The organism is Veillonella sp., from assembly GCF_032470285.1.
Classification (GTDB): Bacteria; Bacillota; Negativicutes; order Veillonellales; family Veillonellaceae; genus Veillonella.
This window is the reverse complement of the sequence record NZ_JAWEKP010000002.1, coordinates 230,687-288,357: the sequence shown is the minus strand read 5'-3', so window position 1 is coordinate 288,357 and position 57,671 is coordinate 230,687. Positions and strand designations below refer to the sequence as shown.

The following is a 57,671-nucleotide window of genomic DNA, read 5'->3' as shown; positions in this document are numbered from 1 at the left end:
CGCTTCAAAAACCTTGCATTCCGCAGAGATGTGGCTGTAGGTAATAACATGTATGCGAACATGACTGAAGAATTGCTTGATCCAAAACCAGAAAATCAAGAAACATTGCGCCAAAAACGGGTTGCTCAAATCGAGGAGTACTTGGCAAGTGCGGAGCCAGATGCGGTTGTGAAAGCACAGGCTACCCTAGAAGCAGGTACTACAGAGCCAGGCGCTTTGATTGGTCTTATTGAACTCGGTGCATTGCAAAAATTAACAATACGTCAAATCCGGAAGGCTTTAGATGCTGGCGATATTGCTTCCGAAACCATTGAATCCATTGCAGCTCATCGCTGGACTGAACAGTTTGAAGCACTTCGCATGCGCACTGAGAATTATAAACAACGTACGAAAGATAATGTGAAGGTATTCTTGGCCAATATGGGCCCAATCCCTCAACATAAACCTCGGGCGGACTTCTCCACAGGCTTCTTCGAAGTAGGTGCTTTTGAAGTTATCAAAAATGATGGTCATGAAACAACGGCTGATGCTGCGAAAGCTGCTCGTGAAAGTGGTGCTGATGTTGTCGTTATCTGTTCTACAGATGATACATATCCAGAATTGGTACCACCACTTGCTAAGGAATTGAAAGAAACTATGCCGAATGTAACGGTTATTTTAGCAGGGGCACCTCCTAAGGACTTAGAACCTGTGTACCGTGAAGCTGGCGTGGACGACTTCATTTCTGTTCGTGCAAATTGTTACGAAATCTTGAATACGTTACAAGATAAGAAAGGGATGTGAGCTCATGTTTAAAAATCCAGACTTCTCCTCTCTTGGCTTGGGATCTCAGACAGCAACATCTCGCGATGCATGGCTTGCTGAACTTCAAAAAGAAACAGGAAAAAGCTTTGAAGATTTATATAATACAACAATGGAGCAAATCCAATTAAAACCTCTCTATACAGAGATGGATTATGAAGGAATGACACACCTTGACTATATGGCTGGTGTACCTCCATTCTTGCGTGGACCTTATTCCACAATGTATGTTACTCGTCCTTGGACAGTACGTCAGTACGCTGGTTTCTCCACAGCGGAAGAATCCAATGCGTTCTATCGTCGTAACTTGGCTGCGGGCCAAAAGGGTTTGTCTATCGCCTTTGACCTTGCTACTCACCGTGGTTATGACTCCGATCATCCTCGTGTAGTAGGTGACGTTGGTAAAGCGGGTGTTGCGGTAGACTCCATCCTCGATATGGAAATTCTATTCTCCGGTATCCCACTTGATCAAATGTCTGTATCCATGACCATGAACGGCGCCGTATTGCCAGTAATGGCGTTCTATATCTTGGCTGGTGAAGAACAAGGTGTAGATAAAAAGGTTATGGCTGGTACAATCCAAAATGATATCTTGAAAGAGTTCATGGTGCGTAATACTTATATTTATCCTCCAGCTACGTCCATGCGCATTATCGGCGATATCTTTGCGTATACATCCCAGTACATGCCTAAGTTCAACAGTATTTCCATTTCCGGCTACCATATGCAAGAAGCGGGCGCTACTGCGGATATCGAATTAGGTTACACATTGGCCGATGGTCTCGAATATATCCGTACTGGTGTTAATGCGGGCCTTCACGTTGACCAGTTCGCGCCACGCTTGTCCTTCTTCTGGGCAATCGGTAAAAACTACTTCATGGAAGTGGCAAAAATGCGTGCAGCTCGTATGTTGTGGGCTAAGATTATCAATAGTTTCGGCTCTGAAAATCCTAAATCTATGGCACTTCGTACACATAGCCAAACATCTGGTTGGTCTCTTACAGAACAAGATCCGTTCAACAACGTGGCTCGTACATGTATGGAAGCGATGGGCGCGGCTTTGGGCCATACGCAATCTCTACATACGAATGCGCTTGACGAAGCCATTGCGTTGCCTACGGACTTCTCCGCACGTATTGCGCGTAATACTCAGCTTTACATCCAAGATGAAACTAAGGTATGTAAGGTTATCGACCCATGGGGCGGCTCCTACTATGTAGAAGCGTTGACAGATGAATTGATTCGTCGCGCTTGGGGTCATATTCAAGAAATTGAATCTCTTGGCGGTATGGCGAAAGCTATCGATACAGGGCTTCCTAAGATGCGTATTGAAGAAGCTGCTGCACGTCGCCAAGCTCGTATCGACTCTGGTCGTGAAGCGATTATTGGTATCAACAAATATCGTCTAGATAAAGAAGACCCATTGGATATCCTCGACGTAGATAACACGGCTGTACGGGAAGCGCAAATTCGTCGTCTCGAACAATTGCGTGCTAACCGAGATGAAGAAAAGGTTCAATCCTGTCTTGAAGCGATTACAAAGGCTACAGAATCGGGCGAAGGCAACTTGCTTGCTCTTGCGCTTGAAGCGGCTCGTGCCCGTGCATCCTTGGGTGAAATTTCCTTTGCTGTTGAAAAGGTATGCGGTCGTCATAAAGCGGTTATTCGCTCTATTTCCGGTGTATACTCCAGTGAATTTGAAGATGACGATGTAATCAAAGAAGTACGTCAAATGGCGGATAACTTTGAAGAACTCGAAGGTCGTCGTCCTCGTATCATGATTGCGAAGATGGGTCAAGACGGTCATGACCGTGGTGCGAAAGTAATCGCTACATCCTTCGCGGATATGGGCTTTGACGTGGATATCGGACCTTTGTTCCAAACTCCAGAAGAAACAGCACAAGATGCGGTGGATAATGACGTTCATATTGTCGGATTTAGTTCTCTTGCGGCGGGGCATAAGACATTATTGCCTCAACTTGTAGAGGAACTCAACAAGCGGGGCCGTGGAGATATTTTAGTTGCCATCGGCGGCGTAATCCCTGCTCAGGACTATGAATTCCTACGCGAACATGGCGCAGTGGCTATCTTTGGCCCTGGTACAGTTTTGCCAGTAGCGGCGAAAAAATTACTAGAAACATTGACTAGTCACGTTCAAGACGAGTCTCATGACTGATAACAAACGGTCTACTCCGGATGAATTGCGCAATACACAGGACGCAACTTTCACCACTGGTGAAGGCAAGGCCCCTGAATTAGGTGTAAAAAACGCAAGCACCGAGGGTAGTACCTATCGTCCCGACTGGGTGCCAGAAGAAGCGAAGAAAGATGACACTTATGCGTGTCACGTAATGAAAGGCGTCAAGGAAATGCATGACGGCCTCTTATCTAGCTCTGCTCATCTGGCTCCGGCGGTACGTCCCGTACAGCGGCGAAAGAAATTAACTGTCGCTGATTATGTACGCGGTATCGAGCAGGGGGACCGCGTTATACTTTCACGGGCTATCACATTAGTAGAAAGTAATAATAAGGACCATTTCAAACTAGCTCAACAAGTGTTGCAAGCCGTATTGCCTCGTACGGGCAAGGCATTGCGCATCGGTATTACTGGTGTGCCTGGGGCCGGTAAAAGTACGTTTATTGAAGCCTTCGGTAACATGCTCATTGAAGCGGGTTACAAGGTTGCCGTACTGGCTGTAGACCCTACGAGCCAAGTCACAAAAGGCAGTATTTTGGGTGATAAAACGCGGATGGAAACGTTGACGAAACATCCTGAAGCTTATATTCGTCCATCGCCGGCTGGTGGTACGTTAGGCGGTGTGGCTCGTAAAAGTAGAGAGACTATGCTACTTTGCGAGGCTGCTGGGTACGATATAATTCTCGTTGAAACCGTTGGGGTTGGGCAAAGTGAAGTTACTGTGCGCTCCATGGTAGACTTCTTTATGCTCATCGTATTGACGGGTGCAGGCGATGAATTGCAAGGCATCAAAAAAGGCGTTATGGAACTTGCCGATGCTATTGTGGTCAATAAGGCTGATGGAGACAATCTCAAACGAGCTCTCATTGCCCGCAGCGACTACGATCGGATGTTGCATTATATCCGTCCGGCTACGGAAAAATGGAAGACCCAAGCCTATACATGTTCAGCTGTTACGAAGGATGGTCTCGATGAATTGTGGGATGTCATCCAAGAATTTACTGAACAAGGTAAAGAAAATGGGGTCTTCTTAAAACGCCGTCAAGAACAATCCCTCCGTTGGGTACGTGATATGATTGACGAACACTTGCACAACCTATTCTTTAACAATGTAGTCATTCAAGGTCGCATGGGCGAAGTCGAAAATGCTGTCTTAGGCGGTGAAATGAGCGAATCTCAAGCCGTTGAAGAGCTTATTGGCGTTTTCGATAAGTCTTTACAATAAGTAGATCGGTAAATACATATTGTATTGTTAAATATATATGGTATTGCTAAATATATATTAGATAAGCCGGCATAACTTATCTTAATACGCACTCCGTTAGCAATCGTATGTATTTCGATATAATTAAAGATGTATTTGTAAAAGGCATAGTATGAATTTCACTGTTGGATTTGGACCAATAGTAGTTGCATACTATGCCTTTTTCTATGTCATAATAACTAGTTCCCATTAATTGTCTAATAAAAGATGATAAATATATAAGTTCATCTTTTTAAAATGCAAAAGTCAGTGTATAATTAAATTATATTATTTATTAATCGTTTAATGTTACGAGAGGGGCATTCAAATGAACAAAAAACTATTATTACCTGTAGGTGTAGTCGTTCTAATTATTGGTATTGCGATTCTATTATTAAATCCAGATCCAGGGGCGGCTAATTTGGAAATTGCGAGAAATGCTACAAATGCTCAAGCGGCAGCAAAGGCGATTTCTGAGAATAACCAATCTTACACATTGTGGTATTCTATTGGCATGTTCTGTAGCGGTTTAGGCATTGCACTGTCAGTAGGTGGCTTCATTGTAGGCTTTATAAAAAAAGACTAATCTATTTAGGAACGCATAAAAGGCTGCACTAGAATGTATATCATTTCTAGTGCAGCCTTTTTGTATTTTAATTTTAGGGTTATAGGACAAAACGTGTTGGTTTTGCCCTATAACCCTAATTTTATCCTATGGACTTTAGCTAGCTTATGTCTATCTAGCGAAATAGTCTATATTTATCTTGCAAGTCGTCCTATATCTATTTATGTTGTGGTTTTACGCTCTATATCTGTTTTTGGTGGAATAAAACGTGGTATAATTAACCCGGATAGAGCCTAAAGGTATGTGGCTTTTGGAGGTTAGTATGAGTAGTATAGCGCATTTATTTGTAGCTGGTGGATTTGTTATGTATCCGCTGGTGATTTTTTTACTGTTTACCTTGATGATTGGCATTGAACGTATCTTTCTATATCGCAAGTTTACAAAGGATTTGCACCGTTTTAATAAGGTCTTAGAGAAAAACCAATCTTGGATTATGTTACCAAGTGTTTTGGAACGGGATACAGAGGAACTTGGTTCTTTATTTGCCCGTGCTATCCGCAGTGCAAAGAATTATAATGGCTTGGAAAACCGCCTTCAAGATGTAGTGTCGTACGCTGATGAACGTTTAAAACGCGGCCTTAGTTGGCTCAGCATGATTGTAACAATGGCTCCGTTATTGGGGTTGCTGGGGACGGTCCTCGGTATGATTCGTGCGTTTGCCGTGGTAGGTGGCGATATTGGGGCTCCGACCATTATTACAGGTGGTGTTTCTGAAGCCTTGGTGGCAACGGCTACAGGTTTGACCGTGGCCATTATTGCCCTTGGCTTTCACAGTTACTGTGCGGCGAAGGTCAACGATTTTGTGGCGACATTAGAGCATGAGTGCGGCAACATCCTTGATGCGTACAATGAGGAACATGATATATGAGACGACGCACATTAGGGGTTAAAAAAGAGCCTACCATCATGATTATTCCCATGATTGATATCGTATTCTTTTTATTGGTATTTTTCATGGTAGGCACGCTGTATATGAATACAGAGCAACAAATTCCGCTAAATTTACCATCTGCATCGTCGTCTACGGCGAAATCTATCGAACCTATCACCATTACCTTAACCACAACGCACACGCTATATATCGATAATCAGGAAATCTCTTCGGATCGCTTGGCGCAAGAGGTCAAATCTATCGTTACACAAGCACCTCAACAGGCCTTTGTGATTCGTGCTTCAAAAGATGTATATTATAACGATGTTATCGAGCTTTTGGACATGCTCAAGGTGAACGGTGCTAAATATATTAGCGTCGCTACGGAACGGAAGTGATTCCATGTTTGAATCACATTATCTGAAACCTTTTATTGTATCTTTAGGCATTACCATCATGCTTATCTCTGGCATGGGGTTTTCCTTGCGTGGCATCGTTGGAACCGGTGTGGCTTATGATGCTGCAGAGGTTAGCTTTCATCTGCCTGAGGATAGTGATGCGGAAACTACGGCTATTGAGCCTATACCTAAGGATAAGCCACCGGTTGAACCTCCGACTCCAGAAGGGCCTGCGCCTAAGGCAGATCCTCTTGTAACGGAAAATACAGGTGATGAAAGTGCTCACAATTTAAATGCCAATAAGACTACATCTAATGCTCGTCGTGAATGGGCCGTTCCAAAGGCCATAGAATCGGAAACGACTAATAATGAACAAGCTGTAGTTACGGGTGGAAATGATTCCAAAGACGGGAAATTCTCTAAACCTGACAATGCTCCTATGGGTAAGGATATAACATCTGATCCGAATGCCAATGGAAACGGCTTTGCCGAAGCTAGTGATTTATCCTTCCTATCTGATCTTGCGTGGGGACTCCTAACACCAGGTCAACAAGCGCTTTTACAAAAGTCGGATATCAACCCCCAAGAATATTTACGAACTGTACAAGAACAGGGGAAGGGGTCAATCGTAACAGGTAAGGTTGTAGTGCGCGTTAACTTTGACGTTAATGGACATGTCATCGTAGGAGAACATACACCGCTCATCGCAGAAGATGTGCCGCAACCAGTCAAAGAGGAAGCAATACGCATTGTTAAAAGCAGTGGTTCTATTATCAATCGAAGAGGGGAACCTGTATATCTAGCGGTTCCTGTTGTATTAGGACAATAAAGAGGCATATCTTACATACATTAGTATGGGATATGCCTCTTTGTTATGGTTGTAAAAAATGATTGTATTGATTGATACTATGTATTACTATGAAATACTTGTTCTATCTGAGTCATGTTGAGTTATATTTCAAGGATTAATTATATGTATTGTATTAATTTTGATTGGTAAGTATTGTTTTCGTGGAGTTGAAGACGGCTAGATATACGATGGCGCCGCCGATGAATAATGTGACCTGCATAGGAGTGCTGAATTGATCAGCTCGCCACAATGCGAAAGCGTAGAAGAACATGGTAATCAACATGATGAGAAATGCAATGATAACGCGTACGTTAGTATGTACCGCTAACGATGTAGTAATTCGGGATCTATTCATCATTACGTAAATTAAAGATACTACGATGTCTGCCGTAAAGATGGAGAAGATAAAGTTGTAATCAAACTCGCCAAAAAGGACTACCGCCAAGCCGATAAAGCTGAGCCCAAAGAATAGACGTAATAGAATACCTATAGTATTAGATTCATTGCGCTGTGCGCGGCGTTCCTTACGATTTAAAGTTGCCATGAAAGCCTCCCCCATAGTAGAAATGTTTGTTATTATTAGTATAAAGCTCGTGTATAGATTGAGCAATTATTTGCAGTACATTTAGTCTGTATGTTTATTATATATCACAATGTATAGCTATGATATAGTATTGATTAATTTATTATTATATGACTATATGAGAAATCAAAGTGAGAGATTATGATTCAAGTTATTCTTACCTATATTGTTAATGTTATTATTGTATTTGTATTTTTTCCTATTTTAGAATCTGTAGTTCAATATGTGTATCCGTTTTCATGGGACTGGCTTATAAAACCGCTACATTTAGTGGATAAGCTCGATGTATATATTATTATATCCTTTGCGTTGCCTATTATTGTGGCCATCGGATTATTTTTGCCACCTTTTAGTTGGATTGTCCATGTATTGCAAGGTGAAAGAAAACCAAATGCAGAAGAATCTGAATATATTGAACCGCTGTTTGAGGAATTATGTGCATTTAGCGGTGTAGCACGTAACTCACTGATATTGCGCATGCGTACAGATGAGGAAATTAATGCCTTTGCATCTGGATTAAATCACATTACGATTTATACAGGAGCCTTGTATTCGTTAGATAAACGGCATTTATTAGGTGTTCTTGCCCATGAATTAGGCCATTTACGACATCGTGATACTATCTATTTAACCATTACCTATGCTATGGATCGACTAGGGCAATTAATTTTAAATCTTGTAATATATCTAAATTTTGCTTTAAATATACTGGCTATTATACCAATTGTTAATATCGTAGTACGTATTATTCAATTAATTCTTATCGTTATGATTGCAATCGTGAAATATGTACTTCTATTACCGAAGTGGATTACCTATTATTTTGATAGCCGTCGTCGAGAGTATGCTGCTGATGCCTATGCCGTTTCGATTGGTTTGGGGCGGGAGCTGCGTGATGGTCTAGTTTCATTAGGACTTGCTACTGAACAAATTGGTATTCTAGAGAATGGTGAATTATATGATTGTGAAAGTACAGGATTTTTCAGTCGCTTGTTTATTACTCATCCAAAAATGATTAAGCGAATACAACGTATCAATGAAGGGATAGAGGTATATAATCTCAAGCAAAGTCTTAAAGAAAATCGTTAAAGTGATAATTAATTTAATAAATACGAACAATAAGTAAAATTAATATAATTATCATTCGGAAAATTTAGACCCGTTCGTTGAATGGAGCTTTCACATATGGTACAATAATCCTATAAATCTAGCTTTTATCATGCAAAGGAGATATCATGATACCACGTTATACACGAGAAGAAATGGGCCATATTTGGAGCGAACGCAACGAATTCGATACAATGTTATTGGTGGAGACCCTCGCCTCTGAGGCACAAGCTGAGTTGGGCGTCATTCCTAAAGAAGCGGCGAAAACAATTCGGGAAAAGGGCAATTTCGACGTTGAGCGCATTCATGAAATCGAAAAGGAAACAAACCATGATATCATTTCCTTCGTAACAGCAGTGGGTGAATACGTAGGTCCTGAAGCGGCTAAATACATCCATCTTGGCCTTACCTCTACAGACGTGAAAGATACGGCGCTTGGGTATATGATGAAACAAGCCTGCGATATCTTAATTGATGACTTAAAGCGTTTGCACGAAGTATTGCGTCGTCGTGCAGCGGAGTTCAAATACACACCTATGATTGGCCGTACCCACGGTATTCACGGCGAACCAACTACATTCGGCTTGAAATTGGCATTGTGGATGGCAGAGGTAGAACGTGATATTGAACGCATGGAACATGCTCGTAAAAGCGTTGCTGTTGGCAAATTGTCTGGTGCAGTTGGTACATACTCCAATATCGATCCATTCGTAGAACAATACGTATGCGAAAAATTAGGTCTTGAACCTGTTAAAATCGCTACACAAGTAGTACAACGTGACCGCCACGCTGAATTATTGTCCACTATTGCTGTTGTAGGCGGCACATTGGATAAAATCGCTTTAGAAATCCGTCACTTACAACGTACAGAGGTGCGCGAAGCAGAAGAGTATTTCAGCCCTAAACAAAAGGGTTCCTCTGCGATGCCTCATAAACGCAACCCTATTACATGTGAAAGAATTTGTGGTATGGCTCGCTTGCTTCGTGGTTACGCACAATCTGCTTACGAAGATCAAGCATTGTGGCATGAACGCGATATTTCTCATAGCTCTGTAGAACGGGTTATCTTGCCAGATGCGACAATCGCGTTAAATTATATGTTGCACCTAACCATTCGCACCATTGATAAGTTGTTGGTATACCCTGAAACTATGCTTAAAAACCTTAACCTTACAGGGGGTCTCGTATTCAGCCAAACAATTTTGACACATCTTGTCGACAAAGGTGCGGTACGTGACGAAGCATATCGTTGGGTTCAAAAACATGCTATGGAACGCTGGCTTGAAGGCAAAGATTTCGCAACAGGTTTAAAAGCTGATGAAGACATTAAGAAGTACATGACTGATGAGGAAATTGATGCATGCTTTGACCCATATAAATTGCTAAGACATGTAGATACAATCATGGCTCGCTTTGGCCTATAATTGTAGGGTACTTCCCACATAACATATGAAAGACTAGGGTAGGTATAGACCAACAAGCCTATGGTACATGCATTAGGTGTTGGCTATATCTACCTTTTTTGTTTTGGAAGCAATATGCCATTTTAGATAGAAGTATATTATTTTAACAGATAATTATAAATTAGTTTTCTAGCAGGCTTTTATATACTCGTCTTACATTAGAAACCATCTATTTGTTTTAGGAGGTTATATGAAACGTATTGTACGAAAATACGGACCGCCTATTTTCCACTGCATTAATGACTTTGGTCAAGGTTCGCTGGCGGCCCTCATACCGTTTTTTATCGCTAACTTTGGACTTAATTACTATCAATCGGCTTCCATCATTTTCTGTAATACCGTGGTGGCTTCCATCGCACAGCCTGTATTGGGCTATGTGGCAGATCGGTGGCGCGTGCCCTGGTTTATTCCCGTTGGGTTTACGGTGACTCTCGTGTCCATTAGCGCTATGGCATTGGCTACGAGTTACGAGATGATTCTTGCTTTGTCGCTCTTGGCCGGGGTAGGGGCCGCGTTATTCCATCCCGAGGCGGCTCTTCTTGTAAATAGTACGCAATCTCATGAAATCGGCAACGCCATGGGCCGCTTTGCAGTTGGGGGCAGTGCGGGCTTTGCGTTGGGACCCTTTATTGCTGGTGGTGTTTACGTCTTTGGCGGACATTTCTTATGGGTGTTTACCGCTATCGCCTTGTTAGGCGTATTGCTGTATATGTATGCCTTTATGGGTGAAACAGATACGATTCGTACCTGTGAAAGTGAAAGCCGTGCTAAATCTGCTAACATGGGCACAAATGATTGGGTTAGCTTCGGGAAGCTATTCTTTGTCATAGCCTCTCGATCTATATTATTCTCTGTATTATCTATCTTCATTCTGATTCTGTACATTACCGTTATCAATGGAGGCGCCAGTACATCGAGCTTGGCGCTTACCTTGTACTTTGCGATGGGTGCCGTCCTTACCTATATGGGAGGGGCCTTATCTGACCGTCTGGGATTTCTTAAAACTGTGCGCTTAGGTAATCTGATTTTCTTGCCTTCTGTTTTAGTATTTATCTTTGTGCCTAATATATGGGGCTTCTTCGGTGCCATGATTCCAATGGCCTTTGGCGTATTCTCACAATACGGACCAATTACGGTACTAGGTCAAAAATACCTTGCAAAAAATGGAGGCTTTGCATCAGGTATTACGCTAGGTCTTGGCATTACTTTAGGGGGCCTTGTGGCTCCTTATGTAGGACATCTAGCAGATATCTATGACGTACAAACAGCATTGATGACCTTGATACCAGTAGGTGTTATAGGCTTGCTTATGAGCTTCTGGTTAAAAGAACCAAAATAACATCAATGCAATAGGGTCATATTAAAGACATAATAACATGTAAGTAGCAAAATCGTATAAAAGAACTAAAATAGAATATTTTGACTCGATAAAATGTCAATACATGGGAGGTGACCATTGGTCACCTCCTATTTGTTTACTTTAATGAACCAGATATCTATATTGGATATAGTAAGACTTTGACTTTATATATCTTAATATCTTTACTTGATATATGTTTTAACATATAATTAAGTAAAGATTTCTTCTAGTATTAGGAGGAATAATATGGATACGTTTTCTGTTGTTTTTTATGAAACTCTAAGTGGGGATACGCTAGAAAGATTGTTTTAACAAATGGTTTTGTAAAGAAATCTATAAAAACACCAAAGAGTGCAATTGAATTAGCTATTAAATATAAAAATGACTATATTGAGAGGTATACATAATATGGAAACGTTAGATCAATATTTAGAGAAACAATTAAAAAATCCGAAGTTTAAGAAAGAGTGGGATGCGTTAGATGATGAGTACCAAATTATTCAGAATATAGTTGAGGCGCGATTAGCAGCACATATGACGCAAATGCAATTATCTGGGTTAACAGGTATTACACAGTCTGATATTAGTAAGATTGAAAATGGTAATGGCAATCCATCCTTAAAAACTTTACAGAAAATAGCCCATGCGTTTGGGAAGAAACTAAAAATTGAATTTGTATAAATACTTTCACAGAATCCGAACATTGTTGTATAATGATATTGAATTATTTAGACTTTCATATGGAGGATATAGATATGGCAACTAGTATGGTTATCGGCACTCAATGGGGTGACGAGGGGAAAGGTAAAATTGTTGACTGGATCGCAGAACGTGCGGATGTTGTGGTGCGCAGTCAAGGTGGTAATAACGCGGGTCATACTGTTGTAGTTGATGATAAAGCGTTTGCACTTCGCCTTTTACCAAGTGGTATCTTATACGATAACAAACAAAATATCGTGGGTACTGGTGTTGTTATCGACCCTAAAGTTCTGCTACAAGAAATTGAAGGTCTTGAAAAGCAAGGCAGATCTGCTAAATCCCTTCAAGTTTCCAATCGTGCACATGTAATCATGCCATACCATATCGCTCTAGATACTGCGGAAGAAGCATCTAAAGGGGATGCTAAAATCGGTACTACTAAAAATGGTATTGGTCCTTGCTACGCTGATAAAATCAATCGTATTGGTATCCGTATCTGCGATTTGTATGATATGGAAACATTTAAACAAAAATTAGCGTACAATGTAGAGTTCAAAAATAAAATGCTTACTAAGGTATACGATGCTGAACCTGTTAGCTACGATGAAATCTTAGCGGATTACATCAAATACGCTGAAGCCTTGAAACCTTATGTAACAGATACTAATGCGGCTGTTCTTAAAGCTGTAAAAGAGGATAAAAAGGTATTGTTCGAAGGTGCTCAAGCTACTATGCTCGACCTTGATCATGGTACATATCCATTCGTAACATCCTCTCATCCAATCGCAGGTGGCGCTTCCACCGGCGCTGGTGTGGGTCCTAACTACTTGAAAAACATCTTTGGTGTTGTAAAAGCATATGCTACACGTGTTGGTGCAGGCCCATTCCCTACAGAGCTTCTTAACGAAACTGGCGATAATCTCCGTGAACTTGGTCATGAGTTTGGCACTGTAACGGGTCGTCCTCGTCGTTGTGGTTGGTTAGATCTCATGGTTGTAAAATACGCAGCAGGTCTTAATAGTCTTGATTACTTAGCTATTACACGTTTGGATATTCTTGATACCTTTAAAGAATTGAAGATCTGTGTAGGTTACAAATTGAATGGTAAAGACGTAGAAGGGTTCCCAGCTAACTTAAAAGATCTTGAAGCTTGTGAAGCAGTTTACGAAACATTGCCAGGTTGGGAAACTGATATTTCTGGTATCCGTGAATATGATAAATTGCCTGAAAATGCTCGTAAATATGTAGAACGTATTGCAGAAGTAACAGGCGTGCCTTTAGGCATTGTATCTGTTGGTCCTAACCGTAGCCAAACTATCGATTTAGTAAATGTATTCTAAGCTATACTAATTTGATATAATAGAAAATTTGCATTTGGTAGCATTGATAGAGTGTTATATATTTTAACATTTCTCGCTATGCAATCGATTTATAGAATTATACAGATTAGACCCCTCACAGAGGGGTCTTTTGTATTGAATGGATGTAGAATACAAATGTGGATCCTCTATATCTAATTCTTTAGGTTGCTACAGTAGTGCGGTATATCGAAGTATGCTTTATAGTTATTAAAGCGTGAGCATATCGAGGAATATATAAGGAATAATAGGACGTAATTGTTTTATATACAGAAAAATGTATATCCAAATAAATCTATCAAATAAAAATTTGTTTAAAATATTCATTTTATACAAATAGCTACGTGCTTAAATTAGTTTATAATGAGGCGAAATTTACTTATCTATAATTTTTTTGTATTCATAATAAATTATTAAGATACAAATATAAAGAAAAAAATAGATTTACATTAAGAAATAGTATATAATAGTACCAAGAAGTAGATTGATATTTTTTGATAAGGATCTGAGGAGTTAAAGATATGGTTGAAGTTTCTTACGAACGTTTAGCGACGATTTTTAAGGCATTAAGCGATGAAACAAGATTACACATCATCGATATGTTGTCTTGCAATGAATTATGTGCAGCCGATATTTTAGCGAGCTTCAATTTGTCTCAATCTACGTTGAGTTACCACATGAAAATCTTAATTGATGCAGGTGTAGTTAACTCTCAACGTAATGGTTTATGGACGCGTTACTCCATTAATGAAGCTACATTTGCGGATATTTTAGATATTCTCCCTCAATTATACAAAACTAAAGATGAGTGCATTTGCGCGCAAATTAAATACTGCCGCATTTCTGAGCACGAAAAAGAAGCGTAACAATGAGACGTTGGATTATGCATGTTGATATGGATGCATTCTTCGCGTCCATAGAACAACTGGATCATCCAGAGTATAAAGGCCACCCCGTAATCGTGGGTGGTCTTTCTTCACGTGGTGTCGTAGCTACCTGTTCCTATGAGGCCCGAAAATTTGGGGTTCACTCTGCGATGCCAATCTCGAGAGCCAAGAAACTCTGTCCTGATGGCATTTACGTATATCCTCGAATGGATCGCTATAAAGAGGTGTCGAACCAAATTTTTTCCATCATGAAAGAATTCACCCCTTATATTGAACCTCTATCTATTGATGAAGCCTTTCTTGAAGTGAGTGGCATGTCCACCATGTATAGTGGCCCTAAAGCGCTAGGGCGAGCCATTAAAGATCGTGTATTCGAGAAAACAGGACTTATTATTTCTGCAGGCTTAGCGCCCAATAAATTTCTTGCTAAATTGGCCTCTGATTTAGATAAACCCGATGGTCTTGTAGTCATCCCATACGGTCGTGAAAAAGAGGTGCTGGCGCCTTTGCCGATTAAACGTATTTGGGGTGTTGGTCCTCGGACAGAGAAAATTTTGAAAGCAGGTGGCTTTCACCTGATGCGTGATATTCAGTCTTTGCCTGATGAAAGTAGTTTAATTCCTCTCGTGGGTAATCAGGCAAAGCGCATATGGGAACTGGCGAATGGTATCGACGATAGACCTGTTGAAACAGATCGCAAGATACAATCAATTGGAGCTGAGGAAACTTACGAAGAAGACCTCACCGATGGCCGTGCTATTGAATTAGAATTTAGGTACTTTGCAAACCGTCTATCGAAACGGCTTCGGAGGCGTAACCTTCATGGACATACTGTATCTATCAAGGTTCGGTATGATGATTTTACCACCGTATCACGGCAGAAGCGGCTAGATACACCGTCAGACCAGGAACATGTATTTTTCGAAACAGCATTGATTCTGTGGAATAAATTGATGCAGGATAAGACGAGTAAGCGGCCTAAAGAGTCTAAGAAAGATACGGAACCGTTAGGGGCCACTACAAAGGTAAAGTCTACGAATTTTAAATGTAGTAGTTCTAAAGGGATTACCTGTATGGATCCGCCTGGCCCTATACGACTATTAGGTCTTACTGTGAGTGGTCTCGATGAGGAGGTTCCTATGCAGGACAGTCTCTTTGAATCCCCACAGGATAAAACAGAGGATAAGCTATCTAGTGTGTTAGACTCCTTAGAGTCTAAATTTGGTGAAACCGCTGTCATGAGTGGGGCGTTATGGCAACGCTTTCACGGAGACAATGGAATACGCAGAAAACGGTCAGAGTTGAAAGCGGCAGTGGATGCACAGCCTGATCAAGAGGATGGGGAGTCTATTAATGTTGATGTAGTCTCAACTAAAGAGGCTAATCGGTCTACAATTGCAGATACACACCCATCTATTGAAGGACCTAAAAAGACCGTCAAAAAGGACTTATAAAGATTATATTGAATACTTTCGCTAATATAATTGTTCGTGTTACAATATGGGTGTAGTGTTAATAAATTACCGCAAGAGAGGTATAGATATGAGTTTATTTCGTGTGGCCATTCATTATGGCGTAAACAGCAATGGTTTCTTGTCCTATGATACAGAAACAAAAACAGTGTCCGTAGATTTACCTGAACAAGAGTGGGTTGATAAGGTAATCGCTTACTTGAATAATGAACATGCTATTGAGCATGCTACAGGTCTTGATACGTATGAACGATTGACCGTAAAACCATTAGAATCTTTGGATAATCTTAAGTTAGCTTTAACACGTATGTGGGAAGCGATCGACGTACAAGTTGACTGGAGTCGTCCGGCATAAATTGAATGAAAACACCTTGTGATCTACAAGTTAGTAGAAACAAGGTGTTTTTTGTTTTGCGTATTTTTGTAGGTATATCTTAACAGCATTTAAATATATAACATTGAAATTCTCATTTTAAAATTATAAATGATATCGTGTATACAAAATTTATAAAGGTTTAGGGTTGTTATGTTAAAAAATTTGTGCTATTCTAATTACATATTAATGGATAATAATTATCCATTAATAATTTTTATCGTAATTGAGATATATGATTTAAAAATTATGTAAAGTAAATTACTTTAATTTTGATCTCTAAGTAGGAGTTTGTAACATGAATAATGAAAAGAAACTAACAACCGCCTTTGGCGCTCCCGTACCAGATAATCGCAATTCTGCTACAGCAGGTAAACGTGGTCCTGTATTGATGCAAGATGTTTGGCTCATGGAGAAATTAGCGCATTTTGAGCGCGAAGTGATTCCTGAACGCCGCATGCATGCTAAAGGATCCGGTGCATTTGGTACTTTCACAGTAACTAACGATATTACAAAATATACGAAAGCAAAAATTTTCTCTGAAGTAGGCAAGCAAACGCCGTTATTCGTACGTTTCTCCACCGTTGCCGGTGAGCGTGGTGCGGCCGATGCAGAACGCGACATTCGTGGCTTTGCCGTAAAATTTTATACGGAAGAAGGAAACTGGGACCTCGTAGGTAACAATACACCTGTATTCTTTATCCGCGATCCATTGCAATTCCCTGATTTGAACCGCGCTGTAAAACGGAATCCGAAAACAAATCTTCGCGATGCGACAGCAAACTGGGATTTCTGGACTAGCTTGCCAGAGGCAATCCACCAAGTAACTATCGTCATGAGTGACCGTGGTATTCCTAAATCCTATCGCACGATGCATGGTTTCGGCAGTCATACATACAGTCTTATTAACGAAAACGATGAGCGCGTATGGGTTAAATTCCACTGGGTTTGCCAACAGCCGATTGAAAATCTTTCCGACGCTGAGGCGGCTAATGTGGTAGCTAGTGACCGTGAAAGTCACCAACGTGACCTCTTTGAGGCTATTGAAAAAGGCGATTTCCCTAAATGGAAATTATGCATCCAAGTGATGACCGAAGAACAAGCTAACAATATGCCGTACAATCCATTCGATTTAACTAAAGTATGGTATCATGACGAATTCCCATTGATTGAAGTTGGTGTAATGGAACTTAATCGCAACCCAGAAAATTATTTCCAAGATGTAGAACAAGCTGCATTTGCACCGACTACTATCGTTCCTGGTATCTCTTTCTCTCCTGATAGAATGCTTCAAGGTCGTTTGTTCTCCTATGCGGATGCGCAACGCTATCGTCTAGGGGCAAATTATTATCAAATCCCTGTTAATGCCGCTAAATGCCCTGTAAATATCTATCACCGAGATGGGCAAGGTCGTATAGATGGAAATCATGGGTCTACAATTGGCTACGCACCAAATAGCTTTGGTGAATGGGCTGAACAACCAGAATTTAAAAATCCTCCTCTCGACGTATCTGGCCCAGCCTACCAATATGACTTCTATGAAGACGACTCTGACTTCTTTACACAACCAGGTAAACTGTTCCGCCTCATGAGCCCTGAACAACAACAAGTCTTATTTGATAACACCGCAGCAGCTATGAATGGCGTACCTGATTTTATCAAAGAACGTCATGCAAAACATTGCTACCAATGTGATCCAGCTTATGGCGAAGGCGTTGCTAAAGCCTTGGGTATGAACATCGATTTCAGCGATGTGAAATAAGATTAAAGATATTATTTAAGCAGCATTAAAATAGTTTATCTAAACAATACTAATGCGATAAAAGAACTTTCTTAAACTAACACGAAGCCCCTCCTTGCTATGTAGCTCATAGTAAGGAGGGGCTTTTGTTGTGGAGAGTGTATTTAAATATTACTAATCAAATTTTTTACTTGTTAAGTCTTGATACATGAGCTTAGCAATTTCATATTGTGGATCACCCGGTTGTAGCTGGTGTGTCGGTAGTTTAAATACGGTTTCAGCTATTTCACTTTTCTTGATATCGATGCCTTTTACATCTTCAGAACGACTTATGGAAATCGTATGCGTTGTTGGGTCTATGAAGTACGCATTTACATCGATGCTGAAAGCTTTATTTTCGTCCTTTCTCATGATTGTACGTAGAATCATGGCTGAAATAGCAGTAGTATCATTTTTTCACCTAATAGTTGCTTAGATGTATAGTCCACATAATCTGCATAGACATAAATATCGCCGGGTTTGGCCTTGTCGTAATCTTGTGTGTAGGCCTCTACTAAACGCAAATCGAGTTGTCTCCCAAATGGTTGAGAGAACATTTCGCTTTGTAATGCTCGTGTTTCATTAACAGGTGGATACATAGGTATTGCTTTTAAACCTTTTAGCATATCCGCGCGAGTTTCATTTTTTCGTTTAGCACGACGTTCCGCACTGACCTTGTCTAAGCGTTCACGCTCCTTTAACATGGCCTTTTCTTGTTCTTCTTTAGTTTTGTAGGTCTTTACGGATACAACACGGTTACCGGTCATAGTGACTGTCGAATAGACGGGCTTATCTTTAGTAGGCTTTCCCTTAGAAGCAGCAAGAGTAGATTGGACCATAGCCGGTGTTGCACTTTCGATAGATTTTTTTAGCTCTGGAAGATTGGAGTAATCCATATCAACCATAGCAGTATCTGTGTTTTCGGTAGATTGCACAGGGGCAGCTGCATATGCAGATGATATAGCTAATACAGCTAATAGTGAACTGATAATAATTGATCGTTTACATAGTTTCATTACATATACCTCTCTTTAGTAAGAAATCTCTAATACCATCAATAGCTGTATTATAGCATAGTTTTTGCATAGATAGATTTAAAACTGTACTTATTAACTCCTAAAAGAGCCTAAGCAACTATCTGAATCGAATCGATTTATGGTATGGTGCATAGGATCTTTTTTTGCTTTTAGAAATATACAAATTTTAAAAGGATTTTAGTATAACTATGTAGAATTATATGATGTGTTGAATTTACACGAAATGTTACATGTGAATAGGAGGCAGTTATGAAATCTAGTAGTTTGGCATGGTATGTGGCGGTGGCTTGTATTGGAGGAAGCCTTTGTATAGGGCCTGTGGTACAAGCGGATTCTCCGACTAAGGTAAAAATGAATAGCTCTGTTTCTGCTGCTGTTGTAATGCAGGCTCAATCAGTTCAGCCTGTTACTGTTACAGCAGTTAAGAATGATGGAGTTAGTGCTACAACAAATCATACAGTAACTAATAATGTAGTAGCTAATGATGTAGCGGCACAGGAAGCCCTCAAGCAAAAGCAACAGTACCAAGCCGAAACTGAAACGATGGGCTTGCTATGGATGCGTACCTCTGCAGAGTACAGAGCGTTGGCGTATCAAGGGTATAATGTGGCAATGAATGCCGTTAAGATGGCCGTTACTGATCCATCTCATCAAAGAAAACCTTTAGCTATCGTTCTTGATGCGGACGAAACCGTAGTGGATAATACCAAGTTGATGGGTGAAAGCATTGTAAATGGTAATGGCCGTTTTGATGCTCCTTGGTGGCGTCAAGCCGTGCATCAAGGCAAATCGCAAGCCATGCCTGGCGCTGTTGAATTCCTAAATGAAGTACATAAACAAGGGGTAGAAATCTTCTATGTTTCAAACCGCTACGCACCTGTAAACCTTGATGTAACGATACAGAACTTTAAAGAACTAGGATTCCCCTCTGTCGATAAAGACCATGTACTACTATTCGAAAAAGACTCTGATAAACAACCTCGCTTTGATATGATTGCTAAAAAATATTATGTCATTGTATATATGGGCGATAACGCCGGTGATTTCCCAATCGGCACAAAAGGTAAGACACTAGCTGAAAGAAATAGCATCATCGATGCTCATAAAGAAGACTTTGGTACTACCTTTGTGGTATTCCCAAACCCTGCTTACGGATCTTGGGTAAGTGCATTAGCTAAAGGCTACCAAAACTTCAGCCCAGAAGAACAAAAACAAGTAAATAACCAATACCTACAACAATAAGGACGCCTTGCGTATACTTTATTAAAAACGATATAATAAAGTATACATGCGTCTATAGCTCAGTTGGATAGAGCGGCAGTTTCCTAAACTGCGTGTCACTGGTTCGATTCCGGTTAGGCGCACCAATTAAAATCTATTAGACATAAGGCTTTAAATGCCTTGTGTCTTTTTGTTTTACCATTTAATATTGTTATAAATAGGTAACCTTGTATTTATAGTCTATTTTTTATATTATAAAAAGATTGATAGTATTTTTGTATAATGAAGGGTGTAAATAAACAATTTGTACAATTAATTATTATGGACCCATTTAGGAAGGATAATATAGTGTTAGAAACGAAGTTATATAATGAAGATTGTATAGTAGCAATGAAAAAAATTGATACAAATTCTATTGATCTAATCATCACAGATCCTCCTTATAATTTGGGAAATTTTATGAGAAACCGCGATACGAATCTTAGTAAAATGAGAGATAATTTTTTTGGATCAGCAGGCTGGGATGATATGGACTTTTCGGAATGGGAAAAATCTATGGATTGTTTTTTTGAAGAGTCAGCTAGAGTTATAAAAAAAGGCGGTTCAATGATTGTCTTTATGGCTATTATAAAGGTAGAGACAATTATAAGATTAGCTCAGAAGCATGGATTTTATTATAAAACAACGGGGATTTGGCATAAAACTAATCCTATGCCAAGAAATATGAACCTACATTTTGTGAATTCTACAGAGGCTTGGATATATTTTACGTATAAAAAGAGAACGGGTATTTTTAATAATCAGGGAAGACTTATTCATGATTTTATCGAAACTTCGGTTACCCCTAATGGTGAGAGACGATATGGGAAGCATCCTACGCAGAAACCCGAAATTCTAATACAACACTTTATTGATGTTCTATCTAATGAAGGGGATTGTGTACTTGATCCATTTATGGGAAGTGGAACTACAGGTGTTGTAGCACAGAAAAATAATCGACAATTTATTGGAATTGAGTTAGATAAAAAGTATTTTGATATAGCTGTTTCTAGAATAAAAGGATGACTTATGGAACCAACTGTTATAGATTTATTTGCAGGCGTAGGAGGACTTTCATTGGGATTTGAGATGGAAGGGTTTGATATATTATTAGCAAATGAGTTTGACCAATCAATTGCGACTGCATATAAGGAGAATCATAAGAGTACAAACGTTGTTGTGGGCGATATAACGTCTTTAGATTTGAGTAAAGTATTTGGAGAATATGTTAATAAAATAGATGTAGTAATAGGTGGACCACCTTGTCAAGGATTTTCACAAAAGGGTAAAAGAAAAACAATAAATGATGAAAGAAATTTTTTATTTAAACATTATGTTGAAGTAGTAAAATTCGTAAAGCCTAAGTATTTTGTAATGGAGAATGTTCCTAATTTATTAACAGCAGAGAAAGGTTTCTTTCTTAATGAAATTAAGGGGTTGTTTAAGGGCTATGGATACTCTATACGATATGGCGTTCTGAATGCAGCAGACTATGGGGTACCACAAAATCGTAGAAGAGCCATTATTATTGGAAAATATTTAGCGACTCCACCTGAATTGCCCCTACCTTGTAAGCAAAAGGTCACTATTTGGGATGCGATAAGTGACTTAGCATATCTTGAATCTGGTGAAGGTGAATTTGAACAGGAATATCGAAATTCACCTAAGAGTGATTATGAAAAGAAAATGCGTAAAGGATCTAAAATCCTATATAATCATATGGCAACAAAACACTCTGCATTGGCATTAGAGCGTTTATCATTGATTCCTCCAAATGCGGGGAAAGAAATACTTCCGAAGGAACATATTACGAAGTCTGTATATAGTGGGACTTGGAGTAGAATGAAACAGAATGATGTAGCAGTAACAATAACAACTAGATTTGATACTCCTTCCTCTGGAAAATTTACTCACCCATTTTTAAATAGAGCTATTACCGTCAGAGAGGCGGCTAGATTACAATCTTTTCCTGATACTTTTAAGTTTATTGGCAGTAAAATGTCCCAAATGAAGCAAGTTGGAAATGCTGTTCCGCCGTTATTAGCTAGAAAAATAGCACGTGTAATTATGAATGATATAAAGAGAGATAATAATGAATAGACCAAACCCCTTGAATATATATCCTGATATTGATTTAAAATTAGGTATAAAATCTTCATTCCCTAATATTAAAAGTGCTTTAGCTATGATTATTTTCCTATGGGTCGTTTCTGATTCTCCAGGAGAATTAGAGTATTCAGTTCAGGATAAGGATCAGATTATTTTAACTAATGATTTAAATGAAAAAATAATTAGTATGATAGATACTTTTGAAATTATAAGTATTGATAAAGATAATCTATTGAGTAATCTTAATGCAAACCCAATATTTACAGCGCAAATAGAATCTTTAATTGTTGCTTTTGAGTTGATTTGGAGATTGGCTAAAGTTGAATTTTTAGATAGTTCTAAGCCTTATAGTGCTGAAAGAACTGGAAGGGTTAGATACCCTAAAAAATTAATATATACAATCAATATAGACATTATTAATTCTTTGATTGAAACTGATAGAGAGTTATATTTAGGTGTGTTGTTATATTGGTTGGGTATTGAAAAAGATTATAGTCAACAAGATAATTATGCTAACCGTTTGAAACAAGCAGAAAAGAATTTGATAGAGTTAATAACTGTATTATCTGAACCTGCTGTATTTAAACTTGTAGATAATAATAAGGATATTATTTTTAATTTGGATAGCATATATAGAAAAATTCTCGATGCTAATGGACCAATAGATATTAATGGTGATGAAGAGCCTAAGGGCTCATTAAGAATATTAAAGTCATTGTTAAAGGATAACTTAAATTCGTTTTTAGAGTATTCCAATAATGTAGTTGATATTGTGCCTGATAAAGATATTGATTTACAGAAATATGAGAGCAGAGTTAGATGTTTTTTGCGGTTATCTTCTAACAATATTAATATTAGTTACTCCAATCAATTTAATATAGACTCAGCTATTAGCTCAAAATTAGATGAGCCTATCTATATAGATAATAATATATCTAGACAAAGAATTTTTTTTGGCGCACCAGGGACAGGGAAATCTTATGCATTAAAGCTGGAAGCAGAGGCTCTAGTTAGCAATAATGATGAACAGATTGAAAGAATAACATTTCATCCAGATTATACATATGCAAATTTTGTAGGTTCTTATAAACCGATTATGAAGACAAGTAAATTTGATGGATTAGATGAAGATACGAAAAATGTTATCTCAGTATTACTAGATGAGACTAAGACTACACAAGAAAAATATGATACTCTTGTAGAAACCTTTCAAAATAATAATGATTTGACACGGTTACCTGCTCTTTTAGGATTATATTTTGATGATGAGTTTACAACGATTAAGCAAGATGGGACTCAGGCTGCTAAGAATAATTCAGTTGAACGAAATCATGGACGAGCATTAAGAAAATATGTCCAGTTGTTATCAAAAGATTCATATAAAGAAAAAATTTCATATGAATATGTGCCGGGTCCGTTTATGCGACTCTTAGTAAAAGCATTAAAAAACCCTCATAAACCTTACGTATTAATTGTAGAGGAAATTAATCGTGCTAATGTTGCAGCTGTGTTTGGAGATATATTCCAATTGCTTGATCGAAATGATAATGGGGAAAGTGAATATAGTATAACAACAAGTGATGATATGAGACACTTTTTAAAAAGCCAGCTTGTGGGCAAATATGATGTTAATACTATCAAAATACCTTCGAATATGTTCGTCTGGGCAACTATGAATAGTGCAGATCAAGGTGTATATCCTATGGATACAGCGTTTAAACGGCGTTGGGAGTTTTCCTATTATGGACTTGATGATGGAGAAGATAAGCTATCTGATCTTGGGGTACGGCCAAGATTTAAAGTCGGAAAATCGGACAAGTTGATTTCTTGGAATGGGTTGCGTAAGGCAATTAATGATGAGTTGTCTACTGAAAGTTATAACATTAACGAAGATAAATTAATGGGGCCATTTTTTTTGAAAGAATCTGCATTACAAGATAATGATAGCTTTAATAAAACCTTTAAAAATAAGGTGTTAATGTACTTGTTCGATGATGTAGTTAAACAAAAACGTCGATTATTTTTTAAATGTGAAACTAGTAGTAGATATTCTTCTATTTGTAGTGCTTTTGATGAAGTTGGAATTGGAATTTTCCCCGAGGGAGTTGTTAATTCTAAATGGTTAAAGAATACAGAAGAAACAATAACTGAAAATAGTGAATCGAAGGTTGTAGAAGTATGAAGTCGGTTTACATCCGCGAAAGAAAACTTTATACAAAGTCAGAACTGATGGAGTTGTTTTCTGAGTTAGATGCTAATCAATTAAATATATTTATAAGTAATCTTAAGGCTTATGGGATTTTAAAGCTGGTTAAAGGAATATCTAAGCATTTAGAATTATCTAATCTTGTTATTTTAGATGATTATTTATTTTGGGAAAGTGATAATCAAGATAGTTCATGTTATATCTTTAACTATGTAGGAATTATAATTGTTGATGGGTATTTGTTATGTTGTTATCCCAAGTATCTACTTTCACATGATAAGATAGAGGATAAAACTGAATGTAGGCAGTTATTAAAACAGGTTCTTAAGGTATTACATCGATATAATACAAATACTCAGTCTATACAATTATATTGTGAAGGTCTCCAAGCATCATCATTTAGTAGATTATCACTAATTATAGCTTTGTTAGATGATTATTTCCAAAATGGAATTTATATTAATACACAGAATGTACATGAATTTAATGGTGTTGGAGAAATTAATTGGAATCGAACTATTAACTTTATTCACCCCATGTGGCAAGAGGAAGAGCCTTATTATATAAATTTATGGACACGCAAAAATACAATTGATGATAAAAACTTCATTCAACGAATTCATGAGTGTTTGCTTACTCATTGTAGTCGTGAACTTGAAGAACTGACATTACTTGAATTATTAGATATACAAGGTGTTGATTTGACAGATCTTTTGTTAGAGGATTTGGGCGATAAAGAATATCTTCTTCATCGTATTTCTAATGAACTTAATATTGAATTTAATTCGAGAAAACAGTATGTACTGAAGCTCATGTCAGCATTGATAATGGAATACTCATCTGTAAGTGAGGCTAATAATATCAATTTATTTGGGACTAATAGTTTTAATCTAGTATGGGAATGTGTTTGTGCAGATGTTTTTGATAATAAGTTGAAAGTACCTTTATCATCATTACCTTTACCACAACCGGTAAAGATTCCTAATAATATATTAGATACTAAACCTAAGACTTTACAGGATTTAATAGAACGCCCCAAATGGATATCTACAAAGAATAATATTGCTTTTTCAGATACTCTTATACCTGATTTGATCTCTGTAGAGCAATATGGGAATGGATATAGCTTTGTTATATTAGATGCTAAGTACTATACAATACGATTAGAAAATAATAAGATAAATGGTCAACCAGGAATTGGGGATATCACAAAACAATATTTATATCAATTAGCCTATAAAGATTTTATTGAGTTAAATGAAATACAACATGTAAAAAACTGTTTTTTGATGCCTACGGAAAAAGATGATATTACTCATATAGGCTATGCTCAGTTAGAGATGCTCAATAAAATAGGTTTAGAATGTATTCAAGTGCGAGAAATTCCTGCGCATATAATGTTTGAATATTATTTGCAAAGAAGAAAAATGGCTATTAGCAGATTGCATTTGTAAAAGTAAAAGTTAAATTATATCTTGATATTGAGATATTTTATTCTTAATACGTGTTCCTAGTTTGATTTTTAGCTGAGTGCATAAAGGCCATATTTATATTTCATGATCAATTATTTTAGAGGGAGTATATTGTTATTATGGGTGATTAATATGATAGAAAGTATTATTTATGATTTTAATTGGACTCTTATTATAGCAATATTTAGCTGTTTTATTTCGGTAGTAAGCTTGTACAATAGTTGGAGATCTCGTACAAACAATGAAAAGTTTTGGCTGAAAGAACAGTATTATAAATCACTTAGTGAAGCAGTAAAGATAGAGTCTAGCTATGACAATATATTTCCTGATGAAAATAGAAGTTTGATTATGATTCATAATAAATCTGATTTTAAAGTATATGATGTTATTGTCCTTCAAGGCTTGAATAATATGGATATATTTAATGGGCAATGCACTTCAAAAGCTTGCTATGTTAGGGAGATATGTGGGCAGTGCCGAGAATACTTTACGATGCAATATCGAGGGCTAGGAATGTCTAAATTTTTAGTGGTTGGCGTATTTTTTAGAGATTTTCAAGGAAATGAATGGTATAGAGATAGTTATGGAATAACGAAGGTGGGGGACGGTTATAAAGAAAAACTTTCTAAATTGAAGTTAATAACTCCACCATATCCTTATAAAATAGATAATCGATGATTGCGTTTAAGAATTTTAAATTGAAATTATAATTTATGTATTTAAGCTATAAAATAAAGTAGCTGTCATTAGGAAAGTCTAATGACAGCTACTTTTGTAGGCAAGCTACTCTTTAAGAAACAGATATCTGTAAGGGGCTAGCCCTTGTCTATATCTATATTATAAATGGGCTTTACTCAAACGTCAATTCGGCTTTGTGAATTTAGAAATAATCTCCTGATCAAGTCGATCTAATGTAGATGTAGATAACATTAATTGGTATAAAGGGTGTGATTTATACTGAGGAGAAATAATTCGTGCTTTACTAATAGTCGTGATATCTTCTACTTTTAAAAAGCTAGACTGTAAAAGCTTAGGGGAGGATTTGTAAAAGTTATCAAATTTTTTTAGTGATATTAGTATTTGTTTTAGAGTATTTCGTAATTCAATATCTTCATCTGATAAATATGTCATGGCATGATTGATGAAGTTAGTACAATTAGGAAGTATTGTATCATATGCTCCTATAGCTGGTGAAATTGCTGTAAAGCCTCTAGTCTGTAATTCGGGATATATCATTCTAAATGGTTTCCAAAAGTTAGAGCGTTCTTTATCTCTAATTATAGTTTCTAAGTTATCTGCGAGTTCGTAACTGATGGATAATTGATGGGGATGGTATTTAGATGTTATTGGAACTACTGTTACTTTAGGATTGTTTTTGGGACTATTATTTAGTGCTACACAATAATGTTTATATCTGAATTCACTTAGAACATTATACCCAAAATTAACATAAAGAATTTGACCGCGTTTTATATTTGGAAGCTTTGTTTCACAATTTTTGTTTTCTAGAGGAATAAAATCAAGATATGTATTTATCCAATCGTCGAGTTTTTTAAAATGCACATGTGAATTTCGGGAGATGGAATCTAACTTCTGAACTATACTTTGAATAGACATATTCATCACCTATTTTATAGTTTGAAAATAGTATTAAGGATATTATATTGTTATAGTAGCGGATTATTTATCACATTTCAATATGTATTTAAAATCTTTTGCGGGTACTAATTTATGATACTGGTGTTATTCCTAAAAATTATACTTTTGAATATAAAGGGAAAGTAAGATGAGTATATTAAATACAAGATAAAAGAGAGTCTTCTTATTATTAAGTTATAATTATAATCAATAGATACACTCGTATTAAATAGATATATGATGAAAATTGTATATCTATTTATAGTTAATAGATATCACTGGTTCGATTCCGGTTAGGCGCACCAGTATAGAAGGGGCTGTAACAGAATGCGGTAAAACCGCATTCTGTTACAGCCCCTTTTTTATCCTATACTTTTATTATAAGTATTTCTTAATAATGATATAATTAAGATACATATTAAGACATTTATTAAGACATTTATTAAGATATGTATTACATATAAGTAGCAGTGTATAGTGGAGAGTGTATATGAGCTTTTACAATTGGATTCAAGAAAAACTGTTTGATGATTACGAAGAATGGCGTTTGAAGTGCCCTGATTATAATCGAAATGGTTTTAATATAGTAGGAATAGATAATATTCTAAAGGCTATGCATGATGGATTTTTCATGTATATAGAATTGTATCCACCTCATGCCATCGATGGCTGCACTGCGATGAAAGCGCGTGTAGGAAAAACACCAGATGCAGTAGATATATTCTTAGACATAGATGGTAAGACGTATCGTATGGCTGATGTAAGTTATCCTGATGCGGTGAAGATGATGCGGGCTTTTGTGAAAAAACGTAGAGTACCTGATTGTAGTTTGTGTGTAGAAGTAGCGTATCTAGATATCGATCAGATGCAATCTACATTTACAGAGTTAGCAACGTTGTTGCTAGGCGATGCTAAACAAGCCAACTCTTTTATGACTAAGGCAAAGTTAAACTCCATGGAAGACTTAGAAGATAGCTGGTGGAACCTCTATGAGAAACTGCAGTCTAAAGGTTGTGCTGTAGAGTTATCTTTGAAAATTGAATTAGAGGATTTTCTTTATCATGTGCAGAAGTTAATCCATAATAAAAATCTATGTACTGGCGAAAATTTAACTGGAGATATGTCTATTGATACGGACGCATTTGATGCGGGTCAATGTATTATGGACTGGTGCGCACATCTTAATTCCACTTGGAAAAACCATAAGTTAGTAGGCATGGACATCGGCACAGATAGTTTGGTGCTCATGGTACTTTCAAATGAGGAATTCAAAACAGCCCAAGAACTAGCAAAAGAGCTGTTACATAGAATCGATGTAGCTGAATGCTTGTGATACAACAGAACATTTTAATGTTATAGAAGCAATTATACTATGGCATCATCTATAAAGGATGGAGTTCTAAACTGTAAATAGTTTGTACCGTAAAATGTGATGAATAGGAGAGAGTCATATGAGTATTGTACGTCTACCAGAATATGAAGCAGAGTTTGAAGCGGAAGAGTTTGAAATCTATGCATTGCCGCGCAGTGATGCGAATGGAGCTAGTCCTTATTTAGAGAAGTACCATAGACCACTAGTGTCTACCGATGCTATCTTAGATACTCGAACTGGCGTGCTTGACCGTAGCGAAGGCATTTTGACGTGGATTATTGAAGGTTTTGACACTGGTTGGGGGTATTCTTTTGAGCCCCATGGTGTTTACAAATTGTTAGTTAAGAAAGCAAAACCTATAGAGGACTTGGGCTACATGCGCCCTTCTTGGAATAATCGCTATTATGTGCTTGAGGTGTTAGAGGAACATGCTAAACATAGCGAGCTAGAGGCGTTGTCGGCGTATTTGAAAACTCCTAAATACCTTCATACCGACAAGGGTGACTTCCTGTTAAATCGAGAGTATCAATATTACACAGCGAGAATTGATGATTATGCATTCACCCTTGATGTGGATGAGGGCTCTGATGAAAGCTGCACCGTAGCATTGGCTGCTTTCAATACAATCGATAATTTCAAAGCATTTGAACAACGAATTAGTACCTATATTAGTGAAAAATTGCTAGACCTTGCTAATGATTGGCTCGACAATGATGACCAAGATCCGATTACATCAGACGTATTTACCAAGCGTATTATGATGGGCGAATTGGCGTTTCGCAACGATGGCACTATAGAGGTCTATTATGACGACGATGATATTTTCTGGGGGCACTGTATCATAGTCCATATTGATGCGGATGGGAACCCTATTGATGCAGATATTGCAGGATAATCAATTAATGGAGAGTCCTAATGAGAAAATCGGAATTAATGACATTATGGAATGTTGAAAGCTGGTCTGAAGAACCTTATGGTGTTTACTTTGTATCTCGCCGATTGGGTACTAATCGTTTAGAGAATGTAGGACAAGCCTTTAAAAAACTTAATATTAGTTGTACCGGTTATACTGAAGATGATGTACTTTCACTATCAATATGGGAGCAATTATATGTTCAATTAGATGAATTAGACCAACTGGCGAAGAGGCTCATACAAAAGGGAATACCGCAAGAAGAGTCTGTTGTACTAACGCTAACGGATATAATGCTGGATAAATCAGGTTGTTACGATGCATTTGCACTAGGCTATGATGTGGGAGAATCCCCAGCAGGACATCTATATGTTTTGGTTCCTTTTGATGAAAACTTTACGGCTCAACAAGATGTGATATACGAAACCTTATAGAGTTGTTTTAAAGTGGTGATACTGGTGTTGTATTCTATCTAAAAATATAAGTGATATGCAGGAGAGAGACTATGGAAGATATGTATAAATTAGTCAAAGATTTCTTTAGTCATGATATGGATTTAGATGATTTATTTGATTCCGAAGCTATCATCTGGATTGACTGGCGCGAGGATGACGAAGGTGTGGTGAACTATTTTAATGACATGATGGATGAGCCTATCGACATTCAAACCGTTAGCAATGGAAAGCAGTATGGTGACGATATTGTACTACAAAAGGGCAATAAAAAATTGCTAATTCCCTACGGTGATGAGAAAGACCGGGATGTGACTATCAAATATTTCAACGACTTCGTTAAACCTGATTATGAGGTGCGCTGGTTTGCTGAAAGCCTTGGCGATGATACGCTCGGATTTACCGTGCTTTCAGGGACAGAATGGCTAAAGCTAGAAGATGAGTTTGGTGCAGATATAGTTTGTTATTATTTTGTACCTATTGATTTAGAAAGCAACATGTTTAATCTCAGTATGAGCGAGGTTTCTGCGTTGTTAGAATTACGAGAAAATAAGAGATGAAATAGAGAGAATAGACGAATCTATAAGAGGTAACAATATGGATTATTTAAAAATATTACATGAAGATTCTAACTTGGCAGCAGATTTTGATGCACTATTTGATTTCTTTCTGCTTGATGAACCTACAAAACGTGATGAGGTAGAGGGGCGATGTACCTTTTCCGTGGATGGAGTAGCCTTTGCTCGTGATGGTGCAGGCGGTGAATATCATCAACTAGAGGATGGATCAATTGGATATATGAGTAGCGAAGGTGAATACGGTCGCATAGCTGAAAGTATAGACGATTTAATTTATTTATTGGTGTATAGCATTTGCTGGCATGACTATTGTGACTCTAGCCAATATACGGATGTAGGAATTCTTGAATCGTATGCTAAGGAGCGATATGCTCAAATTACATCCTATACAGATATGGATAAATGGGAATATGTTGTTAAGGTGCTAGGAATGCCTTCCGAAGCAAACTTGGCTGCTGTACTGCAAAAGTTTTACGATGCGGTACATCGAGAACCTGTATATCAAGGATTTTAACCATGAAGAAGATGGTAGTGTTACGCCTTATGAAAATCTGTTCTTTTAATATTCAAATCAAATATAAGGATTACATATAATGAATACAGTGACTCAAAGATATATAGAAACTGTGCAGATCAGTGATATACCGTGGCATCGGTTAACTACATCTTACGGGCGTGCTACAGATTTTCCTAGGGCGCTAGATACTTTATGGGCGATGGAGAGTATTGATGCGGTTGATGAGGCTGGTAAGGAGCTCGCCTTAAATATTGAACATCAATCGACTTTATGGCATTCTACGCCGTTTGCATTAATTTTTTTATTGCGTACTTTCAAAAAAGCCGTTGAAGAACAACGTCACAATGAAGTGGCTCGTTATTTAGCTGAAGCATTAGTAGAGTTATTTATTGTCATTGTTGAAAGTATTAGAGATGGTCTTGTGCTGGAACACGCGGATCCATTACCAAACTTTGTGGATATGCTCAACGAAGAATACCTTTGGTCTGAAGAATATGATGAAGACGAAGATATGATTCGGTATGAGGAAGATGAGGTGTTTCCGGATGACCTATACTTTAGCTTTTACTACTATTCCCTTCAAGTACTTTTACTATGTAAACCATTGTTAGACAAAACGAAAGAACGTGAGGCTGTGTTGTTAGAATTGCTTACAGCAGTAGATTGTTAACATTGCTTGTAGGTGAAAGGGGATAAGATATTTACGTCACAGTACATTGACAAATAAGATGACGAATATATTAAGTGTTTACGGAGGTTTTTACGGAGGTTATAGAGTATGGGACTCATTGCAAATTATAGCTATTTAAGTGATGAAAATTTAAAAGAACTTAAGTCATTAGGCTCATCAGAGGAGGATATTATTGATAGCGTTGAAGACTGGTCTGAGGAGGATGTATTGCTCGATATCGACAAGATGTGGGATGTCCTTCATTTCGTGCTTACCGGTGTGGGAACTGAACATAGGATTGACGATAACCCACTTAGCCAAGCGGTGCTTGGTGTGACGCCTATAGAGGACATATCTGAATATATGGCCTATACGGAACATTCCCAAATAGCTGATATCGTGACGGCTCTGGACGAATTTGACATTGAACAAGCACTAGAAACCTTCGATATGATGGCGTGCAAAGAAGCAGAGTTATATCCAAATATTTGGGACTATGATGATGAGAAGGACGAAATTATAGAGGAAATTCTTGATTATTTTGAACACATGAAAGGGTTTTATAAAAAAGTACTAGCATCGAATGGGAATGTGCTGATTACGATTTATTAATCATTAAACTTTTTACGTGATATGCAGCAATTGCGTTTCTCAACTCATAAAATTACCAAAGTTGAAGTATGGCTCTTTAATAGGATGCCCAGAATTATATACATAATAAATTTTTATATACTGCCGGCGATATTAGCGATTTTGTCTAAGAAGCGCCGGCGTTTTTTATCTGAGCTGTTTTCTGTGCCCGCCAACTGGGTATGTGTAACCGGTTTGATGCCGCAGGATTTCAGAATCTGATTTTTTAATATCTTGCCATAGTCCTGGATAAACGGCGTCAAAAAGGCGGGAGTGTTGTGGGTTGTGATAATCCAGGCCGATTTTCCTTGTAAATGACCTATAAGGCCTCTTTTACCGTATGAATAGGCAAAGCCCGCTGTAAATACGCAATCAATAAAGCCTTTGAGCATTGCGGGCATACCGCTCCACCAAATTGGGTAGATAAAGATGATATGGTCCGCCCAAGTAACTAAATTACGATATTTTTCCATGTCTGGCACAGTGCTTAAATCTCGACGTTTGTGCGTATCATCAAATCGCAATATAGGATCGAATTGCTCCTCATATAAATCCAAGGTGTTCACATTGTGATCCTTTGAAAGATTCTGTTGCACTACTTTCAGAATAGCGCTATTAAAACTTTGATGATTAGGATAGGTGTAAATGATTAAAACGTTCATGGCTAGTTCCTTTCTGATTAATCATCGTTGTTTGAGGGAATCTGGATAATAAAATGGTATCTATATTAAGTTAAAGTCTAGTGAAGAGTATTTATTCTGAAAGTAAATGGCGATAGAATTTGCTAAGGATATATTGTTCATTTCTTCTATTTGCAGGTGTTACCATAAAGGTATATAGTATAGACATGTGATGGATATAGTCACATGTCTATTTTTTATAAGGAGGACGCTATGCAACACGTTCAACCCCGCAGTACTACGTCCGCGTTAGTACTCACAGCCGTATTGATTGCCCTCGCAACATTGTTTACCATGTACACGAAAATCCCAGTACCTGGCATTCGCGGCTATTTCAATGTAGGAGATGTCGTTATTATGACGTCAGCTCTATTATTAGGTCGAAAATATGGCGCCTATATTGGTGCTATCGGTCCGGCGCTAGCTGATTTATTCCTCGGCTATGCAGTCTTTGTACCCATCACCTTCGTGGTGAAAGGCATTGAAGGCTATCTTGTCGGTACTGTCTATAACAATAAGACAACTACCTCTGCCTTGGTAGCAACTATCGTAGGCGGTATTGTTATCGTAGCCGGTTACTTTATCGCCGAATACTTTGTATTCGACCCGGGCGTAGCCATTGCCAGTATTTTAACTAATACTATTCAAGCTGTTATGAGCGTTATTATTAGCATGATACTCTATGCGATTTTGCGTAAACGACTTGGATAGTAAATTGACAGTCTTTAGAATTCAGACTATACTATAAGTACAAAAGAGCCAATTAACGTGTTCTAGGCGTTAGGCTCATCAAAGAAATTGTGAATTTGATAAACCTAACGTGTCTAAGTATTGCCGTACTTAGTCTTAAACGTTAGGTTTATCTTATTTTATAATCAATATATTGATTATTTCTTAAGAATTAACACTACGAGGGTAGCGAATAAAATCATTAATGATAATGCTTCGTATACAGTCATAATGTCACCTCCCTCAAAAGACGGAGATGAACCCAACTCACGTTAATGGCTCTTTCGTTATTAGTATATAGCAGAAAATATTGATTGAAAAATATGGATTAATTTCGTACAACTTGTACACAAATAAAAGGGAGACTCTATCAAGAGTCTCCCTTTATTAGTTATAAATAGACTAATATTTATTAATAGATTTTTATTGCATAGAACATAAGTTCGGTTTATAATAAACGTAAGATAGTCGAACGAGGTTGGGACACCCTTTTTCTTTGAAGGGGGTGAAAGCCTATGAATGCTTATGAAGTCATTATGATTGTCCTCGGGATTTTAACTGTCGTTATTTCCTTTGGCGCATTGATAGTGCTGATTTGTCGTAATAACGATAAATAGCCCTTCGTTACCAACTGGTAGCTGAAAACGAAAGGCCATTTCTGCATGTTTTATAATGTTTTGGGATGAGCCTGACGGAACCACTCGTCGACTATCTCTTTATTACATTATAATGAAATTGGCGTATATCGTCAATCTGGATGCGTCGTGTAATGTACATAATATAATAATGCTGTTGAGAGGGTCCGTAGGGATCCTCTATTTTTGTTGCCGTCGCTCCTTAATTATAGTACGTTTCGCTCTTCAAAGACTGCTTTCACCGTAAACAGTGCATTCAGCACGCGTGGAAATCCCGCATAGGGGATGCAGTGGGTGCAGACCTCTACGATTTGCTCGGGCGCGATACCGACGTTGAGTGCCGCGTTGGTATGTACTTTCAGCTGAGCCTCGCAACCGCCCAGCGTTAACAGGGACGCGAGCGTAATCAGTTCCCGTTCCTTGAAATTCAGGTTGGGGCGCATGTAGATATCACCGAACAGTTCGACCAATAAATCAGCGATGGCCGGTGAAATCTCTTGAATTGTGTTATACACCTCCTCCCCGTGCAGCCCGTCAATTTGTTTCAATGTGTTCATACCGATGTTAAAACGTGTTTCTTTCATAATTATTACCTCCGTCTAGACGTATGATATATGCTCGAGTATACTTGAGGTCAAGGTGGTGAAAGTATGAAAATCGGTGAATTTTCAAAATTGGTAGGGCTGTCTATTTCTACATTGCGATATTATGAGGATCAAGGGTTCCTTCACATCGAGCGACAGAACGGCATTCGCAATTACCATGCGAAGGATGTAGGCTTTGTGCAGTTTATTAAACGTCTGAAAGACATGGGAATGCCGCTTGCTAATATCAAGCGATATGCGGACTTGAGGTATGCCGGATCTCATACGGCCCGTGAAAGAATGGCACTGTTGCAGGAACACTATCGGTTTATTGAGGCCGAAATCAAACGATTGGAAGACTATATGAATAATCTTGAAGATAAGTTGGATTTGTATGAAACTTTAGTAAAGAAAAATGAGATTGAGTAGGTTTTTATTGTGGACATTATATAGCCATCGTATCAATATGGAGCTAATGGTCATCATATCAATATAGAGCTCGGTTTCTAAGGTATGGTATAATACTTTCATTATGTAGTGAAAAAAGGAGATCTAAATGGCAAATTTACCTAACTGCCCTAAGTGTGGCGATGAGTACACATATGAAGACGGTCATATGTTTATCTGCCCTATGTGTGGCAACGAATGGACAGCGGCCGATGCGCAAGCTGCAGCTGAAGCGGGTATCATTCGCGATGCTAACGGCAATGAGCTCGCTGATGGCGATACAGTGGTTGTTGTAAAAGACCTCAAAGTAAAAGGAGCGGGCGTATTGAAACAAGGTACGCGTGTAAAAAATATTCGCCTTATCACCGATGCAAGCGATGGTCACGATATCGATTGTAAAATTGATGGCTTCGGTGCGATGGCATTGAAATCTGAAATGGTTAAGAAAATCTAATCTAAGGAATCCCTACCGATAAAAATTCGGTAGGGATTTTTTCGTGGTATAATCAACTTATAATGCATATAGTAAGAGAGTTTTTAGATGAGAGGAAACTATGTTTAACCGTGTTATTTTATTGGCCTTATTAGTATCTATGATGAGTCCTATTAGTTCTCTAGCTGCAGATGTAAAGCCTGCGGACAAGCGTAATTATGAATTGCAACAACAGATTTCTTATAACGTAATCATTCCACCAGAGGCTTTTGAAACGAGTGCAGACGGAACATTAATTGTTCCTATAGAGATAAAGACGGACGATAAGGGCAATATTGTAGCTGTTGAAGCGGGTCCTAATAATTGGAAGCTAGATCGTGAAGCGTATCCAATTTTTGAGGAGGCTGCTAAAGAGGCGGCTTGGAATACTAAGCATGTTGATACTGATGAAGCGCTCGTTGTAACGATTCCCGTTAGTATTGTCATGTTATCTGATAACAATCTAAAGAAATGATAAAGGAGGACTTATGGAGGCTACAAAAGATTTAGAGAGATATACTTACGAGCTTCTCGCTGAACGGGGTGTCACAATAGAGGACATTGCAGAGCTTGTTTTTTATGTACAAAAACCATATATGCCGAATTTAAAACTTGAAGAGTGTAGAGATAGCGTGGCGTCTGTACTATCTAAACGGGAGGTACATAATGCAATTATTACGGGCATAGAGCTTGATAAGTTGACAGAGCAAAATAAATTATCTCAGCCATTGCAACGTATTGTTGCTAATGATGAAAGCCTATATGGTATTGATGAAATTTTAGCTTTTTCCATCGTTAATTTGTATGGATCTATTGGCTTTACAAATTATGGCTATTTAGATAAGGTGAAGCCAGGTATTATCAAAAAACTAGATAGCGAAGAAGGGGGACGCTGTAATACATTCCTCGATGATTTGGTAGGTGCTGTAGCGGCAGCAGCGGCAGGGAAACTGGCACATAATGAACCAAATCGCGTGCAACATGCTATAGTAGAAGAATAGAAGTCCGTCATATATCTACTTGTTGATAAAGTATGAGGTGGGCTTCGATGACTCATTGATAACACTTTCACAACAATTTGATGACACTTTCACAACAACTTGATAATAATTTATAGAGTTGGTAGATACTATTGATGTTATAAAGAATAAAGAGTATAAATAATATTGATTGGAAATAAGTACTTTGTTTTGTAGCTATATACAGGAGGAGCTATGCAAAAGGTTCTGGTAGTAATCGATATGCAAAATGATTTTGTAGATGGTGCACTTGGTTCATCGCAAGCACAGTTAATCGTAGATAATGTGCGTAAGAAAATTGAAAGCTTTGATGGTCCTATTATCTTTACTCGTGATACGCATGATAGAGATTACTTGGAACACCAAGAAGGAAAGCTTTTACCAGTGCCTCACTGCGTTAAAAATACCGAGGGCTGGCATATTGTGGATGGCTTGATTGAGGCTGCAGAAGGTCGATCAATTATGAGTCCTGTATCCTTTGTAGATAAACCAAACTTTGCCTCTTTTGAGTTGCTTACACGGTTAGAGGGCATGGATAGGGTAAATCCTATTGAGTCTATTACGCTCATCGGCTTATGTACAGATATTTGCGTTGTGTCCAATGCGATTATGCTGAAAGCAGGCTTGCCAGAGATTCCTATTCATATTGATTCGAGTTGCTGTGCTGGTGTAACAGAGGAGTCCCATCAAGCGGCATTAACAACGATGAAAATGTGTCAGTGTATCATTGACTAACTTGTGAATCAAATTTATATAAAACTATATGTGATTGCTGATCAAAAGTCATATAACAATTAACTAATTAAAGGCTGTAGGAGTTCCTATGGCCTTTTATGTTAGTCTTTTATATTGACGTTTTTCTATATAATGTGTACAATTAGATAAAGAATGATAATTCATATCAATTTGTTAGCTAAAATATTATATCCTAACTTCTGGTTACGTTAGGATAATCAGTCTCTTCTTGAAGTATATATGCTATGCTAGTAGATTGATTCTATATTACCGATGCAGGTGCATCGAATCGCTTTCACAAGAACGATGATACGAAATAGTTAGCATTGTTCTATGCCCTAAATTTAAGGAGGACTACTATGAAACCTTTCGAACTCGCACCATTACCGTATGCGTATGATTACCTTGAACCTGTTATCGATACTGAAACAATGAAATTGCATCATGACAAGCATCATCAAGCCTATGTTAATAATTTAAACGCTGCTATCGCAAAATACCCTGATCTTCCGTATGGCTGTGTAGACTGTATTCTCGGCGATATTGCTAATGTGCCTGAAGATATCCGTCAAGCAGTTATCAACAATGGTGGCGGTCACAAGAACCACACCATGTTCTGGGACATCATGACAAAACCAGATACTTCTAAATTGCAAGGTCCTTTGAAAGAGGCTATCGATGCTGAACTTGGTGGCTACGATGCTTTTGTTGAAAGCTTCTCTACTGCGGCAGCTACACGTTTTGGCTCTGGTTGGGCTTGGCTTGTAGTTAACAAAGATGGCAAGCTAGAAGTGACATCCTCTGCGAACCAAGATAATCCTTTATTGGAAGGTAAAAAAGCAATTCTATGCTTAGATGTTTGGGAACATGCATACTATTTGCACTACCAAAACCGTCGCCCAGACTATATCAAGGAATTCTTCCGCGTTATTAACTGGGACAAAGTTTCTGAAAACTACGAAAAAGCATTGAAACCACATCATGATTAAGTGGTACACTTGTTAGAAACAGAAACAGAAACAGAAACAGAAACAGAAACAGAAACAGAAACAGAAACAGTAATAGTAATAGACAAGTAATTTAAATATATAACGGATAGTTGATGTGTCTCCCTTCATGTATGAGCTGGGATGGATAATCATCTATCCGTTATTTTTATCTTTTTTTACTGTTTTCGAGCGTATAAGCGTATAATTTATTTTATTGGTAAAGAGTTACTATTGGTAAAGCGTTACATGATATTTTGAAAATTTTTGAATTACTTTCAAAAGTATTGCCACGGATACAGATTTTCTAATCGATATCGTTTATCATAGATTCATAGGTCATTATATATAGACCTTTCACAGTAAATAGATAGCCTTATATGCGAGATTTTTACGTATAGGGGCTCATTAATATTAGTAAGTATTTTATAAAGATTTTGACATGAGGGGCTCAAAATGGAAAAGAAATTAGATCTATCCAAATCTGTATATGATTTGGTAAAAGAATATCCTGAAGTAGCAGATATTATGAAAGAATTAGGGTTCAGCGAAATCACAAACAAGGTGATGTTGAACTCTGTTGGTAAAATCATGACCATCCCGAAAGGGGCTAAGATGAAAGGCGTATCCATGATCGATATCGTGGGCGCTTTCATGAAAGCTGGCTTTACCTTAGAAGGTGAAATGCCAAATCTATCTGGTGATGATGCGGAAACTGCGGGTCATCCTGGCGTAGCGCCTACTGCAACGGCTACAAAGTCTAATGTTACGGATACATCTGCTAACGTAGCATCTAGTACAGTTGTAGCAAATGCAGTAGAAAACAGTGAACCAGTATCTACTACAGCGACAGCTAATACTGATGAAGATTCCGAAACTAAGGCTGAAGATACAGTTCAAGATAGCGAACGAGTAGAGCAGCTCAAAGGCTTCTTGAAACGTTTAGGCACAGGTGAAGACCTTGGTGCGGTTCGTGAAGACTTTGCTAGTCAATTCGCCCATGTTGAGGCTAGTGAAATCATGAAAGCTGAACAAGGCCTTATGCGTGAAGGCACACCACTAGCAGAGGTTCAACAATTATGTGACCTTCACTCTGCCTTGTTCCACGGCTCCACTATCCATGAACAAATGGAGTCAGAACATGCTAAGGTTGAGGCTGTGTTAGAGGCTCAAGAGAAGAGCAAAAGTGTGGTGTCCTTGATTGAAACTGTAGGACATCCACTCCATCAATTAACAGAAGAAAACAAGGCTCTTGATGCGTTAATTGAATCCATTCGACCTAAGGTGGCGGATAAAACGGCAACTGTTGATGATGTAAATGCAGTGCGTCAAGTATCTGTTCACTATGCTAAGAAGGGTGACCTTTTGTATCCGCATTTGAAAGTAGCCTATGATATTTCTGGTCCATCTATGGTCATGTGGACTGTTGATGGTGATATTCGGGACCAACTAGGTGATTTAGCTAAGTCTAGCCAAAGCGTAGATGATTGGTATAGACGTTTTGATGAGCTTCTTACACGTGCACAAGAAATGATCTATAAAGAACAAAATATTTTGTTCCCAATCTGTGCAGAAAACTTCAGCACTGAAGAGTGGTACCAAATCTACAAAGATACAGCACAGTATGAAGAAATTTTTGGGGTAAAACGCACTGCTTGGCCAGAGGCTGAAACCGCATTAGCAACACAAACAACAAAAGCAAGTGGCGATGATAATACCATTGCTCTAATCGGTGGTAGCTTGACTGTGGATCAATTGAATGCCATGCTTAATACAATGCCAATGGAAGTCACCTTCGTTGATCACGAAGACATTAACCGTTACTTCAACGATGGTGAAAAGGTCTTTAAACGCCCTACGACAGCTATCGGTCGCGATGTGTATTCCTGCCATCCGCCAAAGGTAGAACCAATCGTACGTGGTATCATTGATTCCTTCCGTAAAGGTGATCGCGATAATGTAGCAGTATGGCTTGAAAAACAAGGTCGTCCGTTCTATGTCAATTACATGGCTGTTCGTGATCAAAACAATAACTATATTGGTACATTGGAACTCGTACAAGACATGCAATTTGCAAAAGATCATTTCGCTAGAACTAAATAAGACCCTATATATGTGGTAACCTGAATAGGTAACATATATGAGACATATATAGAAAAGTAAGACATGTATAGAAAAGAGGCTGCTCTACACGATTTGATGGTAGAGCAGCCTTTTTGCATACCTTATAGTTTACCGCACATACATCCCTGTATGTACTAAGGTTGTGTAGGGGATAGTATGATTAAATACAATTATTATGCTTAATATGGCTGATATATTAAATATTTCTAATAATGCTGTGGGTAGCGCTTTTTATATTTTCTAGGCTTGTAGCTAAGTTAAGACGTACAAAGGTTGCGTAGCTTTCACCTCCGAACCATTCGCCAAAGCTTGGTGCGAGGCGGCATTTGTTTTCGAATAGGTCGTGCATATCTTCGGGCTTTACATAGGCACTAAAGTCAATCCACGCTAAATAGGTGCCATCCATAGGGCTGATGCGGATTTTTGGTAATGCCGTACAAAGCTCTCGGCATAGATATTCATAGTTTTCACGAACCATGGCCAGTACATCTGTTAACCATGCTTCGGCCTCTGGGTGAGTGTAGGCTGCTGTGATGGCAGTTTCGGCAATAACGTCTGAGTCCGTATGGTATACATGAGCTTTATAGGCGTTGAATTGGCTTCGTAGCTTTTCGTTAGGAATGATAACCTCTGCGTGGTGCAAGCTAGCCATATTGAATGACTTGGACAAGGAGGACATGGCAATCATGTTATCTGCATAGGCTCCGTTCTTTACGGTTAAGGCTGATGTAAAGGCTGTTGGTCCTGTGATGAGATCTTGATGGATTTCATCACTTATGATGAGCACATTATGCTGTTGGCAGATACTAAATAATCGGTCCATCTCCTCTTCCGTCCACACATGCCCCACAGGATTGTGTGGGTTGCAGTGAATGAACAGCTTCACATCATGTTCGGTGATAGCCTTTTCAAATGCATCGTAATCCACGGTGTAGCGATTATCTTTGTTACGCATCATGGGAACCGCGATGATTTGACGTTGTGCATCGCTGGCGCTCGTATCAAAGGCGCCGTATACAGGACTTAGAACGGCGATGGAATCGTTTGGTTTTGTGAAAGCCCCAATACACCACATAATACCAGTAATTACATTGGGGGCGCTTGTAAGCCATTCTTCTTGAAGCTTACAATGGTGACGGCGTTTATACCAGCTTATAACAGCCTCTATATAATTTGGATTTGTCATAGTATAACCTAACGGATTGGCTTTCACATAGTTACAGATGGCATTTTGGATGCACTGAGGTGGCATAAAGTCCATATCTGCCACCCATAATGGTAATAGGTCGGTGCGACTGAATTTTAAATGCTCACCGTCCCATTTTCGGGAATGAGAACCGCGGCGGTCTATATAGTATTTGCTAGTGAATTCTGCTGTGTTCATAAGAAACCTCATATAAGGATATACCTTGGCTTTTATATCTTTAATTCTTATATGTATGTATATATTCAATTACGAAATAGATATTTCTATTCTGTAAGGTGTATCTCTAATTCTTATTACTGTATCTATTATCAGTATACATGCATCCTATTATATGTAAATGGACTTGTATAAAATCTATGCAATCCTTGCATGAATAGGGGCTATATTCGTATACAAAAGGTGCTATATTTGCTTGACTGTTGGGACTTTCACAATTTAGAATATACTATAGAATAGTGTGAGTCTGACCAGTGACCACACGTCTATCGAATGGTTACAAAAGATAAATGTTAGCAGCATGTGGCGGCGTCCCTATGTGAGAGGGCTCATCGGAATGCTTAGGTGCATGCAACGCTGTAAGTATAGTATACTGGATCCTTGTTAGGAGGCATGTGCCATGAGTAACGAATTAAAACCACTACATTTTGATGCGGATTATACGATGGAGGAAGCGCTCGCGGAGGCGAAACGTTGTCTAAATTGTCCGAAACCATTGTGTAAAATGGGTTGTCCTATTGAGAACGAAATTCCTCGTTTCATTCAAGCCATCGCACGCGGTAACTTTGGTGAGGCCAATGATATTTTGGCGGAACGCACAAACTTACCATCCATCTGTGGTCGCGTATGCCCACGTGAAAATCAATGTGAAGGCAACTGTATCATGAATAAGGCGAAAAAACCGCCTATTAATATCGGTAAATTGGAACGCTTTGCTGCTGACTTTGAAAGCATCAATGAACTTCGCAAACCTAAGAAGATTAAACAAGATCTTGGTAAGGTAGCGGTAGTAGGGTCTGGTCCTGCAGGTTTGTCCGTAGCAGGTGATGTGGCTAAACTCGGTTATGAAGTAACCGTATTTGAAGGTCAATCTGAACCAGGGGGCGTACTCTTATTTGGTATTCCGGAATTCCGCTTGTCTAAAGCCGTTGTACGTCGTGAGATCGCTCGTCTTGAAGGGTTAGGCGTTAAGTTCGTATGCAATACATTTATCGGCCAAGATAAAACTTTGGATGATCTCTTTGCTGAAGGGTATGATTCTATCTTCATCGGTACTGGTACGCATATTCCTCAAGACGTGCGCATGGAAAACGATGAAGTACCTGGTGTATTCCAAGCAATGTACTTGTTGACGAATGTACAATTGGTAGAAAATGGGGAACTTGATGAAAATCAAATTCCTGTTAAAAAAGGTGACCGTGTTATCATCATCGGCGGGGGTAACGTAGCGATGGATGCGGCTCGTACATGCGTACGTTTAGGCTGCGAAGCGGTAACAGTAGCATATCGTCGTAGCCAAGAGCAAATGCCAGCTTTGTTATCTGAATACGAAGAAGCGCGCGCTGAAGGTGTTCAATTCCAATGGTTCGCTTCTCCAGTAGGCGTAGAAGGTAAAGATAAGGTAGAAGGCTTTAAATACGAAGTGATGGCACTTAACGAAGATGGTGCAGGTATCCACGGCACTGGTAACTTCCAAGTAATGCCTGTAGATAAAATCATTATCGCTGCAGGTCATAAACCAAATGCTCGTCTTGTTGGGGAAGGTAATAACCTACAAGTAGACGAAAAAGGTTACATCATTACTGCAGAAGATCCTTATGGCATGACTAACCGTAAAGGCGTATTTGCAGGCGGTGACGTTGTACATAAACCAGCTACTGTAGTATTAGCGATGCGTGAAGCTAAAAAAGCTGTTGATGGCATGGTTAAATACATGGAAATCAAAAAAGCACAAGAAAGCATTACTCAATAATCTTATATAAATACATAGAAAGGACTATACAGTTGAACCGTATAGTCCTTTTGTATTGTTAATAGACTTATTATTTCTCAATGTATGTTAACAATATTGCGTATTTACTATACATCGTATAGTCTTCTTGTAGTATTAATAGAACTAGGTGATTTTATAAATCAAGTATATGCATAATGTATGAATGCTGTATAGAAATGGTAATATATAGATAATACCTGTATTTTTTGATTTATTCACTGTATTTTTAATGATAATAATTTTTATATATACTAAAATTCCACGAAATGATGAAATCCTACGAAACGTAATCTACATAGTAAAAAGCCTTAACTAAACTAATTTAGACATTAGTTTTTGTTAAGGCTTTTGTGTTATTGCATTTCAACTACTACTAGGCACTGACTGAGCCTAGCCGTATAGTAAAGGCATAAGTATGTGTTGAGGGAGAAAGTAGATAGAGGTTGGCATGAATCCTATCGTATGTTGTCAAGACTTACAAGTTCGACAAGAAATTCATAAACTTGGCGTATTGATTTTACTTTGGCGCAGACAATTGGGAATGACCCAGTATCAATTAGCAGATAAATCTGGTCTAGCCCAATCTTATATTAGTGATCTTGAAAGTGGTTCTATCGATCCGAGGTGGTCTACAATTTATCGGGTTGTATACGGACTCGGAGAAATGAGTGTACAAGATTTTTTGAATGGACCTCAAGCTATTAGAAGCCTAAAGATTCATTAATGATGATGACTTCCATGGTTTGCATATTGCGCATCTTTTTATAGTAAATCGTTAATGCATTGCATATACGATCTGGAGAACCACAGTCATAGCATTTTTCTTCTAATCTAGAACATGGATTGAGAGAGCTCTTTTTGTTCTTTTTGCTATTGAGCGGAGCGGCCACATTCCGTGCACGATAGATGGCGGAAGCTAAATCTGGTGTGATTTTGTTGATGCCTAGCACAAAAAATACCTCTTGAGAGCCAAAGAGTGAGGCGGCAACACGATTACCCGTACCATCGATATTGACCATTTCCCCCGTTTGAGCAAGAGCATTTACAGAGGTGAGAAATACATCACGTCCCATGGTGCGCAATGCGGTGTCGCGGAAGCTTTCACCAGGAAGGGGACGTTGAATATCTGTTATATCATCGTTGACCTGGGCTAAGACATCATGAACCTTGAGCTCCAATAAGGTGTGAGAATCACCGATGGCTACACGTTTATTTTGAATACGACCTTTTAAATAGGAAATAGCTTCTGCGCCTGTTTCAAAATAATGAACTACAAATTTATTTCGCTCCAAGGCTTTAATCGTTTTCTCTATGTCTATAGGCGTTTCGTTATTTTCTGGATTTATAACGGCGTTGATTGTTGTCTCAGTATTTGCCATAAGCCCTCCTAAATGGGTGTATAAGGAATATAAATTGGCATTTGGCTATCCGTATTTTGTTTCTATTATTGTAGCGTGTATGTGTAAAGAGTTCAATTATTGGTATGTAGTTCGTAGATAAAACTTATTTGAGGCGTTAGGTTTTAAATTAAAAAATTAGGAATCTAATCCAATCTTATATTTAAAATGATAAAAAGTTGGAATGAAATCCAAGTTGATAATTAAAATTGAGAAAAGTTGGAATGAGTTTCAACTTTCACAAAAAGAGTATAATACTAGGAATGATATGTTAAGAAATAATTTTTACTTTTACCAATAGGTTGAATTTGCTATAATAATAGTATTGATATGGCGTAATGCCAATGTTAAGGAGGCAAAAATCGTGGATTTAATTCAAAATTTGAAAAACCAAGTAAAACCATTAGGTAAAAAAATCGTATTGCCAGAGTACCAAGATGAACGTGTTTTGGTAGCTACTGAAATCATTTTAAAAGAAGGTTTCTGCACACCTGTATTAGTAGGTAATCCTGCTGAAATCGCTGAAGCGGCTAAAGCTGCTGGCGTTTCTATCGAAGGCGCTGAAATCATCGATCCTGCTAACTACGATCGTTACCAAGAAATGGTTGATACATTCGTAGAATTGCGCGCTAAAAAAGGTATGACTCCTGAAAAAGCTGACGCAACTATGAAAGGCGACTGCTTATTCTTCGGCGCTATGCTTGTTCGTCTTGGCGCAGTAGATGGCATGGTTGCTGGTTCTGCTACTCCAACTGCATCTGTATTGCGCGCTGCATTACAAGTTGTAGGTACTAAACCAGGTCTTAAAACTGTATCCTCCACAATGGTTATGTTCACAGATAAAAAAGAATATGGCGATGATGGCATGCTCATCTTCTCCGACTGCGGCGTATTGCCTAACCCAACTAGCGAACAATTAGCTGATATTGCAGAATCCACTGTAGAAAAAGCTCGCAAAGTTGTTGGCATGGCTGATCCTCGCGTATCCATGTTGTCCTTCTCCACTAAAGGTTCCGCTTCCACTCCAGAAGTAGACAAAGTAGTAGAAGCTGTTAACATGTTGAAAGAACGTAATGTGGACTTCAAATTCGACGGCGAATTACAATTGGACGCTTCCATCGTTCCTTCCGTAGCAGAAAAGAAAGCTCCTGGTTCTCATGTAGCTGGTAAAGCTAACATCTTGATTTTCCCTGATCTTCAATCTGCTAATATTGGTTACAAATTGGTTCAACGCTTCGCTGGAGCTGACGCTATTGGTCCATTGATTCAAGGTTTGGCTAAACCTATCCATGACCTTTCTCGCGGTTGCTCCGCTCAAGACGTTGTAGATGTTGCGGCTATCGCTGCTGTTGAAAGCATCTAATTTCCATAATAACTTCATTTGAACGATTCAATGAAATATAAAAAGCTGATTCTTCGGAATCAGCTTTTTTGTTTTATACAGATATTGTTTGATATCTTTTGTAAATATATTGGTGAAAGCATATAGTGTTTGTAAGTTAATTTAGAACATAGAGAGTCAGAAAAATATAGTAGTTGTTTACATTTATATAGAAGGTGTATGATTAAGTTAAGAATATTTAATTAATATATTTAATCAATGTTTGAGTAAATGCACTTGATATGTACAAGTGTAGTTGTGTTTAGAGTCGTGAAAAGGAGAGGGCTATGATTTCTGTATTCGACACAAATCCCATTATTTTTGAAAGTGATGATCGTACCTTAACGATTAGTTACAATGGTGTACTTTGTAAAGATGCAAATGGGCAGGTTGTAACCGACATTAATTTTGAAGATGTAAATGAGCTTCATCTCACAAGATATTTAAATTCAAACTCTAATTATACGATTGTGTTTAGAGACCACAATTGGAAAAATATTGAAGGCCAAGATTTAGATACTGACCGTACAGATTGTAATGGTGGTCATAATATTCGTGAAACCAAAGCAATCATTGCTGCCTTTGCTCGCCATAAATTGACAGCGGACTTCCCTGCAAATTTAGACACGCTTCAATTACCATTGGATTATTCCATTATGGGTAAACGAGAAATTACCATTAAAAATGGCGTTATCTCTAATGGCAAGGTAGATATTCCTATTAAAGATATCCGTCGCGTAGTATGTGCATCTAATGGCACGATTAGCAAGCTTTTAGTATACAAGGAAGAAAAACCTAGCTCTTTCTTTAAAAAAATTTTTGATTCTCCTGATATGAAAATCACATTGAATGCAATCACATTACCTTTGTTGGAGGCTATCGTAACGCGCAATACAGGCCATGGTATTGATTTTACCCGCGGTAACGGTTTTGACCAAAAGGATTCCAACTATATTATTATCCGCTATCTTGACTCTGGTTACTTCCTTGATAAAGATGGTACAGCCCCTACAGAATGGCAGGAAACAGCCTCTGAAACAACGGCGGCCTTTGATTATGATATTCGTTATAAATATAATAGCGATTATTAATATAAGTTAGGAGATAGTATGTCTGTTTATCAATTTTCTCTGCCTACAAAGTCTGGTGAGTTACAATCATTGAAAGATTTTGAAGGCAAGGTTCTTATCATTGTTAATACGGCCAGTAAATGTGGTTTTACACATCAATATGAAGCCTTAGAGGCTTTATATAAGCAATATAAGGAGCAAGGCTTAGAAATTATCGCCGTTCCTTCCAATCAATTTGGAGAAGAAGAACCTGGTTCAAATAGCGAAATTCAATCGTTTTGTAAATTAAATTACGGTGTGACCTTTACGGTTATGGGAAAGGCAGATGTGCGCGATGAAAGTGCATTAGATCTTTTCAAATACATGATTCGAGAACATCCATTCCAAGGCTTCCCAGCTAGTGATAAGACGGAAATGCTTACGGATTATCTTAATGGTATTGACCCTAATTATCTAAATGATGATGAAGTAAAGTGGAATTTTACTAAATTTGTTGTAGATCGTAAAGGTAATGTAGTGGGCCGTTTTGAGCCTGTTGTAAGCCCAGAGGAAATGGAAGCTTTCATTAAAGAATTACTAGTGTAGTTTATATTCCTGAGGTGAGTACAGGCTGCACTTAATCAATTTAAATCAAATATTGAAAAATAATAGACATATAAAAACTGCTTGTACCATAGGTACAAGCAGTTTTTGTGTGTATAGATTTATATAGTATTAGTGTGTAAGTTATTATTCTGCATCCTCAAAGATAAAGCCTGTCATGGATAGGGAGCCTAAATTATAAGTTTGATTAAATACAGTCGGTTTTGCACTTTCACTCGCACCCATAATATAAATTAATGGCAGATAGTGATCTGGTGTAGGTGCTGCATAGCTAGCCTGAGGATGTCGAGTGTAATTAACAATAGCATCTATATCGTTTTCTAAGACTGCCTTAGAAATGTATTGGTCAAACTCAATTGTGGCGGAGGTGCCGGATGGACTGTCCCATTCTATGCGTCTTAGATTATGAACGATATTACCGCTACCCATAATAAGATAGCCTTCATCGCGTAATGACTGAAGTTTTGTTCCTAGTTGATAGGCTTCTTTTGGGCTCAGGTGTTTGTTGATAGATAGTTGGACAACTGGAATTGATGCATCAGGGAACATGTGAACTAACACGGTCCACATGCCGTGATCGATGCCCCAAGTGTCATTTATAGAAACGGAGTTACCCAGTAATTTTTGTACTTCTTTCGTTAAATTGCTGTCACCCTTTGCAGGATATACAACTTCGTAGAGTTCTTGAGGGAATCCATACATATCGTAAATTTGTTTTGGATTCTCTGCACTTTGAATATAGGTGCCATCTGCATACCAATGGGCGGAGATGGCAAGTATGGCTTTTGGTTTGCCATACTTGTTGATTATATTTTGTCCTATACTTGTAAAAGTATTTGTTGTTTCTGTATGTTCTAAGGCCATCATGGGACTGCCATGGCCTACGAATAATGTTGGCATGCGTTTCATAATATCACCTACTGTTTATAAATATAAAAATTAATATTTGTTTAAAGGTATTGATTTAATTATAAGCGAGGGCTATTGGTTGCAGTCAATAGCCCTCGGTGTCTTTATATACGTTGTTTTGTATTGGGAGGATGAGTGTTGCATATAGAGACATGAAAATAGATTGAGATATTAGTTTTGCACTGCCGTAAAACGTTGGCGACCTGCGTTACCATTGGCACCGATTACTAAAATATTCATGATCTAGTTGGCAGATGTCCTTTTGCAACGAGCCAAAAGTTATTGGCTGGCAAATGGTCTTTGTTGATTATGCATGAGTTGTCTGAAGGTCCTGTGCGCTTTCGTGAGTTAGAGCGTCGTCTACATCCCATTACGCAAGCTACATTGACAAGAGCGTTGCGTCAAATGGAGGATGATGGACTTGTACATCGTGAAGTATACGGTACCATTCCACCAAAGGTTGAATATAGCCTTACCGAAGTGGGGGCAGGTTTTAAGACTGTTTTAGTATCCCTTGAAAACTGGGGTAACCAATATATCGACTATATGAAAGCCGCTGGTCGCATCTAAGAAATGCCAGCGGCATTTCTTTTCAGTTTTTGCTACTATTAAATTGTATTAGTCCTTGTTATATCTAAGCGTAGGTACAAAAAATATGGTATAATAAAAAATACGAATGATATAAATTCTCAATAAATGAGAGGTATTGATAATAATGTTACATGTTACTTTTTTAGCGCATAGTGGATTCCTTGTAGAGGATGGTAAGCGTTGCTATGTGTTTGATTATTATAAGGATCCTAATAATATTGTTTGGCAGTTGGCTAAACGAGGTCGTGAACTTTGGTTCTTCGTGAGTCACACTCATGGAGATCACTTTAACCCATCCATTACGGAATTTGATGGTCCTCAAACGCGCTATATTTGCCATCAAGATGTGCCGTTAGAGGGCAAGGTAAAAAAATGTATTACCATGCGCCCTGGCCAAGATGCACTATTAGATGATGTAGGCATCCATATGTATGGCAGCACCGATGAAGGTGGTTCTTTTTACGTAAAGACAAATACGGCGAATATCGACTCTGACTCTATCTTCCATGCAGGCGACCTTAATTGGTGGCATTGGCTTGGTGATACGCCAGAAAACAATGCGGATGCAAAGCGCATGGCTTGGCGTGAGTTTAAGGAATTAGAGGGCTTGTCCGTAGATGTAGCGATGTTCCCTGTAGACAATCGTTTGGAAGACGCTATGGAGTGGGGCAGTATTGAATTTTTGCGCCGTGTACAGGTGAATAAAGCCTTTATTCCAATGCATTTGAATGGTCCATTATGGACACCGTCTGTGTACTTTAAAGCTCTCTTTGGGGAGGTGCCGATTTGGGAACCTCAAAAAGATGGCGATGAGGCTACATTTTAGATTGTAGATATAATTGTGAAAGTCCGTAGACCTCGAGGTCACTACGTTATATAGGGACAGTCTATATGCGTAATTGAGTAAGTTAGGATCAAGTGATGATGAAAACCAAACCAGTGGCAACCACCCTGTTGGTTGTCATGGCTATTATATTTTTAATTTCATATCCGCAGCGACATGATACATTTTGGGCCTTTATCATGCATATCTCTGGGGCAGCTATGATAGGTGGCCTCGCGGACTGGTATGCAGTAACGGCTCTCTTTACGAAGCCTTTAGGCATTCCTTTCAAAACGGCAATCTTGCCGCGCAGTAAGGAACGATTAATTCAAATAGGCCGCACTATGCTCAGCGAAGAGCTATTGCGCGTGCCACAGATGTATTATGCTATCAAAAAAGAACGCGTTATGGTCCGTATCGTTGAATACGGCATGAGCGATGTGGGACAAGTTCAAATTCGAAATCTCTTGTACGGTGTGGGCAATCAAGTTTTATCTCATATGGATATTGAACCGATGCGCCAAGAGATTAATAAGGCTATTTATAAGGGGGTTACAAACTGGAAAGCAACACCCCTTGTTATTCTCTTTGGCCGTTGTATGCTAGAACGTCACACAGCAAGCGTGTTTTGGCTTTATTTTAACCGCACATGTCAGCGTGTTATCGCATCAAATCAGGTATACCCGTATTTGTATCGCGTCATGCTAGACATTATGAAAACTTATACAAAGGATTCTTTCTTTCGCGAATTGGCTATCGCCTTTGGTGGAGATGGACTTTCACCAGAACGATTGGTAGAAACGGTACAGAAAAAAGCCGTTCAGTTCTTGAAGGAAAATGAATCTATCGATTCTGCATTGGGGCGCTATGTATGGGGCCAAGCAATTCGATTCTTCAATAACCTAGAAACCAATACAGAGTGGCAAGCTTTCATCGAAGAACATAAAAATCAGTGGATTAGAATGGTTCTTGAAGAATGGGAAGGCAAACTTATCGATGGGGATACATTGGACTGGAAACGCCTCATGGACATCGTTATCGATCGCTTTAATGTGCTCGGCACCGAAATTTTGTTGAATCCAGATAAGCAGGCGCCGTTTGAACGGTTCTTCTTGTTGCGTAGTATTCCGTGGTTGCAGAAGTTGAACCCGCTCATCGACAGTGTGGTAGGTCAGGAATTATCTCGGTACTCGCCTGATGAAATCACTCAAATTGTTCGGGGCAAAATGTACTATGACCTTCAAATGGTGCGTATTAATGGTTCCCTTATAGGCGCTGTCCTTGGCGGCATCTTATACGGTTTGACCATCATTGTAGAGGGGGTGCTCAAATGATTAGTTATTTGAAATCCCTTACCTTGAAACAGCGTGCTAATGGCATTCTAGGCTTGACTGCCGTATTGTACTGCTTTGCTTTCGTAGGACAATTTTTCTTTGGCTATGAAAGTTGGTATCAACCGTTGTACTGGGCGGTTCAATCTGCCCTCATCGGCAGTGTGGCTGACTGGTTTGCTGTAACGGCTTTATTTCGCAAGCCACTAGGCTTCCCATATCATACAGCGCTAATTCCTCGCAATAAAGATCGCCTCATTAATGGTGTCATTAAACTTGTAGAGACGAAGATGCTTACCAAGGAGCGTTGTAAGGTATTATTGAAAAATGTGCAATTTGTGCCATTGTTTGAAAAGTTCTTGTTGTCTCCTGAGGGGCAGAGAGCAGCGCGCCTTGTGATTCATCAAGGACTACACCTTTTATGGAAATCTCAAACTAATGAAGAATGGGCACAATGGGGGGCAAAACGCATTCGCGGGTTGCTTCAACAACATTCTCTCGTGCCCGTTTTGAAACACGTATTACTCGATTTATGTGAGCATAATCGCTATGAAAGTATGGTTGTACAAGTTTTAAACGTGATTCAAGAACGGATTAATCATCCAGCTATGGTTACCTGGCTTACCGCTGTCGTAGCAGAAGAGGCACATAAGAAAAAGCGAAAAGGCTTCTGGTCTGATTTCCTTATTTCTATGTCCGAAGCTACCGATGTAGTAAACTATCAAGAAATGGCAGAGGCTATTGTCCAAGAGGCCTATGCTATGCTGGAAAGCTGGAAACGACCAAATAGCCCTGAACGAACAGCTTGGTTGCGACAATGGGTAGAACCAATTCGTAATATTGAAGAAAACCATGAAGTCTGCGATGCTCTTAATGAAGCGTGGGAACGTTGGATTCGCGAACAAGATTGGGAATCTGTTATCGAAAACCATTTATGCCCTTATATAGAAGAACTATTGCTCGTAGGGGATGAAAACGGAGAGACTCCGGCTCAGGTTTTAGTTAATATTGCTCTTGAATTATGGAATGTATACGGTCAATCGGACGATCTTAGAAATCGTATTGAAAAAACCTTACACGATATTGGCGACTACGTACTTGAACAAGGGTATGACCTCATTGAAACTATCATACGTCAAGTATTAGGTGGCCTCAGTACAGATAAATTTATTTACTTTATCGAATCTAAGGTGGAGGATGATCTCAGCTGGATTCGTATTAATGGTGCTATCGTTGGTGCTGTAGCGGGTCTGCTTGTATGGACCTTCCTCGAATATGTATATATGCCATTTTGGCAACAATTTGTAGGCTAAAGTTAATTATCTATAATAAGCTGCTTTAAAACTAAATACATAAAAACTAGCATATAGAAGGAGCTTCTATATGCTAGTTTTTATGGTTTAATTAATTCTACATTATGTACTTTTGGGATTAAAATTGATATAGAAACGGGACTGACCAATGGTCAGTCCCGTTTGTGTTATTCTTCCGTTGTATTGTACGGCAATCGCACGGTAAATGTAGTTTTTACTTGTGGTTCACTCGTGGCCGTAACTGTGCCATGGTGTAAGTTAATAACTTTATTTACAAAGTATAGGCCTAAACCTATACCGTGATTAGATTTTTTGTTTCGCGATTGTTCCGTCTGATACATACGATCCCAAATATGATCCAGAGCTTCAGGTTCGATGCCAATACCATTATCTGTTACGGTAATGACTAAGTCTCTGCCTACGAGTTTAGCCGAAATATCAATAGTAGAGTTTGTAAACTTAATGGCATTGTCCACTAGGTTTGTGATAGCTCGACGTAATGATACTTCGTGAGCATTCATATGTAAATTAGGCTCAATATGAGATGTAATCGTAATCTGTTTATCTGTATTTTCTGTACAGAGTCTTGTATAGTCGTGGACCATATTGGATAACATCAATGATACATTGACAGGTGCAAAGCTTAGACCTTCTGCATTTTCAAGGCGGGCTACATCAAGCAGTTGGCTTACGAGGTTAGTCATGAACTTAGCTTGCTCTAAGATATGTGTTAAACCTTCCCGTAGATCTGCTTTTGTACGACCGTATTTTAGAGCAAATTCACTTTCTGCTTTAATAACGGCAATTGGTGTACGTAGCTCGTGAGATACGTCAGAACTAAACTGTCTTTCACGATTGGAAGAATCCTCAAGACCTGAAATCATACGGTTAAATGTTGTAGTTAGTTCGTAGATTTCATCTCTCGCTGTGCGAGCCGGAATGTCGATACGACGGCTCAAGTCGTTGTTCTTACCGATGACTTTAGCTGTTTTCGTCAAGGTTCGGACCGGTTTAAGTCCTTTTTTGATGAAAAGATAACCGCCTAGGGAGGAAATTAGTAAGAAAATGATATTCCCTAACAGTAAGCTGTATAAAAGGTTTTCCGTCTTTTTAGAGGCTGTTTTTACTTTTGTAACAGCACGCAAAATACCACGATAGTTCGGTTCGTTGACCGGAGTATCGTAGTAGTAGAAGGTATCATCACCAGCAGCAATTTCACCAACTTGGCCTAAGGAAAGGATTGTTTGGTTTGGAAACCCATCTGGCAAGGCGCCTTTAATAATATAGCCGTCTTGAGTTGATACAAAGAAGAATGTATTATCTTGGTACGGTTTAAACTTGCGGATATCCGTAGCCATAATCATCGCTTGTTGTTGTAAGCGTTCGCGCACTTCTTTGTTATCGGATTCATGTGTATATGCGTAAATCCATGCGGATGCAACCATCAAAATGATAAGCAAAAAGATGGTATACCAAGACATAATTTTAAAGGTTAGGGGCAGCCGATTAAATAAATCGGTGGCTGCCCCAGACATGGTATCTAGATCTCGGTGAGGATCATTAGTTTTCTGTTTTGAGGACATACCCTACTCCACGAACCGTTTGAATGAGTTTTACATTCTCATCAGTATCAATTTTCTTGCGCAAATCTTTAATGTATACGTCGATAAGGTTAGAGTAGCTTTCATAATCGTATTCCCAAACATGGTCAAGGATTTGTTGACGAGATAATACGATATTTTCGTTACTTGCTAAATAGAATAATAGGTCGAATTCTTTTGCAGTCAATGTAATTGTTTCGCCGTCGCGTTTAACAGTACGTTGAGGAACATTGATGGTAAGTGGACCTACATGGATATCGTTTTGTGCATGACGCGCATTACGACGAGCTAATGCATAAATACGAGCGGTTAACTCTTCAAGATCGAAAGGCTTTACAAGATAATCATCTGCACCAGTGTTAAGGCCTGTAACTTTATCTTGTAAGGAATCCTTTGCTGTTAAAAGCAATACAGGTGTTGTATTACCGTCGTTACGCATTTGTGCAAGAGCACTGATACCATCGAGGATTGGCATCATAATATCCATTACGATAACGTCATAGCTAGATGTGTTAACGTAATCGATCGCTTGTTGCCCGTTAAAGCATGTATCAACTGTCATATTTTCTGCGCGTAAATATTTAGCCGTGATACCATTCAGCATTTCTTCGTCTTCTACAAGTAAAATTTTCATTCTCTGTTCTCCTTATGTATGATTTAAAAATATAGCTCTCCAACTACATTAATTATAGTCATTATATATATATATAAACTTCCTTTTTTTGAAAGCCACAACACCATATAAGGTGACTATATATATAATATTATATAACTTATTTATCTATTATCATACCTTATACAATAGTAATGAGCAAAAGATGAATGTACATGCGAGTTTACAAGACGTTTCTTCATTTTTGAAAGCCTTAAAAATGGTGAAAGACTGAAACTTAATGAATTCTGCTAATGAATAAAATCTAACTATATCGAAGATTGCCGTATGCGCATAGATGAGGGTGATTTTATCGATTTTAGATGATGTGCGATAAATCACTAAAAAAACTTATGATAATTATTATCACAGAAATAAATGCTTGTTATGAACGGAGAAATACGATAATTTTCGATGATTAAATTCGAGGTAAATTTAGTAGGAATTTAATGGATATTAATTATTAGGAATGGTTAGCAATAATTAAAAAGCTAGTGTTTATGCGAATTCTATAGATACCAAAGGAAATAAAAATATAGAAAAATTTCGGAACCGAACTACTTTCGTAAAATCCTTAACTTCTTGTAAAAATTATTCATATAGGTAATTTTTTGACTCCTCTTTTTACCTTAAAAATGCTAAGTGAAATAAATTATCAATTAGATTAATCAAAATTAATTATGCATAATAGGGTTTAGACATGACCTGAAATGCTCTCTATAATTATAGGTAAAGAAATAAGAAAAATCGCATAAGTATGGGGTTTTTCTTGAAAGAAAAATGATTAGGTTATCAAAAATTTTTATAAGTTTTTGAAATGAGATAGTCTAACAGGTTTCTTATTAATAGGTAGTTATGAGGAGGTCATTATGGAACAGTTTGATGTTCTAGTAGTAGGTAGCGGTGGCGCCGGCATGCGTGCGGCTCTTGAAGTAGGTCGTCGCAAAGGCTTAAAAGTAGCTCTTATTACTAAAATTTTCCCAACTCGCTCTGCAACAGCAATGGCGCAAGGCGGTGTAAATGCATGTTTGAACAACGTTGCAGCTGAAGATACAGTTGAAACTCATACTTTCGATACTGTAAAAGGTTCTGACTATCTTGGCGACCAAGATGCAATCGAATTCTTCTGCTCTCGTTGTCCAGAAGGCGTACTTGAAATGGACCACATGGGTGCTCCATTCTCCCGTACTGAAGAGAATAAAATTGCGCAACGTAACTTCGGTGGTCAATCCTATCCACGTACTTGCTACTCTGCGGATAAAACTGGTCACGTTATTTTGCACACAACTTACGAACAATGCTTGAAAGAAGGCGTACACTTCTTACAAGAATGGTATCTTTTAGATCTTGTTAAATCTGCAGAAGGTCACGTTGGTGGCGCTGTTGTGTGGAACATGAAAGAAGGTCGCGTAGAACAAATTAAAGCGAAAGCTATTATCTTGTCTACTGGTGGTGCAGGCCGTATCTTCTG

The 57,671-nt window shown here is 38.4% G+C and carries 59 protein-coding genes, 1 tRNA gene and 1 pseudogene (2 of these 61 running past the window's edge); 49 read left to right on the top strand and 12 right to left on the bottom strand.

The window, feature by feature from the left end; translation table 11 throughout:
• From E7B10_RS03830 to E7B10_RS03800, 7 genes are all read left to right on the top strand, one after another.
• Positions 1-783 carry the end of a methylmalonyl-CoA mutase family protein gene (locus E7B10_RS03830; protein ID WP_302683029.1) on the top strand. The gene continues 1,380 nt to the left of window position 1, outside the view, so only the last 783 of its 2,163 coding nucleotides appear in the window; its start codon lies off the left edge, out of view; its stop codon occupies positions 781-783.
• Between the two features lie 4 nt (positions 784-787).
• Positions 788-2,977: a methylmalonyl-CoA mutase gene (gene scpA / locus E7B10_RS03825; RefSeq protein ID WP_004694550.1), complete on the top strand. Its 2,190-nt coding sequence runs from the start codon at positions 788-790 to the stop codon at positions 2,975-2,977.
• A complete protein-coding gene (gene meaB, locus E7B10_RS03820) occupies positions 2,970-4,223 on the top strand; it encodes a methylmalonyl Co-A mutase-associated GTPase MeaB (RefSeq protein ID WP_316055506.1) in 1,254 nt (417 codons plus the stop codon). Before scpA ends, meaB begins: the two co-directional genes overlap by 8 nt.
• Positions 4,224-4,569: 346 nt before the next feature.
• Positions 4,570-4,827, top strand: coding sequence for a hypothetical protein (locus E7B10_RS03815; protein WP_004698152.1), 258 nt, complete (start codon positions 4,570-4,572; stop codon positions 4,825-4,827).
• Positions 4,828-5,128: 301 nt separating this feature from the next.
• Entirely contained in the window at positions 5,129-5,734 is a 606-nt protein-coding gene (locus tag E7B10_RS03810) for a MotA/TolQ/ExbB proton channel family protein (protein WP_174892404.1), read from the top strand.
• The gene (locus E7B10_RS03805; RefSeq protein ID WP_008602049.1) at positions 5,731-6,135 is read left to right on the top strand and encodes a biopolymer transporter ExbD; all 405 of its coding nucleotides are present in this window, start codon (positions 5,731-5,733) and stop codon (positions 6,133-6,135) included. Before E7B10_RS03810 ends, E7B10_RS03805 begins: the two co-directional genes overlap by 4 nt.
• Positions 6,136-6,139: 4 nt before the next feature.
• Entirely contained in the window at positions 6,140-6,964 is an 825-nt protein-coding gene (locus E7B10_RS03800; RefSeq protein WP_174892403.1) for a hypothetical protein, read from the top strand.
• A gap of 154 nt (positions 6,965-7,118) precedes the next feature.
• On the opposite strand, the gene E7B10_RS03795 is transcribed toward E7B10_RS03800, so the two are convergent.
• Complete coding sequence (locus tag E7B10_RS03795; protein WP_316055505.1) at positions 7,119-7,529, bottom strand: CAAX protease; 411 nt, start codon at positions 7,527-7,529, stop codon at positions 7,119-7,121.
• Between the two features lie 180 nt (positions 7,530-7,709).
• On the opposite strand from E7B10_RS03795, the gene E7B10_RS03790 reads away from it, so the two are divergent.
• The 10 genes from E7B10_RS03790 to E7B10_RS03750 all read left to right on the top strand — a co-directional run bounded on the left by E7B10_RS03790 (position 7,710) and on the right by E7B10_RS03750 (position 18,049).
• A complete protein-coding gene (locus E7B10_RS03790) occupies positions 7,710-8,657 on the top strand; it encodes a zinc metalloprotease HtpX (protein WP_004698199.1) in 948 nt (315 codons plus the stop codon).
• 146 nt (positions 8,658-8,803) lie between these two features.
• The gene (purB, locus tag E7B10_RS03785) at positions 8,804-10,099 is read left to right on the top strand and encodes an adenylosuccinate lyase (RefSeq protein WP_316055504.1); all 1,296 of its coding nucleotides are present in this window, start codon (positions 8,804-8,806) and stop codon (positions 10,097-10,099) included.
• Between the two features lie 229 nt (positions 10,100-10,328).
• Positions 10,329-11,477 (top strand): MFS transporter, encoded by a 1,149-nt coding sequence (locus E7B10_RS03780; RefSeq protein ID WP_316055503.1) that lies wholly within the window; start codon positions 10,329-10,331, stop codon positions 11,475-11,477.
• 323 nt (positions 11,478-11,800) lie between these two features.
• The gene (locus E7B10_RS09565) at positions 11,801-11,905 is read left to right on the top strand and encodes a hypothetical protein (RefSeq protein WP_287529297.1); all 105 of its coding nucleotides are present in this window, start codon (positions 11,801-11,803) and stop codon (positions 11,903-11,905) included.
• A 1-nt stretch (position 11,906) separates the two neighbouring features.
• The gene (locus E7B10_RS03775) at positions 11,907-12,179 is read left to right on the top strand and encodes a helix-turn-helix transcriptional regulator (protein ID WP_316055502.1); all 273 of its coding nucleotides are present in this window, start codon (positions 11,907-11,909) and stop codon (positions 12,177-12,179) included.
• Between the two features lie 74 nt (positions 12,180-12,253).
• Positions 12,254-13,537 (top strand): adenylosuccinate synthase, encoded by a 1,284-nt coding sequence (locus tag E7B10_RS03770; protein WP_008602060.1) that lies wholly within the window; start codon positions 12,254-12,256, stop codon positions 13,535-13,537.
• A gap of 539 nt (positions 13,538-14,076) precedes the next feature.
• Positions 14,077-14,421, top strand: coding sequence for a helix-turn-helix transcriptional regulator (locus E7B10_RS03765; protein WP_004694570.1), 345 nt, complete (start codon positions 14,077-14,079; stop codon positions 14,419-14,421).
• Positions 14,422-14,423: 2 nt separating this feature from the next.
• The gene (gene dinB, locus E7B10_RS03760; protein WP_316055501.1) at positions 14,424-15,896 is read left to right on the top strand and encodes a DNA polymerase IV; all 1,473 of its coding nucleotides are present in this window, start codon (positions 14,424-14,426) and stop codon (positions 15,894-15,896) included.
• A gap of 88 nt (positions 15,897-15,984) precedes the next feature.
• On the top strand, positions 15,985-16,269 hold the full coding sequence (locus E7B10_RS03755; RefSeq protein ID WP_004694573.1) for a hypothetical protein: 285 nt from the start codon (positions 15,985-15,987) through the stop codon (positions 16,267-16,269).
• A 316-nt stretch (positions 16,270-16,585) separates the two neighbouring features.
• Positions 16,586-18,049 carry a catalase gene (locus E7B10_RS03750; protein ID WP_012864949.1) on the top strand — a complete coding sequence of 488 codons (1,464 nt, stop codon included), beginning with the start codon at positions 16,586-16,588 and terminating at the stop codon, positions 18,047-18,049.
• Between the two features lie 153 nt (positions 18,050-18,202).
• On the opposite strand, the gene E7B10_RS03745 is transcribed toward E7B10_RS03750, so the two are convergent.
• Positions 18,203-18,457 carry a hypothetical protein gene (locus tag E7B10_RS03745; RefSeq protein ID WP_316055500.1) on the bottom strand — a complete coding sequence of 85 codons (255 nt, stop codon included), beginning with the start codon at positions 18,455-18,457 and terminating at the stop codon, positions 18,203-18,205.
• Entirely contained in the window at positions 18,454-19,083 is a 630-nt protein-coding gene (locus E7B10_RS03740; protein ID WP_316055499.1) for a hypothetical protein, read from the bottom strand. Before E7B10_RS03740 ends, E7B10_RS03745 begins: the two co-directional genes overlap by 4 nt.
• A 270-nt stretch (positions 19,084-19,353) precedes the next feature.
• Between E7B10_RS03740 and E7B10_RS03735 the strand changes: the two genes are divergently transcribed.
• The 7 genes from E7B10_RS03735 (at position 19,354) to E7B10_RS03705 (ending at position 26,829) form a co-directional block, all read left to right on the top strand.
• On the top strand, positions 19,354-20,346 hold the full coding sequence (locus tag E7B10_RS03735; protein ID WP_077707801.1) for a 5'-nucleotidase, lipoprotein e(P4) family: 993 nt from the start codon (positions 19,354-19,356) through the stop codon (positions 20,344-20,346).
• Positions 20,347-20,394: 48 nt separating this feature from the next.
• Positions 20,395-20,471 (top strand) — tRNA-Arg (locus E7B10_RS03730).
• Between the two features lie 202 nt (positions 20,472-20,673).
• Entirely contained in the window at positions 20,674-21,390 is a 717-nt protein-coding gene (locus tag E7B10_RS03725) for a site-specific DNA-methyltransferase (protein ID WP_077708639.1), read from the top strand.
• Between the two features lie 3 nt (positions 21,391-21,393).
• Positions 21,394-22,464 carry a DNA cytosine methyltransferase gene (locus E7B10_RS03720; RefSeq protein WP_024062607.1) on the top strand — a complete coding sequence of 357 codons (1,071 nt, stop codon included), beginning with the start codon at positions 21,394-21,396 and terminating at the stop codon, positions 22,462-22,464.
• Entirely contained in the window at positions 22,457-24,655 is a 2,199-nt protein-coding gene (locus E7B10_RS03715; protein ID WP_077707800.1) for an AAA family ATPase, read from the top strand. The genes E7B10_RS03720 and E7B10_RS03715 overlap by 8 nt, the downstream gene beginning before the upstream one ends.
• On the top strand, positions 24,652-26,133 hold the full coding sequence (locus E7B10_RS03710; protein WP_077707799.1) for an LlaJI family restriction endonuclease: 1,482 nt from the start codon (positions 24,652-24,654) through the stop codon (positions 26,131-26,133). Before E7B10_RS03715 ends, E7B10_RS03710 begins: the two co-directional genes overlap by 4 nt.
• Positions 26,134-26,283: 150 nt before the next feature.
• Positions 26,284-26,829: a hypothetical protein gene (locus E7B10_RS03705; protein ID WP_149026229.1), complete on the top strand. Its 546-nt coding sequence runs from the start codon at positions 26,284-26,286 to the stop codon at positions 26,827-26,829.
• A gap of 183 nt (positions 26,830-27,012) precedes the next feature.
• Here E7B10_RS03705 and E7B10_RS03700 read toward each other — a convergent pair whose 3' ends face one another.
• Positions 27,013-27,768 carry a type II toxin-antitoxin system PemK/MazF family toxin gene (locus tag E7B10_RS03700; RefSeq protein WP_024062611.1) on the bottom strand — a complete coding sequence of 252 codons (756 nt, stop codon included), beginning with the start codon at positions 27,766-27,768 and terminating at the stop codon, positions 27,013-27,015.
• A 511-nt stretch (positions 27,769-28,279) separates the two neighbouring features.
• Here E7B10_RS03700 and E7B10_RS03695 point away from each other — a divergent pair.
• From E7B10_RS03695 to E7B10_RS03665, 7 genes and pseudogenes are all read left to right on the top strand, one after another.
• Positions 28,280-29,122, top strand: a complete 843-nt coding sequence (locus E7B10_RS03695; protein WP_024062612.1) for a DUF6630 family protein — start codon at positions 28,280-28,282, stop codon at positions 29,120-29,122.
• A 118-nt stretch (positions 29,123-29,240) separates the two neighbouring features.
• A complete protein-coding gene (locus tag E7B10_RS03690) occupies positions 29,241-30,056 on the top strand; it encodes a DUF2262 domain-containing protein (RefSeq protein ID WP_316055498.1) in 816 nt (271 codons plus the stop codon).
• Positions 30,057-30,076: 20 nt separating this feature from the next.
• Complete coding sequence (locus tag E7B10_RS03685) at positions 30,077-30,508, top strand: hypothetical protein (RefSeq protein WP_021148738.1); 432 nt, start codon at positions 30,077-30,079, stop codon at positions 30,506-30,508.
• Between the two features lie 71 nt (positions 30,509-30,579).
• On the top strand, positions 30,580-31,086 hold the full coding sequence (locus E7B10_RS03680; protein WP_039965197.1) for a hypothetical protein: 507 nt from the start codon (positions 30,580-30,582) through the stop codon (positions 31,084-31,086).
• A 37-nt stretch (positions 31,087-31,123) separates the two neighbouring features.
• Positions 31,124-31,667, top strand: a pseudogene (locus E7B10_RS03675) (hypothetical protein).
• A 30-nt stretch (positions 31,668-31,697) separates the two neighbouring features.
• On the top strand, positions 31,698-32,291 hold the full coding sequence (locus E7B10_RS03670) for a hypothetical protein (RefSeq protein ID WP_278606552.1): 594 nt from the start codon (positions 31,698-31,700) through the stop codon (positions 32,289-32,291).
• Positions 32,292-32,399: 108 nt separating this feature from the next.
• A complete protein-coding gene (locus E7B10_RS03665) occupies positions 32,400-32,903 on the top strand; it encodes a YfbM family protein (RefSeq protein WP_024062871.1) in 504 nt (167 codons plus the stop codon).
• A gap of 113 nt (positions 32,904-33,016) precedes the next feature.
• Here the strand turns inward: E7B10_RS03665 and E7B10_RS03660 are convergent, their stop codons facing one another.
• Entirely contained in the window at positions 33,017-33,583 is a 567-nt protein-coding gene (locus tag E7B10_RS03660) for an NAD(P)H-dependent oxidoreductase (protein ID WP_287510782.1), read from the bottom strand.
• Between the two features lie 231 nt (positions 33,584-33,814).
• Between E7B10_RS03660 and E7B10_RS03655 the strand changes: the two genes are divergently transcribed.
• Positions 33,815-34,312 (top strand): ECF transporter S component, encoded by a 498-nt coding sequence (locus E7B10_RS03655; protein WP_316055497.1) that lies wholly within the window; start codon positions 33,815-33,817, stop codon positions 34,310-34,312.
• A 176-nt stretch (positions 34,313-34,488) separates the two neighbouring features.
• Here the strand turns inward: E7B10_RS03655 and E7B10_RS09560 are convergent, their stop codons facing one another.
• Positions 34,489-34,560 carry a putative holin-like toxin gene (locus tag E7B10_RS09560; RefSeq protein ID WP_219565824.1) on the bottom strand — a complete coding sequence of 24 codons (72 nt, stop codon included), beginning with the start codon at positions 34,558-34,560 and terminating at the stop codon, positions 34,489-34,491.
• 611 nt (positions 34,561-35,171) lie between these two features.
• Complete coding sequence (locus E7B10_RS03650; protein ID WP_123138184.1) at positions 35,172-35,549, bottom strand: carboxymuconolactone decarboxylase family protein; 378 nt, start codon at positions 35,547-35,549, stop codon at positions 35,172-35,174.
• A gap of 66 nt (positions 35,550-35,615) precedes the next feature.
• Between E7B10_RS03650 and E7B10_RS03645 the strand changes: the two genes are divergently transcribed.
• The 7 genes from E7B10_RS03645 (at position 35,616) to E7B10_RS03615 (ending at position 41,311) form a co-directional block, all read left to right on the top strand.
• A complete protein-coding gene (locus tag E7B10_RS03645; RefSeq protein ID WP_316055496.1) occupies positions 35,616-35,978 on the top strand; it encodes a MerR family transcriptional regulator in 363 nt (120 codons plus the stop codon).
• A 127-nt stretch (positions 35,979-36,105) separates the two neighbouring features.
• On the top strand, positions 36,106-36,450 hold the full coding sequence (locus E7B10_RS03640; RefSeq protein ID WP_004698208.1) for a zinc ribbon domain-containing protein YjdM: 345 nt from the start codon (positions 36,106-36,108) through the stop codon (positions 36,448-36,450).
• Between the two features lie 100 nt (positions 36,451-36,550).
• Positions 36,551-36,943 carry a hypothetical protein gene (locus tag E7B10_RS03635; RefSeq protein ID WP_004698148.1) on the top strand — a complete coding sequence of 131 codons (393 nt, stop codon included), beginning with the start codon at positions 36,551-36,553 and terminating at the stop codon, positions 36,941-36,943.
• Positions 36,944-36,956: 13 nt separating this feature from the next.
• Complete coding sequence (locus E7B10_RS03630; RefSeq protein ID WP_004698229.1) at positions 36,957-37,469, top strand: phosphatidylglycerophosphatase A; 513 nt, start codon at positions 36,957-36,959, stop codon at positions 37,467-37,469.
• Positions 37,470-37,682: 213 nt separating this feature from the next.
• A complete protein-coding gene (locus tag E7B10_RS03625; RefSeq protein ID WP_004698113.1) occupies positions 37,683-38,222 on the top strand; it encodes a cysteine hydrolase family protein in 540 nt (179 codons plus the stop codon).
• Between the two features lie 359 nt (positions 38,223-38,581).
• Entirely contained in the window at positions 38,582-39,211 is a 630-nt protein-coding gene (locus tag E7B10_RS03620; RefSeq protein ID WP_004698210.1) for a superoxide dismutase, read from the top strand.
• A 453-nt stretch (positions 39,212-39,664) separates the two neighbouring features.
• Positions 39,665-41,311, top strand: a complete 1,647-nt coding sequence (locus tag E7B10_RS03615) for a DUF438 domain-containing protein (RefSeq protein WP_004698264.1) — start codon at positions 39,665-39,667, stop codon at positions 41,309-41,311.
• A 217-nt stretch (positions 41,312-41,528) separates the two neighbouring features.
• Here the strand turns inward: E7B10_RS03615 and E7B10_RS03610 are convergent, their stop codons facing one another.
• Positions 41,529-42,716, bottom strand: a complete 1,188-nt coding sequence (locus E7B10_RS03610; RefSeq protein ID WP_004698128.1) for a MalY/PatB family protein — start codon at positions 42,714-42,716, stop codon at positions 41,529-41,531.
• 439 nt (positions 42,717-43,155) lie between these two features.
• On the opposite strand from E7B10_RS03610, the gene E7B10_RS03605 reads away from it, so the two are divergent.
• Together E7B10_RS03605 and E7B10_RS03600 are read left to right on the top strand one after the other, a co-directional pair.
• On the top strand, positions 43,156-44,508 hold the full coding sequence (locus E7B10_RS03605) for an NAD(P)-dependent oxidoreductase (RefSeq protein WP_004698121.1): 1,353 nt from the start codon (positions 43,156-43,158) through the stop codon (positions 44,506-44,508).
• Between the two features lie 469 nt (positions 44,509-44,977).
• The gene (locus tag E7B10_RS03600; RefSeq protein ID WP_004698196.1) at positions 44,978-45,253 is read left to right on the top strand and encodes a helix-turn-helix domain-containing protein; all 276 of its coding nucleotides are present in this window, start codon (positions 44,978-44,980) and stop codon (positions 45,251-45,253) included.
• On the opposite strand, the gene E7B10_RS03595 is transcribed toward E7B10_RS03600, so the two are convergent.
• Entirely contained in the window at positions 45,231-45,908 is a 678-nt protein-coding gene (locus E7B10_RS03595; protein WP_004698255.1) for a lactate utilization protein, read from the bottom strand. The two genes, E7B10_RS03600 and E7B10_RS03595, sit on opposite strands and share 23 nt — an antisense overlap.
• A 382-nt stretch (positions 45,909-46,290) precedes the next feature.
• On the opposite strand from E7B10_RS03595, the gene pta reads away from it, so the two are divergent.
• The 3 genes from pta to E7B10_RS03580 all read left to right on the top strand — a co-directional run bounded on the left by pta (position 46,291) and on the right by E7B10_RS03580 (position 48,962).
• Positions 46,291-47,289 (top strand): phosphate acetyltransferase, encoded by a 999-nt coding sequence (pta, locus tag E7B10_RS03590; protein ID WP_004698157.1) that lies wholly within the window; start codon positions 46,291-46,293, stop codon positions 47,287-47,289.
• A 305-nt stretch (positions 47,290-47,594) separates the two neighbouring features.
• A complete protein-coding gene (locus tag E7B10_RS03585) occupies positions 47,595-48,398 on the top strand; it encodes a hypothetical protein (RefSeq protein ID WP_004698146.1) in 804 nt (267 codons plus the stop codon).
• 18 nt (positions 48,399-48,416) lie between these two features.
• Positions 48,417-48,962: a glutathione peroxidase gene (locus tag E7B10_RS03580; protein ID WP_004698203.1), complete on the top strand. Its 546-nt coding sequence runs from the start codon at positions 48,417-48,419 to the stop codon at positions 48,960-48,962.
• A gap of 144 nt (positions 48,963-49,106) precedes the next feature.
• Here the strand turns inward: E7B10_RS03580 and ygiD are convergent, their stop codons facing one another.
• Entirely contained in the window at positions 49,107-49,889 is a 783-nt protein-coding gene (ygiD, locus tag E7B10_RS03575) for a 4,5-DOPA dioxygenase extradiol (RefSeq protein WP_004698227.1), read from the bottom strand.
• 282 nt (positions 49,890-50,171) lie between these two features.
• On the opposite strand from ygiD, the gene E7B10_RS03570 reads away from it, so the two are divergent.
• The 4 genes from E7B10_RS03570 (at position 50,172) to E7B10_RS03555 (ending at position 53,947) form a co-directional block, all read left to right on the top strand.
• Entirely contained in the window at positions 50,172-50,459 is a 288-nt protein-coding gene (locus tag E7B10_RS03570; protein WP_004698176.1) for a helix-turn-helix domain-containing protein, read from the top strand.
• 145 nt (positions 50,460-50,604) lie between these two features.
• On the top strand, positions 50,605-51,306 hold the full coding sequence (locus tag E7B10_RS03565; RefSeq protein WP_060918950.1) for an MBL fold metallo-hydrolase: 702 nt from the start codon (positions 50,605-50,607) through the stop codon (positions 51,304-51,306).
• A gap of 95 nt (positions 51,307-51,401) precedes the next feature.
• On the top strand, positions 51,402-52,637 hold the full coding sequence (locus E7B10_RS03560) for a DUF445 family protein (RefSeq protein WP_012864917.1): 1,236 nt from the start codon (positions 51,402-51,404) through the stop codon (positions 52,635-52,637).
• Entirely contained in the window at positions 52,634-53,947 is a 1,314-nt protein-coding gene (locus E7B10_RS03555; protein WP_004694647.1) for a DUF445 domain-containing protein, read from the top strand. The genes E7B10_RS03560 and E7B10_RS03555 overlap by 4 nt, the downstream gene beginning before the upstream one ends.
• Positions 53,948-54,114: 167 nt before the next feature.
• Here E7B10_RS03555 and E7B10_RS03550 read toward each other — a convergent pair whose 3' ends face one another.
• Positions 54,115-55,530, bottom strand: coding sequence for a HAMP domain-containing sensor histidine kinase (locus tag E7B10_RS03550; protein WP_316055495.1), 1,416 nt, complete (start codon positions 55,528-55,530; stop codon positions 54,115-54,117).
• The gene (locus E7B10_RS03545) at positions 55,508-56,182 is read right to left on the bottom strand and encodes a response regulator transcription factor (protein WP_004698139.1); all 675 of its coding nucleotides are present in this window, start codon (positions 56,180-56,182) and stop codon (positions 55,508-55,510) included. The genes E7B10_RS03550 and E7B10_RS03545 overlap by 23 nt, the downstream gene beginning before the upstream one ends.
• Before the next feature lie 887 nt (positions 56,183-57,069).
• On the opposite strand from E7B10_RS03545, the gene E7B10_RS03540 reads away from it, so the two are divergent.
• Positions 57,070-57,671: the start of an FAD-binding protein gene (locus E7B10_RS03540; protein ID WP_004694652.1), read on the top strand. Its footprint extends 1,117 nt past the window's final position; the window shows 602 of its 1,719 coding nt (coding positions 1-602); it begins with the start codon at positions 57,070-57,072; its stop codon lies off the right edge, out of view.

Bases quoted from the DNA above. Each gene is read 5' to 3' on its own strand.
- scpA (WP_004694550.1), top strand. From the start codon at position 788: ATGTTTAAAAATCCAGACTTCTCCTCTCTTGGCTTGGGATCTCAGACA.
- meaB (WP_316055506.1), top strand. From the start codon at position 2,970: ATGACTGATAACAAACGGTCTACTCCGGATGAATTGCGCAATACACAG.
- E7B10_RS03815 (WP_004698152.1), top strand. From the start codon at position 4,570: ATGAACAAAAAACTATTATTACCTGTAGGTGTAGTCGTTCTAATTATT.
- E7B10_RS03810 (WP_174892404.1), top strand. From the start codon at position 5,129: ATGAGTAGTATAGCGCATTTATTTGTAGCTGGTGGATTTGTTATGTAT.
- E7B10_RS03805 (WP_008602049.1), top strand. From the start codon at position 5,731: ATGAGACGACGCACATTAGGGGTTAAAAAAGAGCCTACCATCATGATT.
- E7B10_RS03800 (WP_174892403.1), top strand. From the start codon at position 6,140: ATGTTTGAATCACATTATCTGAAACCTTTTATTGTATCTTTAGGCATT.
- E7B10_RS03795 (WP_316055505.1), bottom strand. From the start codon at position 7,529: ATGGCAACTTTAAATCGTAAGGAACGCCGCGCACAGCGCAATGAATCT.
- E7B10_RS03790 (WP_004698199.1), top strand. From the start codon at position 7,710: ATGATTCAAGTTATTCTTACCTATATTGTTAATGTTATTATTGTATTT.
- purB (WP_316055504.1), top strand. From the start codon at position 8,804: ATGATACCACGTTATACACGAGAAGAAATGGGCCATATTTGGAGCGAA.
- E7B10_RS03780 (WP_316055503.1), top strand. From the start codon at position 10,329: ATGAAACGTATTGTACGAAAATACGGACCGCCTATTTTCCACTGCATT.
- E7B10_RS03775 (WP_316055502.1), top strand. From the start codon at position 11,907: ATGGAAACGTTAGATCAATATTTAGAGAAACAATTAAAAAATCCGAAG.
- E7B10_RS03770 (WP_008602060.1), top strand. From the start codon at position 12,254: ATGGCAACTAGTATGGTTATCGGCACTCAATGGGGTGACGAGGGGAAA.
- E7B10_RS03765 (WP_004694570.1), top strand. From the start codon at position 14,077: ATGGTTGAAGTTTCTTACGAACGTTTAGCGACGATTTTTAAGGCATTA.
- dinB (WP_316055501.1), top strand. From the start codon at position 14,424: ATGAGACGTTGGATTATGCATGTTGATATGGATGCATTCTTCGCGTCC.
- E7B10_RS03755 (WP_004694573.1), top strand. From the start codon at position 15,985: ATGAGTTTATTTCGTGTGGCCATTCATTATGGCGTAAACAGCAATGGT.
- E7B10_RS03750 (WP_012864949.1), top strand. From the start codon at position 16,586: ATGAATAATGAAAAGAAACTAACAACCGCCTTTGGCGCTCCCGTACCA.
- E7B10_RS03745 (WP_316055500.1), bottom strand. From the start codon at position 18,457: ATGATTCTACGTACAATCATGAGAAAGGACGAAAATAAAGCTTTCAGC.
- E7B10_RS03740 (WP_316055499.1), bottom strand. From the start codon at position 19,083: ATGAAACTATGTAAACGATCAATTATTATCAGTTCACTATTAGCTGTA.
- E7B10_RS03735 (WP_077707801.1), top strand. From the start codon at position 19,354: ATGAAATCTAGTAGTTTGGCATGGTATGTGGCGGTGGCTTGTATTGGA.
- E7B10_RS03720 (WP_024062607.1), top strand. From the start codon at position 21,394: ATGGAACCAACTGTTATAGATTTATTTGCAGGCGTAGGAGGACTTTCA.
- E7B10_RS03715 (WP_077707800.1), top strand. From the start codon at position 22,457: ATGAATAGACCAAACCCCTTGAATATATATCCTGATATTGATTTAAAA.
- E7B10_RS03710 (WP_077707799.1), top strand. From the start codon at position 24,652: ATGAAGTCGGTTTACATCCGCGAAAGAAAACTTTATACAAAGTCAGAA.
- E7B10_RS03705 (WP_149026229.1), top strand. From the start codon at position 26,284: ATGATAGAAAGTATTATTTATGATTTTAATTGGACTCTTATTATAGCA.
- E7B10_RS03700 (WP_024062611.1), bottom strand. From the start codon at position 27,768: ATGTCTATTCAAAGTATAGTTCAGAAGTTAGATTCCATCTCCCGAAAT.
- E7B10_RS03695 (WP_024062612.1), top strand. From the start codon at position 28,280: ATGAGCTTTTACAATTGGATTCAAGAAAAACTGTTTGATGATTACGAA.
- E7B10_RS03690 (WP_316055498.1), top strand. From the start codon at position 29,241: ATGAGTATTGTACGTCTACCAGAATATGAAGCAGAGTTTGAAGCGGAA.
- E7B10_RS03685 (WP_021148738.1), top strand. From the start codon at position 30,077: ATGAGAAAATCGGAATTAATGACATTATGGAATGTTGAAAGCTGGTCT.
- E7B10_RS03680 (WP_039965197.1), top strand. From the start codon at position 30,580: ATGGAAGATATGTATAAATTAGTCAAAGATTTCTTTAGTCATGATATG.
- E7B10_RS03670 (WP_278606552.1), top strand. From the start codon at position 31,698: ATGAATACAGTGACTCAAAGATATATAGAAACTGTGCAGATCAGTGAT.
- E7B10_RS03665 (WP_024062871.1), top strand. From the start codon at position 32,400: ATGGGACTCATTGCAAATTATAGCTATTTAAGTGATGAAAATTTAAAA.
- E7B10_RS03660 (WP_287510782.1), bottom strand. From the start codon at position 33,583: ATGAACGTTTTAATCATTTACACCTATCCTAATCATCAAAGTTTTAAT.
- E7B10_RS03655 (WP_316055497.1), top strand. From the start codon at position 33,815: ATGCAACACGTTCAACCCCGCAGTACTACGTCCGCGTTAGTACTCACA.
- E7B10_RS03650 (WP_123138184.1), bottom strand. From the start codon at position 35,549: ATGAAAGAAACACGTTTTAACATCGGTATGAACACATTGAAACAAATT.
- E7B10_RS03645 (WP_316055496.1), top strand. From the start codon at position 35,616: ATGAAAATCGGTGAATTTTCAAAATTGGTAGGGCTGTCTATTTCTACA.
- E7B10_RS03640 (WP_004698208.1), top strand. From the start codon at position 36,106: ATGGCAAATTTACCTAACTGCCCTAAGTGTGGCGATGAGTACACATAT.
- E7B10_RS03635 (WP_004698148.1), top strand. From the start codon at position 36,551: ATGTTTAACCGTGTTATTTTATTGGCCTTATTAGTATCTATGATGAGT.
- E7B10_RS03630 (WP_004698229.1), top strand. From the start codon at position 36,957: ATGGAGGCTACAAAAGATTTAGAGAGATATACTTACGAGCTTCTCGCT.
- E7B10_RS03625 (WP_004698113.1), top strand. From the start codon at position 37,683: ATGCAAAAGGTTCTGGTAGTAATCGATATGCAAAATGATTTTGTAGAT.
- E7B10_RS03620 (WP_004698210.1), top strand. From the start codon at position 38,582: ATGAAACCTTTCGAACTCGCACCATTACCGTATGCGTATGATTACCTT.
- E7B10_RS03615 (WP_004698264.1), top strand. From the start codon at position 39,665: ATGGAAAAGAAATTAGATCTATCCAAATCTGTATATGATTTGGTAAAA.
- E7B10_RS03610 (WP_004698128.1), bottom strand. From the start codon at position 42,716: ATGAACACAGCAGAATTCACTAGCAAATACTATATAGACCGCCGCGGT.
- E7B10_RS03605 (WP_004698121.1), top strand. From the start codon at position 43,156: ATGAGTAACGAATTAAAACCACTACATTTTGATGCGGATTATACGATG.
- E7B10_RS03600 (WP_004698196.1), top strand. From the start codon at position 44,978: ATGAATCCTATCGTATGTTGTCAAGACTTACAAGTTCGACAAGAAATT.
- E7B10_RS03595 (WP_004698255.1), bottom strand. From the start codon at position 45,908: ATGGCAAATACTGAGACAACAATCAACGCCGTTATAAATCCAGAAAAT.
- E7B10_RS03585 (WP_004698146.1), top strand. From the start codon at position 47,595: ATGATTTCTGTATTCGACACAAATCCCATTATTTTTGAAAGTGATGAT.
- E7B10_RS03580 (WP_004698203.1), top strand. From the start codon at position 48,417: ATGTCTGTTTATCAATTTTCTCTGCCTACAAAGTCTGGTGAGTTACAA.
- ygiD (WP_004698227.1), bottom strand. From the start codon at position 49,889: ATGAAACGCATGCCAACATTATTCGTAGGCCATGGCAGTCCCATGATG.
- E7B10_RS03565 (WP_060918950.1), top strand. From the start codon at position 50,605: ATGTTACATGTTACTTTTTTAGCGCATAGTGGATTCCTTGTAGAGGAT.
- E7B10_RS03560 (WP_012864917.1), top strand. From the start codon at position 51,402: ATGATGAAAACCAAACCAGTGGCAACCACCCTGTTGGTTGTCATGGCT.
- E7B10_RS03555 (WP_004694647.1), top strand. From the start codon at position 52,634: ATGATTAGTTATTTGAAATCCCTTACCTTGAAACAGCGTGCTAATGGC.
- E7B10_RS03550 (WP_316055495.1), bottom strand. From the start codon at position 55,530: ATGTCCTCAAAACAGAAAACTAATGATCCTCACCGAGATCTAGATACC.
- E7B10_RS03545 (WP_004698139.1), bottom strand. From the start codon at position 56,182: ATGAAAATTTTACTTGTAGAAGACGAAGAAATGCTGAATGGTATCACG.